Raw genomic sequence first — 56,519 nt, 5'->3', positions numbered from 1 at the left:
GAGAGATCACCCCACCCCGCTCGCGCTGCGCGCGATCGACCCTCCCCCTCCAGGGGAGGGTTGGAGCCTCCACTCAACGCTTTATTAACCATAACCGGTGCATCACTGGAGCTGTCTCGTTTCGAGGATGGGTCCGGTGCCGGTTGCACGCGCGTTTCGATGGTCGAACTTGGCGTCCTTGGCAGCGTCCGCCGCGCTCGCTTTGGGCGGCTGCATGCAGACCGCAACTCCCGTCGCGATGGTGCAGCCTCGTCCGGATCTCGATGCCATGGCCTATGGCCAGCCCTATAATGCGCCGCGGCCGGTCGTGGTCGCCGGCAATGGCGGTGGCGCCATCGCAGCGCTCAGCAGTTCCTTTGCCGCCTCGCCCGCACCGATGCCGGTCGGCTACGCCGCGCCGATGGTGGCGCCGGTGCGCAATGGCGCCTCCTACCATCTCGACGCCGGCGACAAGCTTCGCGTCGTGGTCTACGGCCAGGAAGGTCTCACCAACAGCTATGCGATCGACGCCGGCGGCTCCATCACCATGCCGCTGATCGGCGCGGTGCCGGCCCGCGGCCGCACCACCGCAGGGCTGGCCGGCGAAATCGCCGCACGCCTGCGCAACGGCTACATCCGCGAGCCTTCGGTGGCGGTCGAGATCGAGACCTATCGTCCGTTCTTCATTCTCGGCGAGGTCCTCGCGCCCGGCCAATATCCCTACGTGCCGAACATGACGGTCGAGAGCGCGGTCGCCATCGCCGGCGGCTTCTCGCCGCGCGCCAAGCGCGACATGGTCACCGTCACGCACACCGAGAACGGCGGCGCCATGCGCGCCGTGGTGCCGCTCGGCACGCCGCTCGCGCCCGGCGACACCGTGTTCGTCGGCGAGCGCTGGTTTTAGCGATTCTCTCCCCTGTCATTCCGGGGCGCGCGATAGCGCGAGCCCGGAATCCATAACCACGAGCCGGGAGTATGGATTCCGGGCCTGCGCCTGTCGGCGCATCCCGGAATGACGGACGAGAGAGCTTCGTGCGCTACTTCGTCAAATGCTTCGCGAAAAAATCCATGCTGCGCGGCCAGGCGATGTCGGCGCTGGCCTTGTCGTAGCTGGCGCGCTCGTCGCAATGGAAGCCGTGCTGGGCGCCCGGATAGATGAAGACCTCCACATCCGGCCGCTTCGACTTGATGGTCTCGACGTCGGTGAGCGGAATGCCGGCATCCTTCTCGCCGAAATGCAGCTGGGTCGGCACCTTCGGTGTCTCGTCGGCGAAGCGCACGACGGCGCCGCCGTAATAGCCGATCGCCGCCGTCAGGCCGGTCAGTCGCGTCGCCGCAACGAAGGCGATGCTGCCCCCTAAGCAGAAGCCGATGATGCCAACGGGCCCGACGCTCTTCACCGCATCGATCGCAGCTTGCGTGTCGCGCAGCATCGCGGCCCAGTCCGGATTGGCCACGAACTTGCGTGCCTCCGCGATCTCGTCGGGCGAATAGCCCGACTGGAAGTTCGGCGCCGTGCGGTCGAAGATCGACGGCGCGATCGCGACATAGCCTTCCCCGGCAAGGCGGTCGCAGACCGAGCGGATGTGGTGATTGACCCCGAAGATCTCCTGGATCACCACCACCGCGCCCTTCGGCGTGCCGGCGGGATCGGCGCGATAGGCGCCGAGCTGGAAATTGTCCGAGGCCGTCAGCTTGATGTCCTGTCCCACGCGGGTCGTCCTTCTTGGTTGTTACGGATGGCAACACCTCACTGCCACATCCAGTTCTCGCCGTAATCCTCCTTCCATCCGGCCAGCCGGCCATGGCGGAATTGCAGGAACAGGCGGTGGCGATAGGGGATCAGGCCGCTGCCGCCGATGTTGCGCAAGGCGAGATAGATCTCGTGGCCCGGACGTCCCCGCACATATTGCAGCTTCTGCCCGAGCGCGCGCGCGGTCTGCTCAGTATCCATGCCGAAGGCGAGCGGAATGTTGTTCGACAAGGTCGTGACGAAGGGCTGGCGCTGCGGCACGGCGCCGATCGGCTCGGCCTGCGCGGAGAGCGACAGCAACATCGTGCCCGCAGCCAGCATCATCAGCTTCATCGCCTCTGTCCCCGTTCGATCGGCCTATGCCGGCAAGTTCTTCAGGAAAGGCACGACCGCGTCAACAAAAGCCTCGGGCTGATCGATGTTGACGGCGTGTCCGGCCGCGGGGATCACGACCTTTTGCGCGCCCGGGATCTTTGCTGCCATGTAGTCGGAGGCGGCGAGGAACGGGGTGTCGTCGGCGCCGACCACGATCAGGCTGGGCACCCTGATCTCGGGTAACAGCTCCATCACGCGCGCATCGCGCTGGGTCAGCATGCCGCGCGCGGCGAGCGCAAGCCCGCTGGCGTTGCGATGGCTCGCGGTGGCGCGCTCGCGCGTCGCCGATTTCAGGACGTCGAGACCTTCGCGATCGAGCCGGTCGGCGGTGGCGAGCGCCCGCGCGTTCCAGGCCTCGCGTGCGTCGTCTTTCTTGAAGCCCGGACCGGTGTCGATGATCAGCAGTGCGCGGGCCCGCTCCGGATGTGCGCGATAGAACGCCAGCGACATGTAGCCGCCGAGCGAAAGCCCGCCGATGACGGCGCGCTCTGCGCCGACCGCATCGAGGATGGCCGCCATGTCGCCGACCGTGAGGTCTTCGCTATAGGCTTTGGGATCGTCAGGGTAATCGGACTGCCCGTGGCCGCGCATGTCCCACAGGATCAGCTGGTGATCCCCAGCCAGCGCATCGATCTGCCCATGCCACATCGCCGACGTCGAGGAATAGCCGTGCGTGAGCAGCAGCGGCGGCCCGCCGCCATGAACCTCGTAGTATATTGCGACGCCGTCGCGATCGATCTTAGGCATTGCTTCCCGCCCTTTCTTTTTTCTCGCCGCCAGCTTGGTGCTTCACCCTCCCCTGGAGCGGGAGGGTCGGCACGTGATCGAGCGAAGCGAGATCGCGTGACGGGGTGGGGTGATCTCTCCACTCGGGCACTGTTCATCGCGGAGGGACCGTCACCCCACCCCGCTCGCGCTACGCGCGATCGACCCTCCCCCTCCAGGGGAGGGTAAGGAGTGCCCGCGGCCGCACCTTAACCCTCCAAGTTACCTCGAAGAAACTGCCATCATGCGATGGCACGCATGCCGGATGCACGCGCTGTTGTGTCAAGTCGCTGCGTCGCGGTCCCTGTCGCGGCGCACAACGAACGAGTGTGGCGATCGCTTTTTCTATTCGTTCCAAATTGCATTTGCCTCCGCGCCGCAACGCGATCATTCTCGCCGGCAAGGCGGACGCCAGCCCGGTGGGCGTCCGCCATTCAAGTTGCCGCCGTAAGCGGCTTCATGCACCGGCAGGGGAAGACGCCTATGCCAACACTCACCATCAACGGGCGGAGTCTGTCCGTGGATGCGGCGAACGACACGCCGCTCCTCTGGGCGATCCGCGAGCAATTGCAGATGACCGGCACCAAGTTCGGCTGCGGTGCCGGGCTGTGCGGTGCCTGCACCGTGCACGTCAACGGCGAGGCCGTGCGCTCGTGCCAGACCATGCTCGGTGACGTCGCCGGCAAGAAGATCACCACCATCGAAGGCCTCTCCGCCAAGGGCGATCATCCCTTGCAGAAGGCCTGGATCGCCGAGCAGGTGCCGCAATGCGGCTATTGCCAGTCCGGCCAGATCATGCAGGCGGCTTCGCTGCTTGCGAAGAATCCCAACCCGACCAAGGAGGAAGTGGTCGCGCATATGGACGGCAATCTCTGCCGCTGCATGACCTATTCGCGGATCCAGAAGGCCATCATGCGCGCAGCATCCGAGATGCGCACCGCCTCGGCCACCTCGAGCGAGCGGAGGCCCACATGAACGAGCATGTGAAGAACGTGACACCTGAGACAACCGGTCTCAGCCGCCGCTCCTTCCTCGTCGGCACCGCCGCGACGGGCCTCGTGCTCGGCTATGCCGGCGTGCCCGGCATCGAATCGGCCGCCGCCGCGCCGGCCAATTTCGAGCCCAGCGTCTGGTACGCGATCTCGCCGGACGGTCTCGTGACCGTGACCTGCGGCAAGGCGGATATGGGCCAGCATATCGCCTCCACCCTGGCGCAGATCGTCTGCGAGGAATTGGGCGCGAAATGGAGCGACATGCGCGTATCGCTCGCCTCCAACGATCCCAAGTTCAACGATCCCGTGCTCGGAGCGCAGATCACCGGCGGCAGCTGGTCGACCATGATGAACTTCGAGGCGATGAGCCGGGCCGGTGCGGCCGGGCGGATCGCAATGACCGAAGCTGCCGCCGCCGCCATGGGCGTGCCGGCATCGGAGCTCGTGGTGCGCGATTCCATGATCGTGCATCCGAAATCGAAGAAGCAGATGTCGTTCGCCGATGTCGTGAAAAGCGGCAAGGCGACGAAGACCTTCACGCCGGACGAGCTCAAGGCGATCAAGTTGAAGACGCCCGATCAATACACCATGATCGGCGTCTCGGTGCCGCAGCTCGACATCCCCTCAAAGACCAACGGCACGGCGAAGTATGGCATCGACGTGATGCTGCCGGGCATGGTCTATGGTGCGCTGGTCACGCCGCCGGTGCGCTTCGGCGCCGCCGTGAAATCGGTCGACGACAGCGCGGCAAAGAAGGTGCCGGGCTTCATCAAGGCGGTCACGCTCGACGACAAGACCGGCACGACGTCGGGCTGGGTCGTCGCCGTCGCCAGCACCTACGCCAACGCCAAGAAGGCGGCGCAGGCGCTGAAGATCGCCTATGATTCGGGTCCGAATGCGAAGCTGTCGAGCCAGTCGCTGCTCGACGAGGCCAAGCGGCTGCAGAAGCTGGACGATTCCGGCCAGTTCTTCGTCAAGGAAGGCGATCCCAATGCGGCCTTCGGTTCGGCGGCCAAGGTGGTGGAGGCGGAATACACCACCAGCATCAACATCCACGCGCCGCTGGAGCCGATGAACGCCACTGCGGAGTTCAAGGGCGACATCCTGCACATCTATTCCGGCAACCAGTTCGCGACGCGCTCCGGCGCGATCGCGGCGGGAGCTGCCGGGATCGATCCGAAGTTCGTGGTCATGCACCAGATGTGGCTGGGCGGCGGCTTCGGCCGGCGTCTCGATGCCGATATGATGATTCCGGCAGTGCAGGCGGCCAAGGCGGTCGGCAAGCCGGTGAAGGTGATCTATTCGCGCGAGAACGACATGACGATGGATTTCTCGCGCCCGCTCACCTACCAGAAGGTCAAGGCCGGCGTGGACGGCGATGGCAAGCTCATTGCGATCAGCCACGACGTGGTCTCGGCCTGGCCGACCGCGCGCTGGGGAATCCCCGATTTCCTGACACCGTCGGTCGACAAGAAGGGCCCGCTCGATTCCTTTACGGTGAACGGGGCGGACTTTTTCTACACCGTGCCCAACCATTATGTGCGCGCGATCAAGAACGAGCTCGCGCACAACGCCACGCCCTCCGGCCAGCTTCGCTCGGTGGCACCGGGCTGGACCTTCTGGGCGGTCGAAAGCATGATCGACGAGATCGCGGCGGCGACGGGCAAGGATCCCGCCCAGTTCCGCATTTCGCTGCTCGACGGCGCCGGCAAGAACGACGGCGGCGCGCAGCGCTTGCGCAACACGCTGCTCGCCGCGATGGGACTGTCCGGCTACGGCACCAAGCAATTGCCGAAAGGCGAGGGCATGGGCGTCGCCTGCGTCTCGTCGCAGGAGCGGGCGACCGCGAGCTGGACGGCGTGCGTGGCTCACGTCGCCGTCGCGCCGTCGGGGGAGGTGACCGTGAAGAAGCTCACGGTCGCAACCGACGTCGGCACGCAGGTGCATCCCGACAATGTCCGCGCCCAGGTCGAGGGTGCGGCGCTGTGGGGCCTGTCGCTGGCGATGTACGAGAAGGCGACGCTGAAGGACGGTGGCATCGAGCAGACCAATTTCGATGGCTACACGCCCTTGCGCATGAGCCAGACGCCCGAGGTGGCGATCGCCGTGATCGCCAATGGCGAGAAGGCCACCGGCGTCGGCGAGCCCGCGGTCACCGTGGTCGCGCCGGCCATCGGCAACGCCATCTTCAATGCCACCGGCGCCCGCGTCCGGGCCCTCCCGATCACGGCGGAGGCCGTGAAGGCGAGCATGAAGGCCTAAGCCGAGCCGCGATTGCTGAATGCGATGATCCGCCGGAGGGCAACCTCCGGCGGATTGGTTTTGGGTGCGCTCCGTATTTATTTCGTCGTCATGCCCGGGCTTGTCCCGGGCATCCACGTTCTTCGCACGTCTAGCCCAAGGCCGTGGATGGCCGGGACAGGCCGGCCATGACGGAGAAAAAATTCCCCTTATCCGTCAATGCCCGTTCTACTGTGCATGGGGTTGTTTTCGCGCTTTGAAATTCCCCCCGGAACCCCAATCCCTAAAATTGCGTGCAATTCCCCAAGGCTCCATTGAGCACGCCTCTTAAGGGCCAGAGAACCTGAACCGGCTTAGGCTCACAGGCCAATACGCCCGAGTTCCCGGTCCTTGTGGGGAAGCCATGAACGCCACAGCCAAATCCGCCGCCAAACGCCGGCTCCTGCTCGCCTCCGATCGGAGCGACGGGAGCAGCGAGCTCGCCAGCATTCTGAAGGCGGTCGGCGACGTCTCCACGGTGAAGACGGACGAGATCCCCGCTCAGCCGGCGCGCGATCTCTCCGGCCTCGTGGTCGACATCAACCTGCGCTCGCCCGAGAGCGTGCAGCGGGTCCGCAACAAGCTGCGCGGTGATGCCTATCGTTCGATGCCGCGGCTGTTCGTGCTCGCGGACGCCCTGCATCACGGCACCATGCAGGCCTGGGCGCTAGGAGCCACCGACACCATCTCACGGCCGCTCCAGGCCGAGGCCATCCTGCAGCGCATTCGCGCCGCCTTCCCGGACACCGCGGCCTATGACGCGACCGATCGCGGCAAGACGCTCAACCGCGGCGTCGAGGCGGCGCATGCGGTGCTGACCAAGATGTTCGAGAAGCTGCCGCTCGGCGTGCCCCTGAGCTTCGACGACGTCATCGCCGCCGAAAGCAAGATCCTGAAGGCGATCAAGCATTCCTCGCTGCGCGAATGGCTCACCACGGTCGGCTGTCACCATGTCGGCAGCTACCGCCATTGCCTGTTCGTCACCGGCTTCGCCGTCGCCTTCGCCCAGCATCTCGGCATGCGCGAGGACGACCAGCGCCGCCTGACCCGCGCCGCGCTGCTGCACGACGTCGGCAAGGCCTTCGTTCCGGCCTGGCTGCTCGACAAGCCCGGCAAGCTCACCGACGAGGAGATGGCCGAGGTCCGCCTGCATCCGCGCCGCGGCTATGACGCGCTCGCCGCCCAAGGCGGCTTTCCGCCGGAGATGCTGGACGTGGTGCTGCATCACCACGAATTCCTCGACGGCTCCGGCTATCCGAACGGCCTGTCGTCGAACCAGATCAGCGACATCGTGCGCCTGACGACGATCGTCGACATCTACGCCGCGCTGGTGGAGAAGCGCGCCTACCGCATGCCCTTCACCCACTCCCGCGCCTTCACGATGATGGAAGGCATGGGCGGCAAGCTCGACCAGCAGCTGCTGCAGGCGTTCCGCCCGGTCGCGCTGGGGTCGTTCTAGGCCAGATGGCGTAGGGTGGGCAAAGCGAAGCGTGCCCACCACTTCCGAGAACGTGGGCACGGCGCTGACGCGCCTTTGCCCACCCTACGGCAGTTTCCGTTTGGCGGCACCTTCATCACCCCACCAGCTTCCGCAGCTCCGCCTTCGCCACCTTCTCCAGCGTCGAGCGCGGCATGTCGTCCACGAGCCTGATTTCGCGCGGCCGCTTGAAGTCGGCGAGGCCCTTGCGGCAGGCTTCCATCACGCGATCCTGCAGGTCGGGTGCAGCGCCCGCGACGCCGCCCTGCGGGATGATGAAGACCACCGGCACCTCGTCCAGCATCGGATGCTTCTTCGCCACCACCGCGGCCTCGCGCACGCCCGGCACGAGCGCGATCACCTGCTCGATCTCGGAGGCCGCAACGTTCTCGCCGCCGACCTTCAGCATGTCCTTGGCGCGGTCGCCGAACTTGATGAAGCCGTTCTGAAGCCGCTCGACGCGGTCGCCGGTGAGGAAGAAGCCGTGCTGGTCAAAGCTCTCGCGCGTCGCGGTCTCGTTGTGCAGATACTCGGCGAACAGCGACAGGCCCGGAATGCCCCTGATCGCGAGATTGCCGGTGTCGCCGACCTCCGTCGGCCGTCCGTCGTCGTCGGTGATGCGGATCTGATATTCGGGCGCGGCGCGGCCGATCGACATCGGGATGTTGGGCTGATCCACCTCGCCGACGATGCCGTGGGTGATGGTCTCGGTCATGCCCCACCAGCCGATCACCTTGACGCCGAAGGCCGCGAAGGCCGGCGGCTCGTTGATGGCGGTGCCCCACAGGCGGAACTTGTGGTCCTTCGGGACCTCCTGCTCGAGCAGCGCCTTCATGCAGAACGGGATGGTTGAGGTCCAGGTCGCGCCATGCTCGCGCGCGACACCCCAGAACCGGCTGGCGGAGAAGCGCGGCTGGATCACGCAAGTCGCCCCGACCCACAGCGTCGCCAGCATGGAATAGGCCAGCGCATTGGTGTGGAACAGCGGCAAATACGCCTGGTGCACGTCGCCGGCGTGAAGGTCCTCATGCGCGGCGTTGATCTTGGCACCCCACAGCGCGTTGGCATGGGTCCACAGCACCGCCTTCGGCCGCGACGTCGTGCCCGAGGTGTATTGCACGCTGCATGGCGCCAGCGGATCGGTCGCGCGCCGGGGACGATCGGCACTGTCGGCGAACAGCGATTCGAAGCTGTCGCCGCGCGCGACGCCCCGGGCAGGCGCCGCGCCCGCATCGTGCGTGGTCACCGCCAGCCAGCGAATGTTGCGGCAATTCTGCGCTACGGCTTCTGCATAAGCCGGCTGCGTGATCGCGGCGACCGCGCCGCAATGATCGGCGAAATACGCGATCTCGGCCGGTGCCGAGCGCGTGTTGGTGGTGACCGCGACGGCCCCGAGTTCGACGCAGGCGAACCAGGCCAGCATCGCCTCGATGCAATTGTCGAGATGAATGAGCACATATTCGCCGGGCTTGACGCCGCGCCTGGCGAGGCCGGCCGCGAGCGCGCCGACGCGCTCGTGAAATTCGCCGTAGCTCCAGCGCCGTGCCGGCGCGTCGAACGGCGCCCAGATCAGGAATGGATGATCACGCCGGATCTCGGCGCGCAGCTTGAGCAGCCAGGGCACGTCGAGCCCGTCGAACGGTCCCACGATTCCGGCTGTGGTCTGTTGAAGTGACATGGCGACCTCCCGTGCAGCCTGCATCCTGCTGGCGGCTGCCTCTTGATTATTGCGTCTTCCTGCCATCGGACGACGCGGGACGCAATCGGGGGGAGGGGGCGCGGCGTGTCGTGCTTGGTGCACACACTCTCTCCGCCGTCATGGCCGGGCTCGACCCGGCCATCCACGTCTTGCCGCGCGAAGAACGTGGATGCCCGGGACAAGCCCGGGCATGACGATGGAGCAAAGAGCGAGAGCGCGCTTCAATCCCCGTACGACGAGATCTCGATCAAACTGCCATCGGGATCCCGGCAATAGACCGAGCGCAGCGTGCCGCGGGCGCCTTGCCTCGGGCCCGGGCCTTCCTCGATCGCGACGCCATGTGCCTGCAAATGCCTCACCACCTCCTCCGGCGTGGCCGAGGTGAGAAAGCAAAGGTCTTCGCTGCCCGCCGTCGGGTGGTCCGCGGTGAACCACTCCACCTTGTCGGCATCGCGATGTCGGACGTTGATCCTCTGGTTACCGAATTCAAGGAAAGTCCGCGGCGCTTTGCCGCCGCCGGGATCGAACACCTTGACTTCCATGCCGAGAATCTTGCCGTACCACGCAGCACTTGCCGCGACGTCGCTGACATTGATCACGAGATGATCCAGGGCATGAACCTTGACCGGCATGTCTCATCCTTTCGTCGTGAAGTGCCCCGCGCACTTTCCGCACGCGGCAAGCTTTGTTACAACCGCAGCGACGCGGCCTTCAAGCCATCCGACTTCAAGAACAACACTGGGAGAACCCTTGAGATGATCACTCGCCGTACCGCGCTGGGCCTGCTCGCCGCCAGTCCGCTTGCAGCCACCCCGCTGTCGAAGGCCCTTGCCGCCGATTATCCGGCCCGTCCGGTGAAATGGGTGGTGGGCTATCCGCCGGGCGGCGCCACCGACATCCTGGCACGGCTGATCGGCCAGCGGCTGTCGGAAAAGCTCGGCCAGCAATTCGTGGTCGAGAACAAGCCCGGCGCCGGGAACAACATCGCGACCGAATCGGTCATCAATGCCGAGCCCGACGGCTACACGCTGCAGCTGGTCAACCCGGCCAACTACATCAACGCCTCGCTCTACAAGAATCTCAAGTTCAACTTCGTGAACGATATCGCGCCCGTCGCCTCGTTCCAGCGCGTTCCGAACGTGATGACCGTCAACAAGGACGTGCCGGCCAAGAACGTCGCCGAGTTCATCGAGTACGTGAAGGCCAATCCCGGCAAGGTGAACATGGCCTCGTCTGGCAACGGCACCTCGGTGCATCTGTCCGGCGAGATGTTCATGGCCATGACCGGCTGCAAGATGCAGCACGTGCCCTATCGCGGCGCCGCGCCCGCGATCACCGACATGCTCGCCGGCCAGGTGCAGGTGATCTTCGACAACATGCCCTCGATCATTCAGCACATCCGCTCCGGCAGCCTGCGCGCGATCGGCGTCACCACGGCTGAGCGCTCGCCGCAATTGCCGGATGTTCAGACGGTCGCGGAGACCGTCAAAGGTTATGAGGCGAGCGCGCTGTTCGGCATGGGCGCGCCGAAGAACACGCCGAAGGACATCATCGCCAAGCTCAATGCCGAGGTCAACGCGGTGATCAAGGAACCCGACATGGCCAAGCGCCTGGTCGAGCTGGGCGGCGAGCCGCGGGTGCAGACGCCCGAGGCGTTCGGCGAGGAGATCAAGGCCGAGACCGAGAAGTGGCGGAAGGTCGTCGACTTCGCCGGCCTCAAGGTCGAGTAGCGATCCCGGGATGAGGAAATGAAGCCCTGCCGTTCGGCAGGGCTTCTTCTTGCGCGCTTCGTTTCGTTGATCCGGAATGCGCAGTCGCGGCTGCCCCGTCGCACCGTACAGCGAGAGCGAATCTACTTCTTCGCGTCCGCCTGTTCCGCGCCGGTACACGAGATCAGAATCGTATAGGCACGGGCATTGGCGGCGATGTCCGTGGTCTTCAGCTCGCCCTTGGGCTCCCCGGTCTGGTAGGGCACCACGGAATTGTCGAGGAAATCGCGCAGCGCGCCCGTCTTGATCGCGAAGTTGATGTTTTCGGGGATGTTGCCCGTTGCGACCGCGATGCGCAGATTGTCGAGCTTTCCCGTCACGACACCGACGACCTGGCCGGCGGTGTCGAACAGCGGTCCTCCGCTGTTGCCGGGCTGCACCGGCGCGCTGATCTGCAGGAAGCGCGAATCGTTGCGCATGCCGCTGAGTGAGCTCACGATGCCGGTGGTCACCGTGAAGTCCGAGCTCAGCAGCCCGCGGTAGGGAAAGCCGATCGCGACGACGGAATCGCCGGAGCGGATCGAACGGTCGCGGATGCGGGCATATTCCTTGAACGTCGCCGTCGAGGGCGCCTGCAGGAGGGCGAGATCGTTGTTCGCGTCGCTGGAGACGACGCGCAACGCCGTCGCGGCCTCGCCGGTGAGATTGCCTTTGAGGTCGCCGCAGCCGTCGATCACATGGTGGTTCGTGACGATGTGCCCGTTGGCGCTGACCACGAAGCCGGTGCCGCTCCTGGACTTGGCGGACTTGGCCGGCGGGGAGGCCTGTTTCTCCGCTGCGGCTGCGACCTTCGCTGCACTTTTGCTGAAGTCGCCGGCCTTGTCGAGCCCATCGGCTTTCACCTTCGTCACGCAATTGGCTAATGCCGCGATCACCGGCCCGGTCGACGCCAGATCGAAGTTCAGAACGGTGCGGCCGGCGGTCGCCACCATCAGGCTCGCCTTCTGAAACGTCCGCACGACGTTGAGCGGCATGACAGCCGTGAGCATGTTGGACTGATATGCCGTCGCGTACAGCCTGGCTTGCTCCTGACCATCGAAGGTCACGTCGATGGCGGCGCTCTCTCCCTTGTTGAAGTTGTAGCCGGGACTTGCAAAGGCCAGCAGCCAGGTGCCGGCGGCATTCTGGCTCACGACCAGAATGACGCCGTTCGCATAGGGCGAGGTGGCGGCGCAATGGGAGAAAGCGCCGGTCTCATCATTGCTGAAGGCGCCCCCGATCCAGTTACCGATCTTGAGACTGCCGAACGGACCTTTCGCATCGGCGATGCCCGCAACGACCAATTGTGACGACAACGCAATGATGAATGACTTAAGCCACATACTCAGCCCCCGGTCGCTTTCGCTTACATCCTAACTGCCGGAACGCGTCTCGCGCAACCGGCAGTTGTTTGGTGCAAGACAGATTCGCTCGCTGCGGTTCGGGCTTGCGTTTGCTTTGCGCCGCTATATACTTTGCGATACAAAGTGACGGGACCGACGATCCCCGGCAGCAGGTGTGAGCGAGGTTTTGGCGTTGCCGATGCGCGATCTCGACAAGGCGCTGGCCGACATCGTGACGATCCGCAGCCAGATCGCGGCAGGCACCGCCTTCCGCGGTTACGGCCCGGCGACGATGGCGGCGACCGGCGCTGTGGCGCTCATCACCGCCGTTCTGCAATTCTGGTTGCTGGATGATCCCACTGGGGAGCCGCTCGGCTTCTTCATCGGCTGGTTCATCGCCGCCGCGCTGTCGGGGCTGATCATTGGCATCGAGATGCGCGCGCGGTCGCGGCGCCATCATTCCGGCCTCGCCGATGCGATGATCCACCAGGCGGTCGAGCAGTTCCTGCCGGCGGGCGTTGCCGGCGTTCTGCTCGCGGTGGTGATGTGGAAGTTCGCGAGCGAGACGCTGTGGCTGCTGCCGGGCCTGTGGCAGATCCTGGTGTCGCTCGGCATCTTCGCCTCGGTCCGCACGCTGCCGCGCACGGTCGGGCTCGCCGGCGCCTGGTATTTCGTGTCCGGCTTCGCGGTATTGGTGCTCGCGAGCCGAACCCACACGCTGTCGCCATGGACCATGGGCCTGCCCTTCGTGATCGGGCAATCGTTGATGGCGGCCATTCTGCATTTCGCGTCCGGAGACAACGATGTCGAAGACTGACAGCGCGCCCTTCTCCTATGAAGGGCTCGACCGCGTGATCCACGAGAAGGCGAGGCTCGGCTTGTTGACCTCGCTGATGGCGCATCCCAAGGGGCTGGCATTCGGCGATCTCAAGCAGCTCTGCGGCCTCACCGACGGCAATCTCAGCCGGCACCTTGCCGTGCTCCAGGAGGCCGGCCTCGTCGAAGTGACCAAGGGCTACGAGGGCAACCGCCCGCACACGACCTGCCGCCTCACCAAGGCGGGCCGCCGCCGCTTCCTCGACTATCTCGCCGTGCTCGAGCGGCTGGTGCGCGACGCGGCGAAGGCCGCCGGCCGCGAGGCGCCGCCGCTCGGCCGCCTCGGCATCGCTTCGACCTGATCCTCCCCTTTTTTGACCGGAGACTTTGCAATGCAAAGTGACATCACGTCCCGCAACGAGAAGCTTCATGTCGGCATCATCATGGACGGCAACGGCCGCTGGGCGACGCGGCGCGGCCTGTCGCGCGTGCGCGGTCACGAGGCCGGCGTCGAGACCATCCGCCGCATCGTCGAGGCCGCGCCCAAGCAGGGCATCGGCACGCTGACGCTTTACGCCTTCTCCACCGACAATTGGCGGCGGCCGAAGGCCGAGGTCGCGGCGCTGATGACCTTGCTGCGCTTCTACCTCGCCAACGAAGTGCAGAGCCTCGTCAAGAACGGCGTGCGCCTCTCCGTCATCGGTCGCCGCGACCGCCTGCCCGACGGCATCGCCGCCGCGATCGCGCGCGCCGAGGCGGCAACCGCCGATGGCCGTGCGCTGCATGTGCGCATCGCCGTCGATTATTCCGCGCGCGACGCCATCCTCAATGCCGCGGCGAAGGCGGCTGCGCTGACCAGCCTGACCCGCGAAGCCTTCTCGCAGCTCGTCACGGGCGAGGCCGGCCTTCGCGACGTCGACCTCATCATCCGCACCTCCGGCGAGAAGCGGCTGTCGGACTTCCTGCTCTGGGAAGGCGCCTATGCCGAGCTGCACTTCACCGAGCGGATGTGGCCCGAATTCGACGCGGGCGATCTTGCCGAGGCGCTCGCCGCCTTCCATGGCCGCGAGCGCCGCTTCGGCGGGCTGCAGGCCATTATGCCCGGCGAAGTGCCCTCGCTCTCGCAAGTGTGACGCGCCTCGCGCGCCAGCCGGCCTCCGCCGATTGCCGCCCGGCATGGATCGTGCTCTAGTCTTCCGGCGTTGGGTACCCCTGCGACGGGAGCGTTCGCACCATGCGTGCAGTCCTCGATTATTGCACCGGCGGAACGGAGCGGCAGCTTGCCGCCGGCACCATCATCGTCGCCGAGGGTGGCACCTCCGGCCACCTCTACGTGCTGATGCAAGGCAGGCTCGAAGTGCTCAAGGGCGAGATGGTGGTCGCCACCGTCACCGAGCCCGGCGCGGTGCTGGGCGAGATGTCCGTGCTGCTGGGCCAGCCGCACACCGCAACCGTGCGGGCCTGCTCCGACGCTATCGTCTACGAATTCGAGGACGCCGCCTCGTTCCTCGAGAAGGAGCCGGGCGTCGCGCTGCTGATCGCAAAAATGCTGGCGCAGCGGCTCAACGCCGCCAACACCTATCTCGCCGACCTCAAGCGGCAATATGCCGGCCACGGCACACATCTGGCCATGGTCGGCGAGGTGCTTCAGAGCATGATCAACCTGCCGCCGCTCGAGGTTTCGCCAGGCTCGGATCGGCAATCCGATCCAAGAATGTGAGCCAGTCGGGCGGCGCTTCGACGGCGGCGGCGGGCCGCTGCAGCGGCGCGTTCAGGTCGATCCACTGCGCTTCGCCGGCCGCCAGCCAGAACGCCTTGTCGACATCGAGATCGAGCACGATGCAGGTCGGGGGACGGCCGTGTTGCAGGCCCGTGTTGAAGACCCAGGTCTGGCCCAGCCGGTCGAACCACGATCCATTGCCGATGAAGGGCGATTGATGCACATGGCCCGAGATCACCATCGACGGCTGGTAGTGCATGATCCACTGCACCAGGTCGACGTCGCCGAAGAAACGCTTGCCGCCCCAGCTCGTCGGTGAGTCCGCCGGCGGCGCATGATGCGCCCAGATCCAGCGCGGCGGCCTTATGGCCGCGGCGTCGCGCAATTGCTCGATGAGGCGTTGCTTGACCTGGGGTCCGTCCCACCACGGGCACACCGTGAACAGCGTATTGCCGACGGTGAGGCTGTCGCCGTCGCAGGCGATGCCGAGCTCGCGCACCTCCGAGATCCAGCGCGAAATCTTCTCGCCTTCGGCGTTGCGCTCGTCGAGGTCGTGATTGCCGGAGCAGAGGATCACGCGGGTCGTCGCGGCCAGCAGCGCGAGATACTTCTTCACCACCACGATCTGGGCGCGGAAATCCACCATCGAGCCGATGTCGAGCGCGTCGCCGGCGAAGATCACGAGGTCGAATTGCGGCGCCGCGCTGACCAGCCAGTCGAGCTGAGGCAGCGAATAGTGCAGGTCGGCCACGACCAGGCAGCGCATGGAAAATCCGACGGCGAGAGATCAAAATGTCAGGGAATTCCAAAAACGGCATAAAGCAAGAAGCAGACCAGCCCGGCCGCTCCTTTGCGTCAATCCAATAAGCGACAGCATGCTGCGTCCCGCCGCAGAGCGCAAGGGGCGGCAATGCGGGGGCTGGACCGGGTCGCCGAATTCTGGTGTCGTGGCCTGCCCTCAACACCCGTGTTCACATGACCCCCTTCAAGACCATTCGCGCCCGCGCCGAGAAGCGCAAGGGCGGGCCCAAGGCGCTGGATAAATTGATGCCGGCCAAGCCGGACCTCAAGCGGCTGGCCAAGCTCGGCGACGATCGTATCCTCGCCGAAATGACCAAGCGGGTGTTCTGCGCCGGCTTCGCCTGGAGCGTGATCGATTTGAAATGGGACGGCTTTGAACAGGCCTTCCTGCATTTCCAGCCCGCCAAGCTCAGCTTCCAGCCCGAAGACTATTGGGAAGCCCTGCTGGGCGACGCGCGCATCGTGCGCAACGGCGCCAAGATCATGTCGGTGCGCGACAACGCCGCTTTCGTGCAGGAGATCGCGAAGGAGCACGGCAGCTTCGGCAAGTTTCTGGCGAAGTGGCCGTCGTCCGACGAGATCGGCCTGCTCGACCTTCTCACCAAGCGCGGCAGCCGGCTGGGCGGCAACACCGGCCAGATGCTGCTGCGTTTCGTCGGCTGGGACGGCTTCGTGACATCGAAGGACGTCGTGGCCTGCCTGCGCGATGCCGGTCTCGACATCGCGGAGGAGGTCAAGTCGAAGGGCGATCTCGCCAAGGTGCAGGCGCAGTTCAACGCCTGGGCCGAGGAGACCGGCTTGCCGTACACATATCTGTCACGCATCTGCGCGCTGTCGGTCGGCGAGAACAACGGCGAGTAGATGTTCGCTGAAAATCAGGAGAACAAGAATGGCTAAAGCCTATTGGGTTGCCACCTACCGCGCGATCAGGAATCCCGATGCCATGGCGGCTTATGCCAAACTGTCGCGTCCGGCCATCGAAGCGGCCGGCGGCCGTGTGCTCGCGCGTGGAATGCCGGCTGCGGCCTTCGAGCTCGGCCAGATCGAGCGTGTCGTTCTCATTGAGTTCGACAGCGTCGAACGCGCCAAGGCGGCGTATGCAAGCCCGGCCTACCAGGCCGCCCACGACCTGCTCGGAGACGGCGTTGACCGCGACATCCGGATTGTCGAAGCGGCAGATTAGTGCGCTCACGGACAGATCGTGTGCATCCTGTGGCGATCTTGTGCTGCGAACGCGGCCGATGAAACCCGCGATCACGAAATACATTTCGCAGGAACATTTGTCCGCAGCACCTGTTCGGGACTCTGAGCCAGGTGCACAAGGGCGCAGGGAATGCTCGCTCCCGCCCGGCTCGATGACAACCCCATCCAGCAACGGAGCAGCTCATGAAGCTCACATCTGAACAGGTGAAGCAGACCGTCAACCAGCTCGGCGCTCAGGTGCTGCCCGACGAACATCCGGCGATGCCGCAGCTCAACAGCATGTTCGGCGAGCACACTTTTTTCGTCGACGAGATGGGCCTCAAGGTCCTCGAGCCCACGGCGTCGCTGGCGGCCGATCGCGAGAGTGGTGAAGTCGTCAGCCTCGCCGATTGGGGCGATTCCGACCTGACGCGCCTGATGGCGCATGAGCCCGAACCGACCGGCGTGATCGTGGTGTTCGAGCACATGAAGCATTGAGCGGCCCCGAGCGCGGTCGACCCCCAACGGTGGCGGATTGGAAGATCCGCCACCGTTCGTCGCGCTCGGTACGCTCTGTCGCCGACGAGGGCTCGAGCCGCGTTCAGATGCCCAGCGTCAGCTGCGGCTCCGACTCGCCCACGGCGTGGAGCGAGGACAGCGAGACCCCCAGCAGCCTGACGCGCTTGGGCAGCGGCATCTCGGCTTCGAGCAGCCCGCAGGCCAGCCGCTCCAGATCGTCGCGTCCGGCAATCGCCGCCGCGACGGATCGGCTGCGCGTGATGATCTCGAAATCGGCAAACTTGATCTTCAGGGTGACGGTGCGGCCGCGATTGCCGGTCGCCTCGCAATGCCGCCAGACCTTGTCGACGAGCGGCCTGAGCTCGGCGACAAGGGCGTCGAACGCATCGAGGTCGGTCGAGAACGTGTTCTCCGCGCCGACGGATTTGCGAATCCGGTTGGCGCGCACCGGCCGTTCGTCGACGCCGCGTGATATCCAGTAATAATAAGCGCCCGACTTGCCGAAATTCGCGTTCATGAACTCCAGCGACTGGTTGCGGATGTCGCGGCCGGTGAACAGGCCGAGCGCGTTCATCTTCGCAGCGGTCGCCGGACCGATGCCGTGGAATTTGCCGACCGGCAGCGTCTCGACGAAGGCCGGTCCCATCTCCGGCGAGATCACGAACTGGCCATTGGGCTTGCGATGGTCGGACGCGAGCTTGGCCAGGAACTTGTTGTAGGAGATGCCCGCCGACGCGGTGAGGCCGGTCTCGGCCTTGATCTTTGCGCGGATCTGAAGCGCGATGTCCCGCGCCAGCGGGATGCCTTGCAGGTTCTCCGTCACGTCGAGATAGGCTTCGTCCAGCGACAGCGGCTCGATGACGGGCGTGTGTTCGGCGAAGATGTCGCGGATTTGCCTGGAGATTGCCTTGTAGACCTCGAAGCGCGGCCTGACGAAAATCAGATCGGGGCATTGCCGCTTCGCCGTCACGGACGGCATGGCCGAGCGGACGCCGAACCTGCGAGCCTCGTAGCTCGCAGCCGCAACGACGCCGCGCTCCGCGGAGCCGCCGACCGCAACCGGCTTGCCGCGCAGCTCCGGATCGTCGCGCTGCTCCACCGACGCATAGAACGCATCCATGTCGATATGGATGATCTTGCGGACCGGCGAGGGCACGCCGGTCGTCGGGTCGGATTCGCTCATGGCAAGATGATACAATCGCGTGGGCGGATGCGCGAGCTAAGGGGATGCTTCCGTCGGTCTGGCGGCTGAATTGAGCTGCACAATCGAGTCAGGGTCAGAAGCCATCTCAGCTTGTGAAGAAAGGCGCTCGTCAGTTCCGTTCAGTGCCCGCGGATGAACTCAAGGAGCTGGTTTGAGGCTCCGTCGCCAACGCGCTGCGCACCTGCGACCGTGAGGTGATTGACGTCCCAATAGAGCCAGAGGCCGTTCATGGCGGTCGGACACTCGGCTTCGCCGCACAAATAACGTTCCGGATAGAGCAGAAAGACCTGGTTCGGGTAGCGGCTCCGGATCGCCTCGAGCATGGCATAGAATTCGCGATTGTCGGCCTGCACGCGATCGAGAGGCACAGTGGGACAGGGCTTGCTTGGTGCGTGCCAGAGGGGCCCCGGTGCGAAGCGGGACATCGGACTGCGGCAGCCCGGCTCGACTCCGGGCGCTATGATCAGGATGCGCCGTCCGCTGCCGCCCAACTCACGGATCGTGTTCTCGATGCCGGTCCGCCAGACCTGCAGAGCCGGAGCATCGACCTCCGGCGCGAGCTCGTTGCGGAGCGCATTGCCGTAGGTCATCCAGGACTGACTGAGCACGATTGGAGCCTGGTTCTGTCTGATCGCGGCGAGGTAGTTATCGCGCTGGCGTTTGCAGTCCTGCGAGCCGTCGAAAGCCGTTCGCACGAGGCCGACGAGCAACGGACAGCCTTCGGCCGTATAGGCCTCTCCCCGGACGGCGGCGTGCTTCGCCGCCGGGTCCAGCGCTGCGACGTAATGTTCGGCGAAGGAGTCGCCGAGCACTTGCACCCCAACGGGATCGCTCAACGAACCGAAGGCACATTTAGATTGTGCGCTCTTGGCACACGGCCAGAAGCCGAATCGCTGCAGGTCGGCGATCTCGCGGGCCTCTGCCGGAAGCCGCCATGGCCAGCCATCTTGGCGGTTGGCCACAAATGCGACAACCGCGAGCGCGACGATCGTCGCGGTGGCGGGGACGGCGACTCGCAGCAGCGACGAGCGGCCCGCGCGATACGGCTGTTCGATCAGCCGATACATCAGCGCGGCCAGCGCCATCGCGAGGGCGACGATCAACACTTTCACCGCAACCGACTTGGCGTCATCGCCGAGGATGTAGCCCGCGTAGACGATCAAGGGCCAGTGCACGAGGTAGAGCGAGTAGGACACCAGCCCGATCCCCGCAGCCAGCGGATTGGTCAGGACCGGTGAAAGGACGTGACGGTCGCCCGCCAAAATCACGCAGGCTGCACCCAGGCATGGGACGAGGGCCGTCGCGCCAGGGAAGGAGGTCGCATTGTCAAAGCTGACGACCGCGTAGGCGATCAAGGCGAATCCGGCGGCAGCCAGCAGCGAGCGCGCTCCGGCCGAGAAGGTCAGCCTCTGCTCCGCAAAGATGACCAGGGCTCCGATCGCAAATTCGAAGGCGCGACAGGTCGGCAGGTAGAATGCACCCGAGCTGTCGGTTGCGAGTGTCGCTTGCGCGACGCCAAGCGAAAGGATTGCAATGCCAAGAATGAGCAAAGGCAGTGCGCGACCGAACAATCGGCGCCCCAGCAGAATGAACATGGGCCAAAACAGATAGAATTGCTCCTCGACGGCCAGCGACCAGAAGTGAAGCACGGGGCTGGGATCGGTCGAGCTGGCAAAATAGGCGTGGCTGCCGCGCCAGAAGTAGAAATTCGAGACCGATACCAGCGTAGCCACGACGTCTTGAGCGAGGCCCTTGAAAAGCTCCGGAGAGAACCAGAGGCCGCCGACGGCCAAGATGCCGATGATGGTGACGATCGCTGCGGGAAAGAGGCGCCGGATGCGGCGCTCGTAAAATCGCTGGAACGAAAACTCGCCGCGATCAGCCTCGCTGAGGATGATCCGAGAGATCAGATAGCCGGACACGACGAAAAACAGGTCGACCCCGACAAAGCCGCCGCCGAACGACGGAACGTCCAGGTGATAGAAGAACACGCTCAGGACGGCGATCGCCCGGAGCCCGTCAATGTCGCGTCGATGGGATAGCTTTGTAACCAAGTGCTGGATCCGTTGGCGGCGGTTCGTCCGACTGCGGATCCGCGCGCGCGCCGCTCGCCTTTAGCGCGCCCGCATTAATTCCTCAACCGCGGAACGGGCTGAGGTCTGCCCCGATCGGGCTCGCGCCGGTGTGGATGATCTTGCACGCGGGCGCGGCTGCCCCAGGCATCGTGTCGGATTCGCTCAATGCGGCGATCTGGCGTTTCAATTGAGACGCTCAATCCGGGTGGATTCAACAAACAATCTCACGCTTGTGAGTGGCACGGCGGAGCATGTGCTTCCATATGAGCCCGCGGAGGACAGTCCATGCAATACAGCTCCGAGCTCATTCACACGATGCGCAAAGCACTGGAGACCGTGATGGCGAGCGTGCCGGCCGATCAGTCGGTCTTCGGCTTGAAAGCGGCGGTGGCGGAATGCATCCTGAAGGCCGCCGCACACGGCCAGACGTCATATGACGGCCTGGTGACGGCCGCGTCGGATCAGATCCAGGCGATTGTTGCGATGCTGACGTGAGCGCCGGCGTGTAGACGCTGGCGAATGGCGCACCCGACACGATTCGAACGTGTGACCTTTGCCTTCGGAGGGCAACGCTCTATCCAGCTGAGCTACGGGTGCAAGTGGAACGTTCATTAGCCGATTGGCGCGGGGCGGGCAACCGCTTCTCGCCGCAGCGCGTTCAGGCCGATTTGCGCCTGACGGGGGCCGGAACCGGCTTGCCGTCCAGGGCGGCGAATTCGGCCAAAATCCGATCGGCGCAGATGACGCGGTTGCGGCCGAGGCGTTTGGCGACATAGAGCGCCTCGTCGGCGGCGCCGAGCAGCCGGTCGGGGCCGCCGTCGGTCCCGTCAGGAATATGGCTGGCGACACCGACGCTGAGGGTGACGTGGTCGCCGGCGCCGATCGCGCCGTGGGCGATCGCCAAGGCCATCACGGCGCAGCGGATCTCCTCGGCCACCATGCAGGCGCGGTCGCAATCCATGTCGGGGAGGATCAGCGCGAACTCCTCGCCGCCATAGCGGCTGGCGAGGTCGAGCGGGCGCACCGCGTGCCGGTCGACGACGGCGGCCACCGCGCGCAGGCACTCGTCGCCGCTCTGATGGCCGTGCTGGTCGTTGAACAGCTTGAAATGGTCGACGTCGACGAACAACAGCGCCAGCGGCTTCTGCGTGCGCTGGGCGCGGGCCCATTCGCCGAGCAGCATCTGGTCGAAGGCGCGGCGGTTCGCCAGGCCAGTGAGCCCGTCCTTGGTGGCGAGCTCCTTCAGCGCCATCTCGGCGCGCTTCTGGTCGGTGAGGTCGCGCAGCGTCTCCACCACCGCGATCAAATTGCCGGCCTCGTCGTGGATCGGGCCGGCGTCGATGGCGAGATAGAGCTGGCTGCCGAGCTTGGGCATCACGCACCAGTTCTCCGCGGAGAAGCCGAGCCCGTTGTGGCCGCGCGCGGCGTATTCCGAATAGTACTCCGGCAGCTGCTCGGGCCGGTCGAGCGCGACGAGGTCGGCAAGGCAGGGGCGCTTCGTCCCGTAGAACGCCTGCCAGTGCTTGCTGGTGCCGATCACCTCGGCGGCTCCGACGCCGGTCAGCCGCTCGCAAGCCCTGTTCCAGATCACGACGCGGCGCTTCGGGTCGATCACGAAGGTCGGCACCACGAGGTGCTGCATCAGCCGCACCGCGTAGGAATCGGCGACATCGAACGTCTTCGGAGCCGTCTTGCGCGACTTCGCCATCAGGCCACCGCAGCCACGGGCAAGGCCCCGGGCGAGCCATCGCCGGCGCCGAACAGCTTGCGCACCTCGCTGGCCGGCTTCGGTGCGCTGAACAGATAGCCCTGCATCTGCGTGCAGCCGAGCGCGCGCAGCATGTCGCGCTGCGCCTCGGTCTCGACGCCCTCGGCGACCGTGGTCATGCTGCTGGCGGCCGCGATGTTCACCACCGCCTGCACGATGACCGGCGAGCCGGTGGCCTCGGCGATGTCGGCGACAAAGCAGCGGTCGATCTTGATCTTGTCGAACGGGAAGCGCTTCAAATAGCTCAGCGAGGAATAGCCGGTGCCGAAATCGTCGAGCGCGATGCGCACGCCGATCGACCGCAACTGGTGCAGGATCGAGAGCGCCGCCTCGTCGTCGCGGATCAGCACGGCCTCGGTGATCTCGAGCTCGAGCCGCCGCGGGTCGAGCCCGGAGGCGGCGAGCGCGCCCGCGATCCGCAGCGCCAGCGTGTCGCATTTGAGCTGCACGGGCGAGACGTTGACCGCGACGCGCACATGCGCCGGCCAGGTCGCGGCCTCGTTGCAGGCCATGCGCAGCACCCAGTCGCCGAGCTCATTGATCAGGCCGGTGTCCTCGGCGACCGGAATGAACTCGGCCGGCGACACCATGCCGCGCTCGGGATGGCGCCAGCGCAGCAGCGCCTCGCAGCCCGACACCTCGTTGGTGCGCAGGTCGACCAGCGGCTGATAATGGATCTCGAAGCCGCCGTTCACCAGGGCCTGGCGCAAATCCTGCTCCATGCTGAGGCGCGCCTTGGCGCTGGCGTCCATCGCCGGCTCGAAGAAGCGGTGGGTGCGGCGGCCCTCGGCCTTGGCGCCGTACATCGCGAGGTCGGCGTTCTTGATCAGCTGATCGAGATCGGCGCCGTCCTGCGGTGCCAGCGCAATGCCGATGCTGGCGTCGGTCGAGAGCTGGTGGCCGAGGCAATGATAGGGCTGGCGAATCGCCTGGTAGATTTTCGTCACGAAGGACAGCACGTCCGCGGGGGACTGGATCCCGGTCTGGATCACCGCGAACTCGTCGCCGCCGAGCCGCGCGATCAGGTCGCCCTGCGTCAGGCAACCGCGCAGCCGGGCCGCGATCGCCTTCAACAGCTCGTCCCCGACGTGGTGGCCGAGCGAATCGTTGATGCCCTTGAATTCGTCGACATCGATGTAGAGCAGCGCGAACTGGCAGCCGTCCGCGACATGCGCAAGCTGGTGTTCGATCTGCTCGCGGAACAGCGTGCGGTTCGGCAGGTCGGTCAGCGCATCGTAATGCGCCATATGCGCGATCTTCTCGTCGGCACGCCGGCGCTCGGTGACGTCGTCGATGACGTGAATGAGGTAGCGCGGTTCGCCGGCTTCATCGCGGAGGCCGATCCGGGTCGAGGTAATGTAGCGCAGGCCCATGCCGGGCATCTGCCAGGCGTGCTCGTCCTTGAACAATCCCTTGGCCGATGCCAGCGCCTTGCTGTCGTCCTCGGTGATGTGGGCAGCGGCCGCCTCGGGGAAGATGTCGAAGGCGGTCTTGCCGACGACGTCCTGGCGGGAGTGACCGAACAGCTGTTCGGCGACGACGTTGAGCAAGAGGTATTGCCGGGTCCGGGCGTCCTTCACGGTGATCTGCGAGGGGATATGGTCGATGATCTCGCGCAGGAAGGTGTAGTTGCGGTCGCGCTCCTGTTCGAGCTTGCGACGCTCGGTGATCTCCTCGATCGTGGCGACCCATCCGCCCTGTGCGAGCGGCGTGTTGATGACCTGGAAGGCGCGGCCGTCGGCCAGTTGATGGGTCAGCGTCGAGACCGTGCCTTCGGCGACGACCCTCATGACCTCGGCGCAAAACGCCTCGACGTCGCCGTCGAACACGCCGCGCTCCTTGCGATGATACATCGCCTCGCGGATGTGACAGCCGGGCTTGATGACGTCGTGCGACAGGCCGAACATGTCGGCGTAGCGGCGGTTGCAGGTGACGATGGTGCCGCTCGCGTCGTACAGGACCAGCCCCTGCGACATGTTGTTGAGGGCGGTGTCGAGCCGCAGCCGCTCCGCCTCGATCCGCTGCTGGGCCTCCCGGTTCTGCCGGTTGATCTGGCGAATGATCAGATAGAGGATCATCGCGATGATTGCGGCCGAGAGCATCGCGGTCATCACCAGGAGGCCGGTCTGCTGGCGCCAGTCCGCAAGTGCCGCTGCCGTGGTGTTGGTGGCGATGATGACCAGCGGAAAATGCGTCAGCGACGCGGCCGATCCGAGCCGCTCCTCGCCGGTGACGGGGCTCTTGCCGCGCAGCGTCTGCTGACCGCCTTCGGCCAGCACTTTCTGCATCAGCGGCCCGTCCTTGAAATTCCGCCCGATCAGCTCCTCGTTATGCGGATAGCGCGCCAGCAACTTGCCCTCGCGATCGAGGAGCGAAATGGCCGTGCCGTCGGCGAGCGCGACCGATGCGAAATATTGCTGATAGCTGTTCGGGTCGATCCGCCGCACCATGGCGCCAAGGAATGTGCCGTCCGCGCCGCGCAGCCGGCGTGCGACGACCGTGGTCCATTTGCCGATGATGAGGCTGCGGACCGATTCCAGGATGACCGGCTCGGCCGCCGGGTTGAATTTGAACGACTGGAAATAGCCGCGCGCGGAGATGTTGATCTTGGGCAGCGGCTGGGCCCGCGACCAGTTGATCAGATCGCCCTCGGCATCGTAGATCGCGATGTCGCCGAGATACGACACGGAGCTGATCTTGCTGCGCAGCATCTGGTTTGGCGCAGGCCCGGACATGCGCTCACGGAACATCGCAGGCGAGGTGATCTCCGGCAGGTTCATCTGCCCAATCAGGTCGGCGGCGACGACGTCGGAATCTTCGAATTGCTGATCGAAATGCCGCGCGATCAGCTTCACCGTGTTTTCAAGCTCGCGTTCGCGGTTGGCGAGGGTCCGCTCGCGAAACTCGCCGACGGCGATGGCCGTGGCGATGAAGATTCCCGCGACCAGAAACACGCCGCACAGGGTCAGCCACAGGACGGGACCACGCCGCGCCAAGGCCTCCCAGCCGTTCCTCGCGGCTAGAGACATTCCGGCTGCAACCCTGGCAAAGACCTGGCGCATTCCCCCTCACTGGAGGAACAGGAATACACCGCACAAATGGCGCAAACCTTAGGAAAACCAGTTACCTGAGCATTAATCCGGCTGGTCTGATTGCGTCCACAGCCAGCACTGCGCCCATCGCACGCGACGGTTGGGTCACGCGCGGCGCCGCATCGTGAATCATTCGTTAATGCGAGGAGCCGGCGGTCTTCTTGCCGCCGCCATGGCGCAGACGTCCGACCACGCCGGTCGGGAAGAAATAGACGCTGGCGATGAACAGCAGCCCGAGCCACAGCAGCCAGCGGTCAGGGTGCAACAGCCCGGGCAGCAGCGGCAGCCCGGCTTCGTCCGCCGCCTTGGAGGCGACGCCCATCAGCGATTGCAGATAGTTCTGGGCGAGGATGAAGATGGTGGCGCCGATGATGGCGCCGTAGATCGTGCCCATGCCGCCGATCACCACCATCAGCAGGATGTCCAGCATGATGGAGAAGCTGAGCGAGGTGTCGGGACCGGCATAGCGCAGCCACAGCGCATTCAGGATGCCGGCGCTGGCGGCGACGAGGGCGGCGAGGCAGTTGGCGTAGGTCAGGTGGAACACGGTGCGGAAGCCGAGCGCCTCGGCGCGAAAGCGATTCTCGCGGATCGCCTGCAGCACGCGCCCGAACGGCGAGTTCACCACGCGGAGCAGAGCGAGAATCATCAGGCCTGAGATCGCGAACACCAGGTAGAAGGTCAGGATGCGGCCGTTGATCTCGAAGCCGAACAGGTTCTTGGAGATCAGCACCGTGCCGGGGCGCAACAGCTCCGGCAGCTGGAAGCTGCGCCCGTCCTCGCCGCCGGTGAGCCAGGACAGCTGGGAGGCCAGCACCTGGAAGGCCGAGGCGACGGCGAGCGTGATCATGGCGAAGAAGATCGCCGCGACCCGCAGCGAGAACAGCCCGATGGCGAGCGCAAGCAGGGCTGCGAGCGGCAGGCCGACGACGATGCCGGTGGCGACCGCGGCCCAGTTCGGGCCCATGCCGTACAGCGCGATCGCGATCGCGTAGCTGCCGATGCCGTAGAACATGGTGTGGGCGAACGACACCGAGCCGGTATAGCCGAGCAGGAGGTCGTAGGAGGCGACGAGGGCTGCAAACACGCAGATCTTGGCCGCGACGTTCAGCGCCTTGGCGCCCGGAAACAGGAACGGCGTCGCCGCCAGCGCCAGGATGATGACGACGAGAACAAGCGTGAGCACGCGGCTCTTCGGCGGATCGCCCGAGAGGATCATCATCGGCTGGTCACCGCATAGAGGCCGCGCGGTCGCCACATCAGAATGGCGACCATCAGCAGGATGTTGGAGACGAGAGCGAGCTTGGGCACCAGGAAGCCGCCGTAATTGGCGACCATTGCGACGAGGATAGCGCCGATGAAGCAGCCGCCGATCGATCCCAGCCCGCCGATGATGACGACGATGAAGATCAAGACGGTGAGGTCGTCGCTCATGGAGGCGTGGACCTGCTCGCGGTAGAGCGCCCACATCACGCCGCCGAGGCCGGCCAGCGCCGATCCCGTCATGAACACGCCGAGGAACAGGCGGCGGATGCGATAGCCGAGCGCCTCGACCATCTCGCGGTTCTCGACGCCGGCGCGGATCAGGAGGCCGAGCTTGGTGCGGTTGAGCACGAGCTGGATCGCGATGAAGACGGAAAGCCCGATCAGCATCGCCAGCACGCGGTACTTGGCGATCGCGACGTCGCCGATGATGAACGAGCCGCGCAGCGAGGCCGGCAGCGGCATCGGGATGATCTGCGGTCCCCACAGCGCATAGAGCGTCTGTTCCGCAACAATGAGGCCGCCGGTCGTCATCAGGATCTGCTTCAGGTGCTGGCCGTAGACGGGAAGGATCAGCACGCGCTCGACAACGAGGCCGAGCGCGCCCGACACCGCCATTGACAGCAGCGCGGCCGGGCCCAGCACCGCCAGATTCGTCCAGAGCGAATCCGCCTGGATGGAGGCCGCGAACGGCGCCAGCACCAGGGTCGCGACATAGGCGCCGACCGCGATGAAGGCGCCGTGGCCGAAATTGAGCACGTCCATCAGGCCGAACACCAGCGTCAGCCCTGAGGCCATGATGAAGATCATCATGCCCATGGCAAGGCTCGCGACGGTCAACGTCAGCCAGGACGAGGTCGACCCGATCAGCGGGATCATCAGCAGCGCGAGCGCGAGCGGCAGCAGGATCGGCGCGATGTCGCGCTTCGGCTTCGGCAGCGGATCGGTTGCGGCAAGGTCTGTCACTGATGCGTCTCCAGGCTCAGGCCGAGCAGCCGCTCCTGCAGCGGCACGTCGGCGGCAAGCGCCGCCATCTCGCCGCGATGGACGATGGTGCCGTTGTCCATCACGAGCACGTTGTCGCCGAGCTCGCGGGCGGCAAAGAAATTCTGCTCGACCATGAGGATCGTGGCGCCCTTGCGCTTGATCTCCTTCAGGCACTCGATCAACGCCATCACGATGGCGGGTGCGAGGCCCTTGGTCGGCTCGTCGATCAAAAGCAGCTTGCGCGGCTCGACGATCGCGCGGGCGATGGACAACATCTGCTTCTGCCCGCCCGAGAGGCTTCCCGCGCGCGATAGCCAGAAGCGGCGCAGCGCCGGGAAGAAGCCGAAGATCCACTCCAGCTGCTTATCGTCGACCGGCGCGTCGCGCGCGGCCAGCACCATGTTCTCCTTCACCGTGAGGTCGGAGAACACCGCCATGCTCTCCGGAACGTAGCCGACGCCGAGCCGCGCGATGTCGGGCGTCGCAAGGCTCTCGATGCGGGTCCCGGCCAGAGTGATCTCGCCTCTTGTAGCCTGCCACAGCCCCATGATGGTGCGCAGCGTCGTGGTCTTGCCGGCGCCGTTGCGGCCGAGCAGCATCGTGACCTGTCCTTGCGGAACGGCGAGATCGATGCCCTGGAGGATGTGATAGCGGCCGATATGGGTGTGCACGCCGGAGAGGTTGAGGAGATCGCTCATGCTGCGCTTCCTGCGGCGTTTTTGGGCGCGACACCGAGATAGGCTTCCTGCACGATCGGCGAGGCGATCACCTCGGCAGGTACGCCGTCCGCGACCAGCTGGCCGTTATGCAGCACGATGATCCGGTCGGCGAGCGATCGCACCACGTCCATCTTGTGCTCGACAAGCAGGATGATCTTGCTCTTGTCCTGCTTGAGCTGCGCGATCAGGTTGAGCACGACAGGCACCTCGTCGATGCTCATGCCGGCGGTCGGTTCGTCGAACATGAAGACTTTTGGCTCCAGTGCGATCATCAGCGCGACCTCGAGCTTGCGCTGGTCGCCATGCGACAGCGCGGTCGCAGTGACGCCGCGGCGATTGCCGAGCGCGACCTGGTCGAGAATGGCGTCGGCCCGCGCGATCAGGTCGCGGCGCACCATCCAGGGGCGCAGCATGTCGTAATGCGTGCCATTCGCCGCCTGCACCGCGAGGCGGACGTTCTCTTCCACTGAGAGGTTCGGGAACAGGTTGGTGAGCTGGAACGCACGTCCGAGGCCCGCACGGGTCCGCATCGGGGCGGAATGCTCGGTGATATCGGCGCCGTCGAACAGGATGCTGCCGCCGGATGCCCGCAGCTGGCCCGAGATCAGATTGAAATAGGTGGTCTTGCCGGCGCCGTTCGGCCCGACGATGGCGGTCAGCTCGCCCGGGCGAAACGTGCAGGAGACGTTGTTGACCGCGACATGGCCGCCGAAGCGGATGGTGAGGTCGCGGGTTTCGAGGGTGAGCGGCATGGGTGTCAGGCAAATGATGAGGACGAGGATTTAGCCGCCGGCACGCTGCGCTCCCTCCCCCGCTTGCGGGGGAGGGTCGGGGAGAGGGTGTCTCCGCAATGGGACAATCCCCAAGAGGAAAGAGCCCTTTCCCGGCCTCTCCCGCAAGCGGGAGAGGTGAAGCAAGAGGGCAGCGCGTGCAACACGGGCCAACTCACCGCTTGTTCTTGATCGGAACGTCCATGTCCTCGATCTTCAGCTCGCGCACCGGCTCGAGCACGGCCCAGGCGACGTTCGGATCGACCTTGACCTTGAAGTGATACATGCTCTGCAGCGCCTGATGGTCTTCCTTGCGAAACACCATCTTGCCCTTCGGCGTGTCGAACTCCAGGCCCTCCATCGCGCTGATCAGCTTCTCGGTGTCGGTCGACTTCGCCTTGGTGACGGCGGCGACGACGGACATCGCAGCCGCAAAGCCGCCCGCGGTGAAGAAGTCCGGCGGCGCGTTGAAGCGCTTCTGGTGCTCGGCGACCAGCCAGTCGTTCACCGGGTTCTTCGGGATCTCGTAGAAGTAATAGGTCGCGCCCTCCATGCCGGGCAGGCCCTTATAGGCGGCGAGCGCCGGCAGGATGTTGCCGCCGGTGGAGAGCTCGATGCCATAGCGCTTCGGGTCCATGTCCTGGAGCTTGGCCAGCGGATTGCCGGCGCCGGCCCAGATCACCCAGATCACCTTGCGGCCGGGCTTGTCCTTCAGCGCGTCAAACAGGCGCTGGCCGACCGCGGTGAAGTCGGTGGTCGAGGTCGGGGCATATTCTTCTGCCGCCAGCGTCGCGCCGGTCTTGGCGAGCGCCTCCTTGAACGCGGCGACGCCATCGCGGCCGAAGGCGTAGTCCTGGGCCAGAGTTGCGACCGTCACGCCTTGCTTGCCGATCGCGACCGCGTTGGAGATCGCGTCCTGCGAGGAGTTGCGCGCGGTGCGGAAGATGTAGCGATTCCACTTCTCGCCGGTGATCTGGTCCGCGACCGCGGGCTCGACGATCAGGATCTTCTTGTTCTCCTCGGCGACGGGAAGAATGGCGAGCGCGGCGGCCGACGAGGTCGTGCCGATCGCGATGTCGGCCTTGTCGTCCTGATAGGCTTCCGCGAGCGCGGCTTTGGCGAGGTCGGGCTTGCCCTGGTCGTCCTTGGTGATGATGACGATCTTGCGGCCGTCGAGCGTCATGCTGCCCTTGGTGGCGTATTCGAGACCCATCTTCAGGCCGGTCTCGGTCTGCTTGGCGTAGGCTTCGAGCGGACCGGTCTTGCCGTAGATCAGTGCGATCTTGAGATCGTCGGCGAGTGCGGAGGTGCCCGCGCCGAGCGCGAGGATGGTTGTTGTTAAGATGAGTGATCGACGCACGATGGTCCCTCCTGATTTAAAAGTTTCTGCCAACAGCGATTTGCACAACGTTACGAACATTGCAATTGAACCTTCCGGCGGAGTGCGCTTGCGCGTGAGCATGCATCAGTTTGAGCCTGGCTCGCTTTGCGCGGCGACGAGATCGAGCCCGGCCGTCCGGAGACCGAACACGCAGCGCTCGGTGACATAAAGCGTGCGCTGCTTGCGCGCCACCGAACGGACCGACGAAGACGGCTTCCCTGGCATTCTGGCTGATGTTGATGAAGCCGCCGGCCCCGGCTGGATGATGGCTCACGGCGTTCCTCCCGCTCCCTGGACCGCAGGCCTTGTTGTACTTGATCTTATCGCGGAGAGCTGCCCCGGAACAGGTTGCCCCTCGCGAATGAAAGACGGCAAAGCGGAGAGCAAGGTCCGCGCCAGATCCCGCAACTTCGCGCAAAACCGCTGCAATCCGCGGCAACTGCATGCAATCTGTCCCGGAATGGCGGCCGGGTGCGGTGTCCGGAATCCGAGACTCCGGACAGTCCCGTGTCTCGAAACTCAGACGGGCGTCGATCCCGAGGCGAGGCCGAACTTGGCGAGCTTCTTGTAGAAGGTCGCGCGCGAGATCCGCAGCATCCTGGCGGCCTCGGCGATCTGGCCGTTGCTGGCGGCGAGCGCCTGTTCGAGCGTGTGCTTCTCGAACTCGGCCTCGGCTTCGGCATAGGGCACCACCAATCCGGCCGGGCGCTCGGCCGGTGCAAGCCTGACCTCGGTGCCGACAGGGAGAATGCGGGCGACATCCTCTGCCGTCAGCCGGCCGGAATCGCTGAGGATCAGCGCGCGTTCGAGGATGTTGCGGAGCTCGCGGACATTGCCCGGCCAATCGTAGCGGGCGAGCGCGGCGAGCGCGCTCGGCGTGATCTTCGCCTTGACGTAATCGCCCGACGCGCTGATGTCGTCGAGCAGCCGGGCGCAGATCTCGGGGAGATCGTCGAGGCATTGACGCAGCGGCGGCAGGTCGACCGAGAGCACGTTGAGGCGGTAGTAGAGGTCGGCGCGAAACGCGCCGTCGCTGACACGCTTGCGCAGGTCCACATTGGTCGCGGCGATGACGCGGACGTCGACCCTGGTGATCCTGTCCGAGCCGAGCGGCTCGATCTCGCGCTCCTGGAGCACCCGCAGGAGTTTCGCTTGCAGCTGCAGCGGCATCTCGCCGATCTCGTCGAGAAACAGCGTGCCGCCGTCGGCAATGCGGAATTTGCCCTCGCGTCCCCGTCGGTCGGCGCCGGTATAGGCGCCCGGCGCAGTGCCGAAGAACTCCGACTCGATCAGCGTCTCCGGGATGGCGGCGACATTGACGCTGACGAACGGCTTATCGGCGCGCGAGGAGGCGTTGTGGATCGCCTGTGCCAGCATCTCCTTGCCCGTCCCGGTCTCGCCGGTAAGCAGGACGGTGACGCTCTGCCGCGCGGCGCGGCTGGCGATCTCCTTGGCGCGCGCGATGGCAGGATTCGTGCCGACGAAATCGGCGAAGGTGAAGCGCGCCGCGCGGGCGTTGGACAATTGCCGCCGCGCCAGCCGCAAATCGCTCTCGAGCTGGGCGACGCGGGCGAGCAGGGGCTTCAGGCTTTCGAGATGATCATAGAGCACGAAGCCGATCGCGCCGATCACCACTCCGTTCTCGTCCTCGATCGGCATGCGGGTGACGACGAGCTGCTCGCCGCCGAGCTCCATGATGTCGAGCAGGATCGGCTCGCCGGTTTCGGCGACCTTGCGCATCAGGCTGTTCGGGATGACCTCCTCGATCGGCCGGCCGATCGCCTCGCTGGCATGGTCGAGACCGAGCGCGGCAAGATATTTCTCGTTGACGTAGACGACGCGCCCAAAGCGATCGATCGCGATCGCGCCCTCGCAGAGCTTCTCCAGCCGCTCGAACAGCGTCTCCATCGCGCGCGCACGGAGATAGGCGGGATCGCTGATCGAGGGGGAGGCAGCAGGCATGAGATACCTCGGGGAGGTCCGCCCCGTGTATTAGCAAAAGTCCAGCGATTTCAAAGGGGGAAATGGGCCTCGGGAGGCTCCTTCGCCCCTACCGCCGGTACCCGCTCGCCCGCGAATAGCCCTGGCGGTTCTGCTGCGCCGGGCGGCTTGCGACACTGACCCGCGCCTCGCTCGATGCGGGCGTTGCGAGCTTCAGCTCCTCCAGGAAGATCGGCCGGGAGAAATAATAGCCCTGGGCGTAGCGGATCTTGGTCGCGGCCTGCAGATAAGCCAGCTCCTCGTAGGATTCGAGGCCTTCGGCGATCACCGTCATGCCGAGCGCTTCGCTCAAGGATTCGATCGCGCGCAGGATGCCCTGGCTGCGCGGGCGCTTATGGATGTCGGTGATGAAGGAGCGGTCGATCTTGATCTCGTCGGCGGTGATGTCGGCCAGCGCCGAGAGCGAGGAATAGCCGGTGCCGAAATCGTCGATGGAGATGCCGACGCCGAGCTTGCGGAACATCGGCAGGATCTCGGCCTGGAAGTGATTCTTGGCGACGAAGGCGTCTTCCGTCACCTCGATCATGAAGCGCTGCGGAAAGCCGGTCTCTTCCAGCGCCCGCGCGAAGCTGCGCATGAATTCGGGATTGCCAGCCTGCTTGGCGGCGACATTGATGCTGATGGTCGCTTCCGGGCCGAACGTGTCGTTGATCAGGTCGATCGACTTGACGATCTCGGCGAGCACGAGATGGGTCAGCTCGTCGATCAGGCCGAGCTCGCCGGCAAGATTGATGAACGAGCCGGGCGCCTGGATCACGCCTTCGTCGTCGCGCAGGCGCACCAAGGCCTCGATGCCCTTCACGGCCTGCGTGCGGATGTCGACCTTGGACTGGAAGGCACAGCAGAATCGCTTTTCAAGGATCGCGAGCCGCAGCGACTGCTCGACCTTCATCCGCGCCTGAGCCTCGCGCTCCATGCTGGCATCGAAGAAGGCGGCCAGGCCCTTGCCGTTGTTCTTGATGCGGTACATCGCGATATCGGCGTTCTGCCGCAGCGTCTCGAAGCTGCGTCCGTGGTCGGGATAGAGGCTGATGCCGACCGAGGTCGAGGCGAACACTTCCGAATTGTCAATGAAGAACGGCGCGGTCAGCCGCTCCAGCGTCGATTGCATGAATTCGGCGACTTCCTCCTGGCTCTGAATCGGCGACAGCAGCAGCAGGAATTCGTCGCCCGAGATGCGCGAGAGCATGTCGGAATCGCGCAAGTCCCGTCCGAGCCGCTTCGCCAGCTCGACCAGCAGCGCGTCGCCCACGGCGTGGCCGTAATAGTCGTTGATGTGCTTGAAATTGTCGACGTCGAGAAAGGCCAGCGCAAAGCGTTCGCCGCCGAGGTCGCGCGCGAGCAGGGCATTGGCGCGGTGCTCGATCACGCGGCGCGAGGGCAGCCCGGTCAACTCGTCGAAATAGGCCGAGCGGAACAGCTGGTCCTCGAAATTCTTCTGCTCGGTGATGTCGGAGGATGCGGAGATCAGGAGCTCGCGTCCGTCGAGACGAACGGGGCGATGGGTCGTGAGCAGCACCTTTCGCGCCGCGCCGAGGTGAAGCGCCTCCTCGGTCACGACCGGTCGCCCGTCGCTCAGAGCCTGGCGGCAGGCTTCGCGCCGCGGCGTCAGATCGGGTGAAGGGCGGCTGCCATCCAGGCCGAGCTGCGCGGCGGCGGCATCGTTGACCAGCAGCAGCTCGCCATGCGCGTCCTGCACGGTGAGGCCGGCCGGCAGCATTCTAACGATTTCCTTGAGGAAACCGAGCTCGGCTTCGGTCGCGCCGGAATATTGATTGTCGTTCATAGAAGCCATGAATCTTGTTGTTCAGCGCGCCTTTGCAATGGGCGCGATCTTGCGCGGTTGCCTCTTAAGTTTGGTTAAGGGCTCCGGAGAAATACGGGGGTGTTTTGGAGAAAACTTGCGGCGATCCGACGCGCGCTGGCGATCGTCATTAACGGAGCGTCAACGCGCTCGGCAAAACAGCGGGCGAGCTGCGCGATTCCGCTTTCGCTTTGCTCGCGGGACTATTCGCTTCGTGGAATTCGACATTGCATGATGCAATGCAGTCCGGTTTTCAGATACGAGATCTCGGTCTTGCCGTCGAAGGCCGACAGTCCCGATTTCAACAGCTTGGTGCCGAAGCCCGGCTGTGACACCTTGTCCACGCTCGGTCCTTCGGTTTCGTCCCAGGTGATCGTCAGGCGGTCGTCGGTGATGGTCCATGACACCTGCAACAGACCGCGCGGCGCGGAGAATGCGCCGTACTTGCCTGCGTTGGTGGCAAGCTCGTGAAACATCAATGCCAGCGTGACCGCGAGCTTGGGCGGCAGGAACAGCCGCTCGCCGTTGAGCGTGAAGCGGACATGGCCGTAGGGCCCGAGCTCGGAGATCAGGAGGTCGCGGATGTCGCAGCCGGCCTTGTCGATCCGCGAAATCAAGTCATCGGTTGCGGCCAGCGAGCGCAGCCGCGGATCGACCCGGGCCCAGACCTGCGGCTGGTCGTGCAGCACCTGGTGCACCACGGCATGCACCGTCGACAGCTTGTTCTTCAGCCGATGTTGGAGCTCCTCGACCAGCAGCTTGCGATAATCCTCTTCTTCGATCAGGCGCCTGGAAATTCGGCGCTGCTCGGCCAGCATGGTACGATAGTGTTCGACGCCCCAGATGGCGATCGCGCACACGGCCCAGTAAAGCGCCAGCAGGACAAACCGCGCGCGATCGGCAAACGCATCGCCGAAGTTCAGGGTGACGCCGAGCACGCCGCCGACGAGCGCCGTCACGATGCCGATCCGGAATCCGCCCAGGGCCGCAGCAAAGAACACGGCCGGGAAGTACGGCGTGAAATAGATGTCGGGACGAACCTGAGCGAGGCCCCAGCGGACCAGGGTTGCAGCCAATAGGCAGACCACAGCAAAGCCGATGCTCAGACCCAGCGAGGGCGGCGCCGCACCCTGCCAGCCCTTGCGGAACTCCTCGATCAGCTTCCTCATGCCCTGCCCGGTTGCGATAGGCGTTCGACGAACGAGCGACCCGTAAGGATGTTACGCATGCCGACCGTACAAGCATAGCTTGCCTTGTCGGGAGCGGGCAGGAATAGTGACCGCTGCGGCGACGGCGGCAGCCGGCATTCGCCATTTGGCATCAAATCACTCAAAAACAGGAACATTCCATGGGCAGGCTGGACGGCAAGGTTGCGGTGATCACGGGGGCGACGAGCGGCATTGGATTGCGCACTGCGGAAGTCTTCGTTGCCGAAGGTGCCAAAATTGTGATCGCGGGTCGACGCGTACCGGAAGGCGAGGCGCTGGCGAAGCAGCTCGGAGGAAGCTGCGTCTTCCGTCAGACCGACGTCACCGTCGAAGCGCAGATGCAGGCGCTGATCGCGCTCGCGGTCGACAAGTTCGGCAGGATCGATTGCCTGTTCAACAATGCCGGCGGCCCGGCACAGACCGGTGGCATCGAGGGCCTCGAGGTCGAGCGGTTCGATGCGGCGATGGCGACGCTGGTGCGCAGCGTCATGCTCGGCATGAAGCACGCCGCGCCCTACATGAAGAAGCAGGGCGGCGGCAGCATCATCAACAATGGCAGCATTGCCGGCCGCCTCGCCGGCTTCTCGTCGTCGATGGTCTATGGTGCGGCCAAGGCGGCGGTGATCCATCTCACCAAATGCGTGGCGATGGAGCTCGGCGAATCCAACGTTCGCGTCAATTCGATCTCGCCCGGCGCGATCGCGACCGGCATCTTCGGCAAGGCGCTGGGGCTCTCGACCGACGCCGCCGAGAAGACGCCGGCAGTGATGCGCGAGGTCTACAAGACCGCGCAGCCGATCCCGCGCGCGGGTCTTCCTGAAGATATCGCCCAGGCGGCAGTGTTCCTGGCCAGCGACGGATCCAGCTTCATCAACGGCCACGACCTCGTCGTCGACGGCGCCATGACCGGCGGCCGCAACTGGAGTCAGCAGCAGCAGGGCTATGTGGCCCTGCGCAAGGCATTCGACCAGGGGACGTAGCGGATAGTCTCGTGCCCCGGACGCGGTGCGGCGCGCAGCGCTGCTCCGCAGAGCCGGGGCCATCCATCCGCAGTTTGCCTGTGGCCATCTGGGTCCCGGCTCGCGCTTCGCGCGTCCGGGACACGAAAAGCTAAACCGCCTTCACCTGCACCCGCAGCCCGTCCCGCGGCTTCGGGATCGGCCACATCTGCCAGTCCGGCTTGTAGCCTGGCGCGAGCGATACCTCGATATTCTCCAGGAAATGCCGCGCGAAACATTTCGCCTGCATGTAGGCGAAATGCAGGCCGAGGCACATATGCGCGCCGCCTCCGAACGGCACGAAGGCGAAACGGTGACGGCCACGCTGCGCGTCCTCGGTGAAGCGCAGGGGATCGAAACGGTCCGGCTCCGGCCAGATCTCCTTCATGTGGTGGGTATAGAGCGGGTTGATGCCGATCGCGGTGCCGGCGGGGATCGCAAAACCCTTGAAGCTGAAATCGCGCATCGCGCGGCGCGGCATCGACGGCACCGGCGGCCTCAGCCGCAGCGCTTCCTTGAACGCCATCTCGGTCAGCGGCATCTTTTCCAGGTCGTCGAAGCTGGTCGGCGCGCCCTTGGCGAGGCCGAGCGCGAGCACCTCCGCGCGCAAGCGCTCCTGCCAGTCCGGATTGGCGGCGAGCTCGCCGATGAAGGAGGTCAGCGACGAGGTCAGCGTGTCGTGCGCGGCCATCATCAGGAAGCTCATATGGTCGATGATGTCCTGGTCCGACAGCAGCGCGCCGTCCTCATGGGTGGCGCGGCAGAGCTGCGAGAACAGATCGTCGCCGCCATGATTACCGCGCCGCAGCGGAATCTGCTCGCGGAAATAGGCGATGATGCGCTTGCGCCCCTTCACGCCTCGCGCCATCTGGGTGCCGGGCAGAGGGCGGCGGATCGGGGTGACGGCGGCGGCCACCATGTCGATGAAGGCGCGGTTGATCTCGTCGACCTCGGGCCCGATATCGGCGCCGAGGAAGGAGGCCGCGGCGAGATCGAGCGTGAGCTGCTTCATCGCCGGATAAAGCTGCGTCTCGCCCGGCTTCGCCTTCCATTGCGCGACGCGCGCGGAAATGCCGCGGTCGAGATCGCCGAGATAGGATTTCATCGGCCCGGACTTGAACGCGACCGAGAGCGCCTTGCGGTGCAGGCGATGCTCCTCGAAATCGAGCAGCATCAATCCGCGCGGAAACAACAGCCCGAGCACCTTGTCCCAGCCATGGGTCGAGGAGAACAGCTTCTGCTGGTCGAACAGCACGAGCTCGTTGGCCTCGGGCCCGAGCAGCACGACATTGGTCTCGCCGAAAAAATGCGTGCGGTAGACCAGGCCGTATTTGGCGCCGTTCGCCGCGATATGGCCCTTGGGGTCGGCGAGCACCTGAAAGGTCTTGCCGATGATCGGCCAGCCTTCGTCACCGGGAATGTGGGTCAGCTCGTTGCGCCTGGGCGGAGTGAAGGAAAGCGCAGGGGCGGCCACATTCTGCATCGACATGACGATTGCTCCGATTGGCTGGCTCCGCGAGCATAGCACGATCCGGCCGCGATGATGCGACGGTTGCTGGCAAATTGCCCCGGACGTCATCCCCGCGCAGGCGGGGATCCATAGCCACAGGAAGGAGTTGTTGGTGCGAGGCTGGTAACTCCGAGTCTTCGCAAAACCGCATCCTGTGGTGATGGGTCCTCAGATGCGCAATTGCGCATCATAGTTCGCGCTGCGTGCGCCCCGGGACGACGAATGGAGCGCGCCCTACCGCTTCGCCGCTTCCTTCTGCAGATCCGGCGCGTTGACGGCGGGAATGGCGACGCGGCCGGGGCCGGTGACCTTCAGCGCCTCGGCGGCCTTCTCGTTCTCCATGATCTTGGCCATCACGGCCTGGCCCGCGCGCTCGAAGATCGCGCGGTTCTCGATCACGAATTTTTGCGACCTGCGCAGACCGTCGATGTAGCCGTTGATCTCCGGCACGACGTAGCGCGCCACCAGGTCCCAGCTTCGGCGCGTGTTTTCCGGATTGGCCCAGTCGTGCACGAAGCCGATGACGGCGCCGACGCCGCCGGAGACCTGCATCACGTTCTTGATGGTCTTGACGAGATCGTCGGGCGTGCCGATGGTGGACGCCGCCCCCTCGACGAAGGCGGTCTTGTCGACGGCCTCGTCGGGCGAGGAGAACGCGGTGAGGCCGGGCCGCTGCAGCGTGCCGACATTATATTCGTTGTGCCAGCGCATCAGGCCGGCGCCGGCCTCGCGGCGGGCCTGTTCACGCGTCTCCGCGATGTGCCAGGTCAAGAGCACGCGCCAGTCGGCACGGTTCACCTTGGTGCCGTGCTTCTTGGCGGCATCCTCGGCGAACTGCCATTGCTGCTGCAGCGACATCAGGCCCTGCGTCGTCATCGAGCCCAGCGAGATGATGCCGATGCCGTACTTGCCGGCGAGCGTCATGCCGGAGGGCGAGATCTGCGAAGCCACCACGAACGGCATCTCCTCCTGCAGCGGCAGGATCTGCAGCGCGGCGTCGTTCATCGTGAACCAGTCGCTTCTGGCGGTGACGCGCTCGCCATTGAACAGGCGGCGGATGATGCCGATCGCCTCGTCCTGGCGGTCGCGCTGCGTCATCGGATCGATGCCGAGCGTGTGCGCATCGGAGGCGAGCGCACCCGGTCCGGAGCCGAAAATGGCGCGGCCGCCGGTCATGTGATCGAGCTGCACCATGCGCTGGGCGACGTTGAAGGGATGATGATAGGGCAGCGACACCACGCCGGTGCCGAGCTTGATCCGCTTGGTACGCTCGCCGGCGGCGGCCAGGAACATCTCGGGCGAGGCGATCATCTCCCAGCCCGAGGAATGATGCTCGCCGCACCAGAACTCGTCATAGCCGAGCGCATCGAGCTGCTCGACCAGGTCGAGATCGCGCCGGAACTGCAGCATCGGATGCTCGCCGATCGGGTGATGCGGGGCAAGAAAGGCTCCGAACTTCAGGCGCGCCATGGCGGTCTCTCCGGCTGAATTTTCTGTTTGTTGAGGCCGTGAGGCTACGTGCTGAAACAAGCGAACGCAATCGCGCGATGTCCCGCGCAGCGGAATGCAGCTATGTGCTGGCGCTGCCTCTTCTCCCTCTCCCGTTCTTACGGGGAGAGGGTTGGGGTGAGGGGCCTCTCCACGGGGGACGGAGGGAGTTGGGTTTCCCGAGACTCACCGCGCCGTCATTGCGAGCGCAGCGAAGCAATCCAGGATCCCTCCGCGGAAAGACTCTGGATTGCTTCGCTGCGCTCGCAATGACGTGTTGAGAGTTGTTGTCGTTCAAGGGGGGGGCAGGCGACTCGCAGCCAGTCCCCCGCACCCGCAATGCCGCCGCTACCGCGTCATCCTGTTCCATGCATCCAGGCCGGCGATCTTGTACGCCTCGGCCAGCGTCGGATAGTTGAACGTGTTCTGGATGAAATAGTCGATTCCGCCTTTGAGGTTGAGCACGGCCTGGCCGATATGGATCAGCTCGGTGGCGCCTTCGCCGAGGATGTGGACGCCGAGCAGGCGGCGCGTCTTGGTCGAGAAGATCATCTTCATCATGCCGCTGTTCAGCCCCATGATGTGACCGCGCGAGGTCTCGCGGAAGCGGGCGATGCCGACCTCGTAGGGAATGCCGCGCGTGCGCACCTCTTCCTCGGTGAGGCCGGCGGTTGAGATCTCCGGTACCGAATAGATGCCGTAGGGAAAGAACTCCGGCGGCGCCAGTGGCTCCATCCCGAGCGCATGGCAGGCGGCGACGCGGCCCTGCTCCATCGAGGTCGAGGCGAGGCTCGGAAAGCCGATCACGTCGCCGGCGGCGTAGATGTGCGGCACGCTGGTCTGCAAGGTCACCGGATCGACCGTGATGCGGCCGCGATGGTCGACCGCGATGCCGGCGGCGTCGAGGTTGAGCCGGTCGGTGGCGCCAACGCGGCCGGCCGCGAACAGCAGCATTTCCGTGGTGACGTGTCGCCCGTCCGACAGATGCGTGACGATGTGGCCCTGCGCCGTCTTCTCGATCGAGGTGACCTTGGAGCCGAGCCGCAGCGCGACATTGCGGTCGCGCAGCTCATGCATGAACTCGTCGATCAGTTCCTTGTCGATGAAATCGAGAAAGGTTGACCGCGGCTCGATCAGCGTCACGGGCACGTCGAGCGCGCTGAAGATGGTGGCATATTCGACACCGATCACGCCGGCCCCGATCACGGCGAGGCTGCGCGGTAGTTTCGGCAGCTCGATGATCTCGTCGCTGTCGAGGACGGTGCTGCCGTCGAACGGCACGTAGTCAGGCCGGAACGGGCGCGTGCCGCAGGCGATCAGGATGAAGGCGGCCGAAACCACCCTGGTCTCGCCGATTGAGCTCGTGATCTCGACCTCGTGCGGCGAGACGAGGCGCGCCTCGCCATTGGCGGTGCGGACAAGGTTGCGGCTGAACTGATGCTCGAGCACCTCGACCTCGTGGTCGAGCGTCTTCTGCAGCCGGGTCATCAGATCGCTGGCCGCGATGTCCTGCTTCACCCGGTAGGAACGGCCGTAGAAGCCGCGCTCGCGCCAGCCGGACAAATTGAGCACGGTCTCGCGCAACGTCTTCGAGGGGATGGTGCCGGTATGGACAGAGACGCCGCCGACCCGTCGGCCTTTCTCCACCACCAGCACGGCCTTGCCGAGCTTGGCACATTGCACCGCGGCCCGGCGTCCCGATGGACCCGAGCCGATCACCACCATGTCGTAGTCGTACATCGGATGTGCTTCCGAACCCCTGCAAATTCAGCGGGAACCGACATGCAGCAATCGGGCCAGAGCGGCGAGGGGAAAACAAGTGCTACCTCGGAGGTAATCGCGCGGATCAGGCCGAACTGCGAGCATCGCCGGCAAACAATTCCGAAAAGCTCGCGCGCCAATGCATCAAACCGTCACAAAGCCAATTGATCTGACCCGCCGCTGGTGGGTGCTGGCGATCGTCGTCGCCGCCCAGTTCATGTTCGGCGTCGACGCCTTCATCGTGAACGTCGCCATTCCCACCATTGCGGTGGATCTGCATGCGACGCCGGCCCAGATCGAATCCGTCATCGCGATCTATCTGATCGCCTATGCCACGCTGGTGGTCACCGGCGGAAGGCTCGGCGACATCCACGGCACCAAAAACGTATTTCTTGCCGGCGTGCTCGGTTTCACGGCGACCTCGCTGTGGTGTGGCCTCGCGCAGTCCGGCGTCGAGCTGATCATCGCGCGGCTCGCGCAGGGCGCGACCGCGGCGCTGATGGTGCCGCAGGTGCTGGCGACGCTGCATCTTCTGTTCACCGACGAGACGCGCAACCGCGCCTTCGCCGTCTACGGTATCGTGCTCGGGCTCGCGGGCGCTGCGGGCTTCCTGCTCGGCGGCCTCCTCGTCACGCTCGATCTTGCCGGCACCGGCTGGCGGTCGGTGTTCTTCGTCAACGTTCCCGGCGGCCTCGCCATCGCCGCGGCCGCCTGGCGCATCATGCCGTCGGTGCCGCGGCGGGCCGGGACAAGGCTCGACATCAAAGGCAGCGGAGTCCTGTTTGCAGGGCTGTTGTGCCTGATCGGGCCGCTGCTGTTCGGCCACGACGTCGGCTGGGCGCCGTGGCTGTGGCCGGTGATGGCGTTCGGCGGTGTGATCCTCGCGGCGTTCCTGAAGCTCGAGCATGCGGTCGCGCGAGCCGGCGGCATGCCGCTCATCGACCTCGCGCTGCTGGCGGACGCAGCTTTTCTGCGCGGGCTCGGCGCTGCCTTCTTTTTCTTCTGCGCCAACCTGTCGTTCTATCTGGTCATGACGCTGTTCATGCAGCGCGGCCTGATGATTCGACCGATCGCGGCCGGTATGGTTTGCATTCCACTTGCCATCGCTTTCGTCGTGGCCTCGCGTCACAGCGGCGCGAGGGCGCGCCATCGCGGCACCAAGGTGCTGATCGAAGGCTGCGGGTTGCAGATCGCAGGCCTCGGCGCGCTCGCGCTTCTTGTGCTCTATGTTGACACGCCGTCGCCGCTCTCACTTGCGCTCACCATGAGCATCTTCGGTTACGGCCAGGGGCTGGTGATGGCGCCGTTATCGGGCGCGGTGCTCTCGACCGTAAAGCCTGCTGCTGCAGGCTCGGCCTCCGGCATGTACGGCACGATAGCGCAGATCGGAAATGCGGCCGGAGTGGCCGCAATCGGCGCGGTATTCTTCGCGATCGAATCATTGCAATCAGCGCGCGCAGGATTTTTCGTCTCGCTCGCGTTGTTTGTGACGTTAATCATGATCTGCACCGCATTTATGACGTGGATGCGCCGCGCATCTGCATCAAGTTGAGGCATTGCGGTCAATACGGGTGGATTCCTGCGGATTTCGCAAGATTGACAGCGCACGGTCTTTTTATTTTGCATCGCAGCAACTATCTGGTTGGGCTGGACGTTGAACGTCGCCCACCAGGAAGTTGCCGTGTCGTTAGCAAGAAATGTCGATTTGTTGAGACGTCTGCCAAAGCTGGACGGTCTGCGCTTTGCCGAGTTCGGCCGGAGCCCTGATTCGTCCAGCCCGCTGCAGGAGGTCACGGACTTCGGCGACAATCCCGGCGCCTTGCGCATGTTCGCGTTCGTGCCGGCGCAATTGCAGCGGCCGCGCGCGCTCGTCGTCGTGATGCATGGCTGCGGGCAGACCGCGGCCACTTACGATCTCGGCGCGGGCTGGTCGACCCTCGCGCAACATTACGGTTTTGCGCTCTTGATGCCCGAGCAGCAGCGCATCAACAATGCCAACACCTGCTTCAACTGGTTCAATCCGGAGGACATTGCGCGGGACAGCGGCGAGCCGGGTTCGATCCGCGCGATGATCGCGCACATGGTGAAGACCCATCGCATCGATTCCAGGCGCGTCTTCATCACCGGCCTGTCGGCCGGCGGCGGCATGACCTCGGTGATGCTCGCGACCTATCCGGAAGTTTTCGCGGCCGGCGCGATCATCGCCGGGCTGCCTTACGGCATCGCCTCGAACTTGCGCGAGGCGCTCGACGGCATGTTTCATTCCCCGGCGCGCCCTGCGCGCGAACTCGGCGATCTCGTGCGCAGCGCCTCCGATCATCGCGGGCCCTGGCCGAGGGTCTCGGTGTGGCACGGCAGCGCCGACCGCACCGTCAATCCCGGCAATGCCAACGAGATCGTCAAGCAATGGCTCGACCTGCACGGCCTGCCCGACCTTCCGATGGCCGAGACCAATGTCGACGGCTATCCGCGCCAGGCCTGGTGGGACAAGGACGGCGAGACGCTGGTCGAGTCCTATGCCATCACCGACATGGCGCACGGCACGCCGCTTGGTCTCGCCGACAACGATCAGCGCTATGGCATCGAAGGCGCCTTCCTGATCGAGGCCGGCATCTCCTCGTCCTACCACATCGCGAAGTTCTTCGGCCTCACCGGCTGGATTGCGGACGCCGCGGAGACGAAGGCGGAAGCCAAGTCCTCCACGCAGTCCGCCAAGAAGCCTACCGCGAAACCGGCGCTCTCGCCCGCACCGCATCTCGCCCGCTCGATCCGCACCGTCGTCGCCGCGGAGCCGGCCGAGCCGCGGGGCGAGAAGGCGCGCGGCTTCGACCTCGGCCAGATCATCACGCGCGCGCTGACGGCCGCGGGGTTGATGAAGTAGTTGCCGCGATCCTCACATCTCGCCGGTGATGAACGGATTGGTCATTCGCTCCTGGCCGATGCTCGAGCCGGCGCCGTGGCCGCAGATGAAGCCGACATCGTCGCCGAGCGGCAGCAATTTCGTCAGAATCGAGTTGATCAGCGTGGCGTGACTGCCGCCGGGCAGGTCGGTGCGCCCGACTGAGCCGGCGAACAGGACGTCGCCGACATGGGCAAACCGCAGCTCCTTGTTGAAGAACACCACGCTGCCGGGCGAATGACCCGGACAATGCAGGATGTCGAACCGCAAGTCGCCGATCGACACGCTGTCGCCCTCCTCTAACCAGCGGTCGGGTGTGAAATCGCGGCCTCCGGTCATGCCGAAGCGTGCGCCGCTCGCCACGACGTTGTCGAGCAGGAACTTGTCCGCAACATGCGGCCCCTCGATCGGCACCTTGAGCGCATCGCGCAGCTCGGCCGCACCGCCGACATGGTCGATATGGCCGTGGGTCAGCCAGATCTTCTCCACGGTGACGCCGGTCTGTTTGATCGCATCCAGGATCTTCGGCACGTCGCCGCCGGGATCGATCACCACCGCCTTCTTGGAAGGCTCGTCCCAGATGATGGTGCAGTTCTGCTCGAACAGCGTCACGGGGACGATGATCGCGCCCGCCTTGGCTTGCGGGGATTCCTGCCGGGATTCTTTGGTGTCGTTTGGCTCGGTCATGGCCTCACAATGCCGATTTTTGCCGGGCCGCCAAGCAAAAGATTCGTCTTCGCGCCGGGGAACAACCGTCACACGGCCGTCCCAATTGGCCTGCTCAATTTGAACCGGGGCGTCGCTGTCGCGTTCTCCCGCGCAAGGCGGCAGATTCTGGGTGATCTTCGGCATGGCTCAAGACAACGAGAATTGGTGGCGCGACGGCGTCTTCTACCAGATCTATCCGCGCTCGTTTCAGGACTCGGACGGTGACGGCGTCGGCGATCTCGCCGGCATCCTCAGGCGGCTGCCTTACGTCAAATCGCTCGGCGTCGATGCGATCTGGCTGTCGCCGATCTTTCCCTCGCCGATGGCCGATTTCGGCTACGACATCTCGGACTATGTCGGCATCGAGCCGCTGTTCGGCACGATGGCGGATTTCGACGCATTGCTCGCGGCCGCCCACGACAATGGCCTGAAGCTGATTCTCGACCTCGTGCCGAACCACACCTCCGACCAGCATCCCTGGTTCACCGAGAGCCGGTCCTCGCGCGACAATCCCAAGCGCGACTGGTACATCTGGCGCGATCCGGCGCCCGGCGGCGGCGTGCCGAACAATTGGCTGTCCGAGTTCGGCGGCAGCGCGTGGCAATTCGATGAAGTCACCGGTCAATATTACTATCACGCCTTTCTCGCCCAGCAGCCCGATCTCAACTGGCGCAATCCTGACGTCCGCGCCGCGATCTACGACGTGATGCGGTTCTGGCTGGACAAGGGCGTCGACGGCTTTCGCGTCGACGTGATCTGGCACCTGATCAAGGACGCCGACTTCCGCGACAACCCGCCGAACCCGCATTACGTCGAGGGCCGTCCGCCGAACGAGAGGATCCTGACGCAATATTCCACCGACCAGGCTGAGGTGCACGACGTCATCGCCGAGATGCGGCGCGTCACCGATTCCTATGGCGCGCGCGTCCTGATCGGCGAGATCTATCTGCCGCTGCACCGGCTGATGGCCTATTACGGCAACGACCTCACCGGCGCGCAGATGCCGTTCAACTTCGCGCTGCTCTCGACCTTCTGGAGCGCCCGCTCGATCGAGAAGATCATCGAGGATTACGAGAAGGCGCTGCCGCGCGGTGCCTGGCCAAACTGGGTGCTCGGCAATCACGATCGCCCCCGCGTCGCGAGCCGCGTCGGGCCGGAGCAGGCCCGCGTTGCCGCCATGCTGCTGCTGACGCTGCGCGGCACGCCGACGCTTTATTACGGCGACGAGATCGGCATGCACCAGCTCGCGATCGCGCCGGAGGACGTGCGCGATCCCTTCGAGAAGAACGTGCCCGGCATCGGTGTCGGCCGCGACGGCTGCCGCACGCCGATGCAGTGGGATTCATCGAACTTCGCCGGTTTCTCGCAGATGAGGCCCTGGCTGCCGCTGCCGGAGGACCACATCCGCGAGAATGTCGCCAATCTCGAAGCCGACCCGCGCTCGATTCTCAGTCTCTACAAGCGCCTGATCGGCTTGCGGAAGAGCTGCCCCCCGCTGGTCGCAGGCAATTACCATCCGATCGCCGCGCAAGGCGATCTCCTGGTCTACCGCCGCGAGGCCGGCGGCAAGGCCGTGATCGTGGCGCTCAATCTCGGCCCCGATCCGGTCGCGGTGACCACCAGCGCGATCCGTTTCGGCAGCAGCATCCTGCTGTCGACGTTCCTGGATCGTGAAGGTGAGGAGATCGAAGGCGTGCTGAACCTGCGCGGCAACGAGGGCGTGGTGGTGGCGTCGCCCTAGGCGTCACTTTCGCCGGGACAACGGTGGAGGAGGTAACCACCGCTATCGCCCGTCATTGCGAGCGCAGCGAAGCAATCCAGTCTGTCTCCGCGGAAGCAGACTGGATTGGCTGCGTCGCAAGGGCTCCTCGCAATGACGATTGTTGAGGCCGCGGGCAAGCGACGGGGTCTCGACCTCACCCCGGATGCTTGTTCCCGCCCGCGGCGTCGTCGTCGATATCGCTTCGCTTCAACAGATAATCCAGCCCGCCGACGCGGTACCAGCGGTAGCCGTAGGGCTCCAGCACGATGCGATGCTGGCCGCGCTTGTCGGCGTGGCTGTGATCCTCCGCGAGCAGGTTGATCAGGTGCGCGCCGATCTCGCCTGAGAGCCCGGTCGAGAACACGATTTCGCGCGGCTTCTCATCGAGATTGTGCACGAACAGCACCGAATTATTGCGCCAATCGTAGCGCATGATGAACACCGCGGGATCGCGCACGGCAATGACGGCAAAATCGCCCCAGCCGACTTCGGGCACCTCCTTTCGCATGCGGATGATGCGCTCGGTCCAGTTCAAAATGGAGTTCGGATCGCGCCGCTGTTTGGCGACATTGACGTGCGGAAAGCCGTACGGGCCCTGGTCGATGACAGGGCAGGCCGGCTTGTCGCTCTTGGTGAAGCCGCCATGCGGCTCGGTCGACCATTGCATCGGCGTGCGCGCGCAATTGCGCTCGGGCAGCGAGAGGTCGTCGCCCATCGCGATCTCGTCGCCGTAGCGGATCACGGGCGTTCCCGGCAACGTGCACATCAGGCTGTAGGCGAGCTCGAGCCGCCTGCGGTCGCCGCCCAGCATCGGCGCGAGCCGCCGGCGGATGCCGCGGTCGTAGAGCTGCATGTCCTTGTCGGGTCCGAACGCCTTGAACACGGTGTCGCGCTGGGACTTGGTCAGGCGGCCCAGATCGAGCTCGTCGTGATTGCGCAGGAACAGGCCCCATTGCGCCGTCGCCGGTCGCGGTTTTGTTGCTTTCAGCGCCTTTGCGAGCGGACGGCCATCCGCGGAGGCCAGCGCATAGAACAGGTGCTGGTTGACGTGGAAGTTGAACATCATGTGCATGCGGTCGGCATCGCGGCCGAAATATTCCATGTCGGTCTTCGGCAGCACATTGGCCTCGGCGAGAATGATGGCGTCGCCCTGCCGCCATTGCAGGAATTCGCGGAAGGCGCGCAGCATGTCGTATTGCTCGACCGGCTTCTTCACCTTCGCGCCCTTGGTCGCGATCACGAACGGCACGGCGTCCATGCGGAAGCCGGAGACGCCGAGCTGGATCCAGAAGCCCATGATCTTCAGGATCTCGGCCTGCACATGCGGGTTCGAGGTGTTGAGATCCGGCTGGAAATCGTAGAAGCGGTGGAAGTAATACGCGCCCGATTCCTTGTCGCGCGTCCAGGTCGTCTTCTGCACGCCGGGAAACACCATGCCCTTGTCGGCATTGGCCGGCTTCTTGTCCGACCAGACGTACCAGTCGCGATAGGGCGAGTTCTTGTCGCGCCGCGCTTCCTTGAACCAGTGATGCTGGTCCGAGGTGTGATTGACGACGAGATCGATGATGATGCGGATGCCGCGCTGCTTGCAGCCATGGGTGAACTCGACGAAATCGCCGAGCGTGCCGTAGCGAGGATCGACGCTGTAATAATCTGCGATGTCGTAGCCGTCGTCGCGGCCCGGCGAGGTCTGGAACGGCATCAGCCAGATCGTGGTGATGCCGAGCCCGTGCAGATAATCCAGCCGCCGCAACAGCCCCTTGAAATCGCCGATGCCGTCGCCGTTGGCGTCCATATAGGAGCCGACGGACAGGCAATAGATCACGCCGTTCTTATACCAGAGATCGTCGATCATGCGCGCAGCCCGGCTGGTTCCGCCCGGCTGGGCGGCTGCGGAACAATTGTTAAGGGCGAGGGCGGTTCCGTGGTCTCACGTCACGCGCGCTGTCGTCCCCGGGGCGCGCAAAGTGCGAGCCCGGGACCCATAACGACAAGGAGTAGTTTTGCGATGACTCGGAGTTGCCACCTTCGCTCTACAACTGCTTCTCGTGGCTATGGATTCCGGGCTCGCGCCACGTGGCGCGCCCCGGAATGACGCGAGGAGAGACGGTGTCCGCCTTTATAGAATCGGCTATCCTCTCCTCATGGACAACACCGCCCGCATCACGCTCGTGCCGCCGCCGGATCGCCGCCAGTCGGAGACGGCGCTGGCGATCGCGCGCGGCACCGCGCGTCTGTTGCGCTCGCTGGGCTTCTCCTGCATCAGCGAATTGCCGCTGCCGTCGGGCCGGCGTGCCGATCTCGTCGCGCTGAACGAGCGCGGCGAGATCTGGATCGTCGAGATCAAGTCGTCGGTCGAGGATTTGCGCGCCGATCAGAAATGGCACGAATATCGCGCCCATTGCGACCGGCTGTTCTTCGCCTTCACGCAGGATCTGCCGTGCGAGATCTTCCCCGGTGACACCGGCCTGATCGTCGCCGACGCCTACGGCGCGCACCTGCATTGCGAGGCACCCGAGCACAAGCTCGCCGCCGCCACCCGCAAGCAGATGACGGTGCGGTTCGCGATGGCGGCGGCCTTGCGGATCAACCGCCTGGTCGATCCGCAGGGCCATGCGAATTTCTGGGAATAGCGGCGCCGCTGGCGCAGGTGCCGTAGGGTGGGCAAAGCGAAGCGTGCCCACCAAACCAGTCGATCATGGTCCGAGAGATATGGTGGGCACGGCGCTGCGCGCCTTTGCCCACCCTACGAGGCGGTTACCGCGGCGCGCGCTTGGCCAGGATCCGCTGCAGCGTGCGGCGGTGCATGTTGAGCCGGCGCGCCGTTTCCGAGACGTTGCGGTTGCACATCTCGTAGATGCGCTGGATGTGCTCCCAGCGGACGCGGTCGGCCGACATCGGGTTGGCCGGCAGCTCGGATTTGTCCGTGTTGGTCGACAGCAGCGCGGCGACGACGTCGTCGGCATCCGCGGGCTTGGACAGATAATCGATCGCACCCATCTTCACCGCGGTCACCGCAGTGGCGATGTTGCCGTAGCCGGTCAGAACGATCGCGCGCGCATCCGGACGCTTCTTCTTCAGCGCCGAGACCACGTCGAGGCCGTTGCCGTCGCCGAGCCTGAGATCCACCACCGCGAAGGCCGGTGCCGATTTGCCGATCTGCGCAAGCCCGTCCGAGACCGTGTCGCATGATGTCACCGAAAAGCCGCGGCTCTCCATGGCGCGCGACAAACGCTCCAGAAACGGCTTGTCGTCTTCAACGATGAGCAGCGAGCGGTCGGCCTGTTCATTCAGTTCGGCAATGGCGTTCAAGGTTGTGTCCTCTCTCCAGCGCATCGACATATGGCGCCGCAATGGCGTGGTGCCAAGGCGGCAAATGGTCGGTCCGCCCCGTTGTGCGACGCAAGGTCGCGGTCTCAAGCGCGATGTCATCGCGCTCGCGATTCTTGTTTTCAGCATGATCCTATCGGAAAACCGCAGAACACTTTTCCGGGATCATGCCTATCCTATTGTTTCTTCGAGCGTCTCGATAGCCTCAAAACGCTGTCGCGGCCATGTGATCTGAACCACCGCGCCGTGGTCCGGAAAGATCCGGTTGGTAAACGAGACCTTGGCGCCGGTGCGCTCCAGCAAGGTGCGCGCGATGAAGACACCGAGGCCGAGGCCGCGCCTTTCGCCGCCGCCATCATCCTGGGGGCGTCGCCGCGACAGATAGGGCTCGCCGATCCGGTTGAGGATATCGGGTGGAATGCCCGGTCCGTCGTCGGAGATCACGAGCTCGATATGGTCCTGGTTCCACCAGGCATTCACCTCGACGGTGGTGCGGGCGAAATCGACCGCGTTCTCGACGATGTTGCCGATGCCGTAGAGGATCGCAGGATTGCGCGAGCCGACCGGCTCGGTCGCCGCGGCCACGGCGATTCGCACCTTGATCTCCACGCCGAAATCGCGGTGCGGCGCCACCACCTCCTCGATCAGCTCCGACAGCTTCATGTGGTCGAACGGCGCGCCGGTGGGGGAGAGCTGGGTGATCTTGCTGAGGATGTCGCGGCAGCGCTGGGTCTGCTCGCGCAAGGTCTTCAGGTCGGCGGCGATGCTTGGGTCCTTCACCGTCTTTTCCAGCTCGCGCGCGATCAGGAAGATCGTCGCGAGCGGCGTGCCGAGTTCGTGCGCGGCCGCGGCGGCAAGACCGTCGAGCTGGGTCAGATGCTGCTCGCGCGTCAGCACCAGCTCGGTCGCGGCCAGCGCGTCCGCGAGCTTGCGCGCTTCCTCGGTCACCTGGAAGGAGTAGAGGCTGGTGACGCCGATCGCGAGCGCGATCGAGAGCCAGACGCCGACGAGATAGATCGGCGGCAGCACCAGAGGATCGTCGGAATCCCACGGCAATGGAAAATGGAAGAAGAACAGCACCGACGCGCAGGCCACCGCGAGCAGGCCGAGGCCGAAGGTGAAACGGGCCGGCAGCGCCGTGGCCGAGATCAGCACGGGCGCGAGGAACAGGAACGAGAACGGGTTCTGCAGCCCGCCGGTGAAGAACAACAGGCCTGCCAGCTCCACGATGTTCAGCGCGAGCAGGCCGGCCGCCTGCATCGGCTCCAGCCGCTGCATCGGATTGGCCGCGGTTTGCAGTACGAGGTTGAGCGCCGCCGACAGCGCGATGATGCTGACGCAGGGAATGATCTCGACGCTGAATTCCAGCCCCTGGGCCACGATGAAGATCGCGGCGAGCTGCCCCAACACCGCCAGCCAGCGCAGCCGCAAAATCGTGTCCAGCCGGATATGCCGCTGCGCGTGATGGAAGTCGGAATCGGCAATTTCGTTCATGTCGGCCAATGTGGCGGCGCCTTCCAAAGGTCACGAACTCGGGCTGGCGGAACCGCCCGGTGAGGAGCCCTTACATCGAGCCTTGCGCTCGCCGATGCAATAGCAGAAGAACGGCCAGCATGACCGAGAATGGCAAGGCTTCAAGTCGGCCGACTGTCGCGGATCGAGATTCGTCCGCGGCAATTGCCGTCGATCACCTCGTCAAGGTCTACAAGCAGACCCGCGCCGTCGACGACATCTCCTTTTCGCTGCCGCGCGGCAGCATCACCGGGCTGCTCGGCGGCAACGGCGCCGGCAAGACCACGACCATCGCCATGATCATGGGCCTGGTGTTGCCGACCTCCGGCCGCGTGCAGGTGCTCGGTCACCAGATGCCGGACGAGAGTGCGTCCGTGCTGGGGCGGATGAATTTCGAAAGCCCCTATGTCGACATGCCGATGCGGCTCACGGTGCGGCAGAACCTCACCGTGTTCGGCAAGCTCTATGCGGTGAAGGACCTCACTGAGCGCATTGCCAGGCTCGCCGCCGACCTCGACCTCGGCGATTTCATCGATCGCGCCAACGGCAAGCTCTCCGCCGGGCAGAAGACCCGCGTTGCACTGGCGAAGGCGCTGATCAACCAGCCCGAGCTGCTCTTGCTGGACGAGCCGACCGCCTCGCTCGACCCCGATACCGCCGACTGGGTGCGCGCGCATCTGGAGCGGTATCGCCGGGACAACAACGCCACCATTCTCCTCGCTTCGCACAACATGCTCGAGGTCGAGCGGCTCTGCGACCGCGTCATCATCATGAAGCGCGGCCGCATCGAGGACGACGACACGCCCGAGGCGATCATGGCCCGCTACAACCGCACCACGCTGGAGGAGGTGTTTCTCGACGTCGCCCGCGGCCGGGTGAACGGGGCGAAGGAGGCGGTGCGGTGAGGGGAGTCTGCTTGGCCGCCGTCGCCCGGATGGAGCCCCGTCATTCCGGGCTCGCGCTCCGCGCGCCCCGGGATGACAGCAGGAGCGCGCCATGACCGACCTCTCCCTCCACCGCGGCATCTCGCTCCACCGCATCGGCGCGATGATCCTGCGCTATTGGTATCTCTTGCTGTCGTCCTGGCCGCGGCTGCTCGAGCTGCTCTACTGGCCGGCGCTGCAGGTCATCACCTGGGGCTTTCTCCAGTATTACATCGCCGAGAACGCCAATTTCTTCGCGCGCGCCGGCGGCACGCTGATCGGCGCCGTCATCCTCTGGGACATCCTGTTCCGCGGCCAGCTCGGCTTCTCGATCTCGTTCCTGGAGGAGATGTGGGCGCGCAACCTCGGCAATCTCATGATGAGCCCCTTGAGGCCGATCGAGTTTCTGCTGGCGCTGATGGTCATGAGCCTGATCCGGCTTGCGATCGGCATCATTCCGATGACCCTGCTGGCGCTGTTCCTGTTTCACTTCAACATCTATGCCCTGGGCCTGCCGCTGATCGCGTTCTTCTGCAATCTGATCTTCACGAGCTGGTCGGTCGGCATCTTCGTCTCGGGTCTCGTGGTGCGTAACGGCTTAGGTGCCGAGAGCATCGTCTGGACGTTGATGTTCGCAATCCTGCCGCTCGCCTGCGTCTACTATCCCGTCAGCGTGTTGCCGGTCTGGCTGCAATACGTCGCCTGGGCGTTGCCGCCGACCTATGCCTTCGAGGGAATGCGCGCGCTGCTGATCGAGCACACCTTCAGGACCGATCTGATGCTGGAGGCGTTGGTGATCAATGCGGTGCTTCTGGCTGCATCTTTTGGGGCATTCCTTGCCCTTTTGCGCAGCGCAAAGCGGCACGGCTCGCTGCTCTCGGGCGGCGAATAAGTCACTTTCCCGTGGATTCACGCTGATTTGGCGGTTTCCGGCACGTAGATGTACGGAACCATGCATTGACGCAATATTACGCATTCGGCAGTATGCTGCGATGCGAAGAGGAATATGACGATGCCAATTGGTGAGTTCGGCGGCGCGCCGCCCCTGGCGGCCGAAGGCAGTCCGGTCCTGACGACGCCGATGTACTGGATGTACGAGATGGCGCACGCCTCTCTCAATCCGGCGCGTGCAGTCACTGACGCGACCAAGCTGCTGTTTCAGAATCCCCTCAATCCGTGGGCGCGCACCGAGGTCGGCAAGTCCGTCGCCGCGGCCTGCGAATTGTTCGAGCGCACGACGCGCCGCTACGGCAAGCCGGAATGGGGCCTCAACGACACCGAGGTCAACGGCATCCGCGTCCCCGTCGAGGTCCGCTCGGTCTGGGAAAAGCCGTTCTGCAAGCTGCTCTACTTCGATCGCAAGTTCGCCCGCCCGCTGCGCAGCCCGCAGCCGCGCGTGCTGATCGTGGCGCCGATGTCCGGCCATTATGCGACGCTGCTGCGCGGCACGGTCGAAGCCTTCCTGCCGGCGCATGAGGTCTACATCACCGACTGGGCCGATGCCCGCATGGTGCCCTTGAGCGAAGGCCGCTTCGATCTCGACGATTACATCGACTATGTCATCGAGATGCTGCATGTGCTCGGCGGCAACACCCATGTGATGGCGGTGTGCCAGCCCTCGGTGCCCGTCGTCGCGGCGGTCTCGATCATGGAAGCACGGCGCGATCCGTTCGTGCCGACCTCGATGACGCTGATGGGCGGCCCGATCGATACCCGGCGCAATCCGACCGCGGTGAACAACCTCGCCCAGGAGCGCGGCATCGACTGGTTCCGCAACCACGTCATCACCAAGGTGCCGTTCCCGCATCCGGGCATGATGCGCGACGTCTATCCGGGATTCTTGCAGCTCAACGGCTTCATCAGCATGAATCTCGACCGGCACATGGATGCCCACAAGCAGCTGTTTGCCCATCTGGTGAAGGGCGACGGCGATCTCGCCGACAAGCATCGCGACTTCTACGACGAATATCTCGCGGTGATGGATCTGTCGGCCGAGTATTACCTGCAGACCGTCGACACCGTGTTCGTGAAACACTCGCTGCCGAAGGGTGAGATGACCCATCGCGGAACCCGCGTCGATCCGTCCAAGGTCAAGCGCGTCGCACTGATGACGGTCGAAGGCGAGAACGACGACATCTCCGGTCTCGGTCAGACCGAAGCAACACACACATTGTGCAGCGCGATTCCCGATCATCGCCGCGTTCATTACGTCCAGAAGGGCGTCGGACATTACGGCGTGTTCAACGGATCGCGTTTCAAGTCGGAGATCGTGCCGCGGATTCACGACTTCATGGTTTCGGCTGCGAATCCTGCTTCGTTGCAGGCCCTCGCCGCTGAATAACCCCGAATTTCGGCTTTCCCGTCGAAATTCCGACCCCTGCCAGGGCCTCCGGCGGGGGCAAGTTCCCGCCAGATTCGCGGTATTTGGGTAGCTTTAAAGGAGTGAGTCTACCCTCACCCCTTGGGGGTGTCGCATGCGTCCAGCGGGGGCGAAAAAAGCCGGTTCCAACCCCAGTCTGTAGGGTCTCCCGGACGCCTGACCGCTGTATATTGGGCAAATGATTTGTTTTTGCGCCGAGCGCTTCCCATGGCGGCGGTTATGGCAGAATCCGGGCGCCCTCCTGCTCCCCGGACTGACAGACATGGCCACTCGCGCACTCCTCTATCGGCGGCCCCACGAACCGAAGACCCTCGTCATCACCCACGGATCGCAATTCTTTGCGATTCGGCTGCGCCGGCACCGCCGCGCGCGCCGCTACACGCTCCGAATTCATCCGAGCGACCGCGAAGCCATCCTCACCATGCCGCCGCGCGGCACGCTTGCGGAGGCCAAGGACTTCGCACAGCGTCACGGCGCGTGGATTGCGGCACGTCTCGGCCGCTTGCCGAAGGCCGCGCCGTTCCAGCCGGGCACGGTGATACCGCTGCGCGGCACGCCCCATCGCATCGTTCATCGCGCCGGCACCCGCGGCACGGTGTGGACCGAGATGCGCGACAGCGGCGAGCGCATTCTCTGCGTCGCCGGCGGCCTCGAGCATGTCGACCGCCGCGTCAGCGACTTCCTCAAGCGCGAGGCGCGCCGCGATCTGCAGCGTTCGGCTGAAGCCTACGCCGCCGAACTCGGGGTCAGGGTCAAGCGCCTCTCGATCCGCGACCAGTCCAGCCGCTGGGGCTCCTGCACCTCGGCCGGCTCGCTGTCGTTCTCCTGGCGCCTGATCCTCGCCCCGCCCTTCGTGCTCGACTACCTCGCCGCGCACGAAGTCGCCCATCTCGTCGAGATGAACCACTCGCCGCGCTTCTGGCGCGTCTGCGGCAAGGTCTGCCCGTCGATGGAGCGCGCCAAGAAGTGGCTCGACACCTACGGCAACGATCTGCACCGCTACGGCGTCGAGGATTAGGGTTGAATCAACGCTGTCTTTGTCGAGACGGGCGATGACAGCGCAATTGCGCGCAGCTGCCTCCACGACGGAGGAGGACGCGACGTCAGCGCGTCTTGCTCGATTTTCGCCACACTTCGGACGATCGCGCCGCTTGCCCGATTAATCCCGTTGCATCAAACGCTTCGAACGATCCGCCCGCGTCACGCAGCACGTCACGTTCTACTGTGCATGGGGTTGTTTTCGCACTTTTGTTCGGAGGCCCTTCGCAAGGCCTACCGATTCCCGCCAAACAGCCGATCCATCAGCCAGCCGTCGAGCCCTGCGGCCGCCTCGGGGCGCACATTGGCGCGCGTCGGAGGCGGCGGACGATAACCGCCGGCGTTCGCTTGTGGCGGCGCTGCGGGCGTCGGCGGCGAGACCTGCGAGGCTGCCTGGGCGAGGTTCGACAGGCCCCAGCCGCCGGGCGCGCTCGGCAAGGCCGCCACCGGCACGCCTTCATGCGCCGCCTTCATGAAGCGCGACCACAC

49 protein-coding genes and 1 tRNA gene (1 of these 50 cut by a window edge) are annotated in these 56,519 nt (G+C 65.0%); 22 read left to right on the top strand and 28 right to left on the bottom strand.

All coding sequences use genetic code 11. The features are described 5' to 3' along the window. Positions 1–136 precede the first annotated feature (136 nt). Positions 137–883: a polysaccharide biosynthesis/export family protein gene (locus tag AC24YW_RS31740; RefSeq protein WP_487486404.1), complete on the top strand. Its 747-nt coding sequence runs from the start codon at positions 137–139 to the stop codon at positions 881–883. Between the two features lie 133 nt (positions 884–1,016). Here the strand turns inward: AC24YW_RS31740 and AC24YW_RS31735 are convergent, their stop codons facing one another. From AC24YW_RS31735 to AC24YW_RS31725, 3 genes are read right to left on the bottom strand one after another with little or no spacing between them, the layout of a single operon-like run. Next, a complete protein-coding gene (locus AC24YW_RS31735; RefSeq protein ID WP_487486403.1) occupies positions 1,017–1,691 on the bottom strand; it encodes a dienelactone hydrolase family protein in 675 nt (224 codons plus the stop codon). Between the two features lie 38 nt (positions 1,692–1,729). Next, a complete protein-coding gene (locus AC24YW_RS31730; protein WP_487486402.1) occupies positions 1,730–2,065 on the bottom strand; it encodes a hypothetical protein in 336 nt (111 codons plus the stop codon). Between the two features lie 24 nt (positions 2,066–2,089). Next, entirely contained in the window at positions 2,090–2,854 is a 765-nt protein-coding gene (locus AC24YW_RS31725; protein WP_487486401.1) for an alpha/beta fold hydrolase, read from the bottom strand. Between the two features lie 501 nt (positions 2,855–3,355). Between AC24YW_RS31725 and AC24YW_RS31720 the strand changes: the two genes are divergently transcribed. From AC24YW_RS31720 to AC24YW_RS31710, 3 genes are all read left to right on the top strand, one after another. Continuing rightward, positions 3,356–3,847 (top strand): (2Fe-2S)-binding protein, encoded by a 492-nt coding sequence (locus tag AC24YW_RS31720; RefSeq protein ID WP_109142048.1) that lies wholly within the window; start codon positions 3,356–3,358, stop codon positions 3,845–3,847. Then, a complete protein-coding gene (locus AC24YW_RS31715; RefSeq protein WP_487486400.1) occupies positions 3,844–6,126 on the top strand; it encodes a xanthine dehydrogenase family protein molybdopterin-binding subunit in 2,283 nt (760 codons plus the stop codon). Before AC24YW_RS31720 ends, AC24YW_RS31715 begins: the two co-directional genes overlap by 4 nt. A gap of 382 nt (positions 6,127–6,508) precedes the next feature. After that, positions 6,509–7,603 carry an HD-GYP domain-containing protein gene (locus AC24YW_RS31710; protein WP_487486399.1) on the top strand — a complete coding sequence of 365 codons (1,095 nt, stop codon included), beginning with the start codon at positions 6,509–6,511 and terminating at the stop codon, positions 7,601–7,603. Between the two features lie 115 nt (positions 7,604–7,718). Here AC24YW_RS31710 and AC24YW_RS31705 read toward each other — a convergent pair whose 3' ends face one another. After that, positions 7,719–9,299, bottom strand: coding sequence for an AMP-binding protein (locus AC24YW_RS31705; RefSeq protein ID WP_487486398.1), 1,581 nt, complete (start codon positions 9,297–9,299; stop codon positions 7,719–7,721). Between the two features lie 242 nt (positions 9,300–9,541). Beyond that, positions 9,542–9,952, bottom strand: a complete 411-nt coding sequence (locus tag AC24YW_RS31700) for a VOC family protein (RefSeq protein ID WP_487486397.1) — start codon at positions 9,950–9,952, stop codon at positions 9,542–9,544. A 123-nt stretch (positions 9,953–10,075) separates the two neighbouring features. Between AC24YW_RS31700 and AC24YW_RS31695 the strand changes: the two genes are divergently transcribed. Then, a complete protein-coding gene (locus tag AC24YW_RS31695) occupies positions 10,076–11,050 on the top strand; it encodes a Bug family tripartite tricarboxylate transporter substrate binding protein (RefSeq protein ID WP_487486396.1) in 975 nt (324 codons plus the stop codon). 122 nt (positions 11,051–11,172) lie between these two features. On the opposite strand, the gene AC24YW_RS31690 is transcribed toward AC24YW_RS31695, so the two are convergent. Continuing rightward, complete coding sequence (locus AC24YW_RS31690) at positions 11,173–12,411, bottom strand: S1C family serine protease (protein ID WP_487486395.1); 1,239 nt, start codon at positions 12,409–12,411, stop codon at positions 11,173–11,175. Between the two features lie 199 nt (positions 12,412–12,610). Here AC24YW_RS31690 and AC24YW_RS31685 point away from each other — a divergent pair, with 199 nt between their 5' ends. The 4 genes from AC24YW_RS31685 (at position 12,611) to AC24YW_RS31670 (ending at position 14,947) form a co-directional block, all read left to right on the top strand. Continuing rightward, positions 12,611–13,228 (top strand): hypothetical protein, encoded by a 618-nt coding sequence (locus AC24YW_RS31685; RefSeq protein ID WP_487486470.1) that lies wholly within the window; start codon positions 12,611–12,613, stop codon positions 13,226–13,228. Next, the gene (locus tag AC24YW_RS31680; RefSeq protein ID WP_025033235.1) at positions 13,215–13,589 is read left to right on the top strand and encodes a transcriptional regulator; all 375 of its coding nucleotides are present in this window, start codon (positions 13,215–13,217) and stop codon (positions 13,587–13,589) included. Before AC24YW_RS31685 ends, AC24YW_RS31680 begins: the two co-directional genes overlap by 14 nt. Before the next feature lie 30 nt (positions 13,590–13,619). Then, complete coding sequence (locus AC24YW_RS31675) at positions 13,620–14,360, top strand: di-trans,poly-cis-decaprenylcistransferase (RefSeq protein WP_487486394.1); 741 nt, start codon at positions 13,620–13,622, stop codon at positions 14,358–14,360. Between the two features lie 101 nt (positions 14,361–14,461). Further along, positions 14,462–14,947, top strand: a complete 486-nt coding sequence (locus AC24YW_RS31670) for a Crp/Fnr family transcriptional regulator (protein WP_487486393.1) — start codon at positions 14,462–14,464, stop codon at positions 14,945–14,947. Here the strand turns inward: AC24YW_RS31670 and AC24YW_RS31665 are convergent. Continuing rightward, positions 14,886–15,713, bottom strand: a complete 828-nt coding sequence (locus AC24YW_RS31665) for a metallophosphoesterase family protein (protein ID WP_487486392.1) — start codon at positions 15,711–15,713, stop codon at positions 14,886–14,888. The two genes, AC24YW_RS31670 and AC24YW_RS31665, sit on opposite strands and share 62 nt — an antisense overlap. A 209-nt stretch (positions 15,714–15,922) precedes the next feature. Here AC24YW_RS31665 and AC24YW_RS31660 point away from each other — a divergent pair, with 209 nt between their 5' ends. The 3 genes from AC24YW_RS31660 to AC24YW_RS31650 all read left to right on the top strand — a co-directional run bounded on the left by AC24YW_RS31660 (position 15,923) and on the right by AC24YW_RS31650 (position 17,428). Continuing rightward, a complete protein-coding gene (locus AC24YW_RS31660) occupies positions 15,923–16,609 on the top strand; it encodes a DNA-3-methyladenine glycosylase I (RefSeq protein WP_487486469.1) in 687 nt (228 codons plus the stop codon). A 28-nt stretch (positions 16,610–16,637) separates the two neighbouring features. Then, entirely contained in the window at positions 16,638–16,931 is a 294-nt protein-coding gene (locus AC24YW_RS31655; protein WP_487486391.1) for a DUF1330 domain-containing protein, read from the top strand. A gap of 203 nt (positions 16,932–17,134) precedes the next feature. Next, positions 17,135–17,428: a hypothetical protein gene (locus AC24YW_RS31650; RefSeq protein WP_487486390.1), complete on the top strand. Its 294-nt coding sequence runs from the start codon at positions 17,135–17,137 to the stop codon at positions 17,426–17,428. A gap of 103 nt (positions 17,429–17,531) precedes the next feature. Here AC24YW_RS31650 and dinB read toward each other — a convergent pair whose 3' ends face one another. Continuing rightward, a complete protein-coding gene (dinB, locus tag AC24YW_RS31645) occupies positions 17,532–18,632 on the bottom strand; it encodes a DNA polymerase IV (RefSeq protein ID WP_487486389.1) in 1,101 nt (366 codons plus the stop codon). Positions 18,633–18,772: 140 nt separating this feature from the next. Next, complete coding sequence (locus AC24YW_RS31640; protein WP_487486388.1) at positions 18,773–20,707, bottom strand: acyltransferase family protein; 1,935 nt, start codon at positions 20,705–20,707, stop codon at positions 18,773–18,775. Between the two features lie 306 nt (positions 20,708–21,013). Between AC24YW_RS31640 and AC24YW_RS31635 the strand changes: the two genes are divergently transcribed. Further along, positions 21,014–21,223 (top strand): hypothetical protein, encoded by a 210-nt coding sequence (locus AC24YW_RS31635; protein WP_487486387.1) that lies wholly within the window; start codon positions 21,014–21,016, stop codon positions 21,221–21,223. Positions 21,224–21,248: 25 nt separating this feature from the next. Here the strand turns inward: AC24YW_RS31635 and AC24YW_RS31630 are convergent. From AC24YW_RS31630 to AC24YW_RS31580, 11 genes are all read right to left on the bottom strand, one after another. Next, positions 21,249–21,325 (bottom strand) — tRNA-Arg (locus tag AC24YW_RS31630). A 61-nt stretch (positions 21,326–21,386) separates the two neighbouring features. After that, a complete protein-coding gene (locus AC24YW_RS31625; RefSeq protein ID WP_487486386.1) occupies positions 21,387–22,436 on the bottom strand; it encodes a sensor domain-containing diguanylate cyclase in 1,050 nt (349 codons plus the stop codon). Beyond that, positions 22,436–25,558: a bifunctional diguanylate cyclase/phosphodiesterase gene (locus tag AC24YW_RS31620; RefSeq protein ID WP_487486385.1), complete on the bottom strand. Its 3,123-nt coding sequence runs from the start codon at positions 25,556–25,558 to the stop codon at positions 22,436–22,438. The genes AC24YW_RS31625 and AC24YW_RS31620 overlap by 1 nt, the downstream gene beginning before the upstream one ends. A 166-nt stretch (positions 25,559–25,724) precedes the next feature. After that, a complete protein-coding gene (locus AC24YW_RS31615; RefSeq protein ID WP_487486384.1) occupies positions 25,725–26,810 on the bottom strand; it encodes a branched-chain amino acid ABC transporter permease in 1,086 nt (361 codons plus the stop codon). Further along, a complete protein-coding gene (locus AC24YW_RS31610; RefSeq protein WP_487486383.1) occupies positions 26,807–27,817 on the bottom strand; it encodes a branched-chain amino acid ABC transporter permease in 1,011 nt (336 codons plus the stop codon). The genes AC24YW_RS31615 and AC24YW_RS31610 overlap by 4 nt, the downstream gene beginning before the upstream one ends. Beyond that, positions 27,814–28,536, bottom strand: coding sequence for an ABC transporter ATP-binding protein (locus AC24YW_RS31605; protein ID WP_487486382.1), 723 nt, complete (start codon positions 28,534–28,536; stop codon positions 27,814–27,816). The genes AC24YW_RS31610 and AC24YW_RS31605 overlap by 4 nt, the downstream gene beginning before the upstream one ends. Further along, complete coding sequence (locus tag AC24YW_RS31600; protein WP_487486381.1) at positions 28,533–29,309, bottom strand: ABC transporter ATP-binding protein; 777 nt, start codon at positions 29,307–29,309, stop codon at positions 28,533–28,535. Before AC24YW_RS31600 ends, AC24YW_RS31605 begins: the two co-directional genes overlap by 4 nt. Positions 29,310–29,502: 193 nt before the next feature. After that, on the bottom strand, positions 29,503–30,687 hold the full coding sequence (locus AC24YW_RS31595; protein ID WP_487486380.1) for a substrate-binding domain-containing protein: 1,185 nt from the start codon (positions 30,685–30,687) through the stop codon (positions 29,503–29,505). 540 nt (positions 30,688–31,227) lie between these two features. Then, positions 31,228–32,670, bottom strand: coding sequence for a sigma-54 interaction domain-containing protein (locus AC24YW_RS31590; protein ID WP_487486379.1), 1,443 nt, complete (start codon positions 32,668–32,670; stop codon positions 31,228–31,230). 88 nt (positions 32,671–32,758) lie between these two features. Then, positions 32,759–34,495: a putative bifunctional diguanylate cyclase/phosphodiesterase gene (locus AC24YW_RS31585; RefSeq protein WP_487486378.1), complete on the bottom strand. Its 1,737-nt coding sequence runs from the start codon at positions 34,493–34,495 to the stop codon at positions 32,759–32,761. A 221-nt stretch (positions 34,496–34,716) separates the two neighbouring features. Next, positions 34,717–35,682 (bottom strand): sensor histidine kinase, encoded by a 966-nt coding sequence (locus AC24YW_RS31580; RefSeq protein WP_487486377.1) that lies wholly within the window; start codon positions 35,680–35,682, stop codon positions 34,717–34,719. Positions 35,683–35,861: 179 nt separating this feature from the next. On the opposite strand from AC24YW_RS31580, the gene AC24YW_RS31575 reads away from it, so the two are divergent. Beyond that, positions 35,862–36,701 carry an SDR family NAD(P)-dependent oxidoreductase gene (locus AC24YW_RS31575; protein ID WP_487486376.1) on the top strand — a complete coding sequence of 280 codons (840 nt, stop codon included), beginning with the start codon at positions 35,862–35,864 and terminating at the stop codon, positions 36,699–36,701. Between the two features lie 130 nt (positions 36,702–36,831). On the opposite strand, the gene AC24YW_RS31570 is transcribed toward AC24YW_RS31575, so the two are convergent. The 3 genes from AC24YW_RS31570 to sthA form a co-directional block, all read right to left on the bottom strand. Further along, complete coding sequence (locus tag AC24YW_RS31570; RefSeq protein ID WP_487486375.1) at positions 36,832–38,208, bottom strand: cytochrome P450; 1,377 nt, start codon at positions 38,206–38,208, stop codon at positions 36,832–36,834. Positions 38,209–38,463: 255 nt separating this feature from the next. Continuing rightward, the gene (locus AC24YW_RS31565) at positions 38,464–39,699 is read right to left on the bottom strand and encodes an LLM class flavin-dependent oxidoreductase (RefSeq protein WP_487486374.1); all 1,236 of its coding nucleotides are present in this window, start codon (positions 39,697–39,699) and stop codon (positions 38,464–38,466) included. A 366-nt stretch (positions 39,700–40,065) separates the two neighbouring features. After that, a complete protein-coding gene (gene sthA, locus AC24YW_RS31560; protein ID WP_487486373.1) occupies positions 40,066–41,457 on the bottom strand; it encodes a Si-specific NAD(P)(+) transhydrogenase in 1,392 nt (463 codons plus the stop codon). Between the two features lie 160 nt (positions 41,458–41,617). On the opposite strand from sthA, the gene AC24YW_RS31555 reads away from it, so the two are divergent. After that, complete coding sequence (locus tag AC24YW_RS31555) at positions 41,618–43,030, top strand: MFS transporter (protein ID WP_487486372.1); 1,413 nt, start codon at positions 41,618–41,620, stop codon at positions 43,028–43,030. A gap of 129 nt (positions 43,031–43,159) precedes the next feature. Next, a complete protein-coding gene (locus tag AC24YW_RS31550) occupies positions 43,160–44,359 on the top strand; it encodes an extracellular catalytic domain type 1 short-chain-length polyhydroxyalkanoate depolymerase (RefSeq protein ID WP_487486371.1) in 1,200 nt (399 codons plus the stop codon). A gap of 12 nt (positions 44,360–44,371) precedes the next feature. Here AC24YW_RS31550 and AC24YW_RS31545 read toward each other — a convergent pair whose 3' ends face one another. Continuing rightward, positions 44,372–45,064: an MBL fold metallo-hydrolase gene (locus tag AC24YW_RS31545; protein WP_487486370.1), complete on the bottom strand. Its 693-nt coding sequence runs from the start codon at positions 45,062–45,064 to the stop codon at positions 44,372–44,374. 163 nt (positions 45,065–45,227) lie between these two features. On the opposite strand from AC24YW_RS31545, the gene AC24YW_RS31540 reads away from it, so the two are divergent. Next, positions 45,228–46,826: an alpha-amylase family glycosyl hydrolase gene (locus AC24YW_RS31540; RefSeq protein WP_487486369.1), complete on the top strand. Its 1,599-nt coding sequence runs from the start codon at positions 45,228–45,230 to the stop codon at positions 46,824–46,826. 175 nt (positions 46,827–47,001) lie between these two features. Here the strand turns inward: AC24YW_RS31540 and AC24YW_RS31535 are convergent, their stop codons facing one another. Further along, the gene (locus AC24YW_RS31535; protein WP_487486368.1) at positions 47,002–48,702 is read right to left on the bottom strand and encodes an alpha-amylase family protein; all 1,701 of its coding nucleotides are present in this window, start codon (positions 48,700–48,702) and stop codon (positions 47,002–47,004) included. A gap of 289 nt (positions 48,703–48,991) precedes the next feature. Between AC24YW_RS31535 and AC24YW_RS31530 the strand changes: the two genes are divergently transcribed. Next, positions 48,992–49,480 carry an MmcB family DNA repair protein gene (locus AC24YW_RS31530; RefSeq protein WP_487486367.1) on the top strand — a complete coding sequence of 163 codons (489 nt, stop codon included), beginning with the start codon at positions 48,992–48,994 and terminating at the stop codon, positions 49,478–49,480. A gap of 124 nt (positions 49,481–49,604) precedes the next feature. Here AC24YW_RS31530 and AC24YW_RS31525 read toward each other — a convergent pair whose 3' ends face one another. Continuing rightward, positions 49,605–50,159, bottom strand: a complete 555-nt coding sequence (locus AC24YW_RS31525; RefSeq protein WP_275517078.1) for an ActR/PrrA/RegA family redox response regulator transcription factor — start codon at positions 50,157–50,159, stop codon at positions 49,605–49,607. Positions 50,160–50,348: 189 nt separating this feature from the next. Next, positions 50,349–51,671 (bottom strand): ActS/PrrB/RegB family redox-sensitive histidine kinase, encoded by a 1,323-nt coding sequence (locus AC24YW_RS31520; protein WP_487486468.1) that lies wholly within the window; start codon positions 51,669–51,671, stop codon positions 50,349–50,351. Between the two features lie 119 nt (positions 51,672–51,790). Between AC24YW_RS31520 and AC24YW_RS31515 the strand changes: the two genes are divergently transcribed. The 4 genes from AC24YW_RS31515 (at position 51,791) to AC24YW_RS31500 (ending at position 56,010) form a co-directional block, all read left to right on the top strand. Continuing rightward, positions 51,791–52,594: an ABC transporter ATP-binding protein gene (locus AC24YW_RS31515; RefSeq protein ID WP_487486366.1), complete on the top strand. Its 804-nt coding sequence runs from the start codon at positions 51,791–51,793 to the stop codon at positions 52,592–52,594. Between the two features lie 91 nt (positions 52,595–52,685). Then, positions 52,686–53,504, top strand: a complete 819-nt coding sequence (locus AC24YW_RS31510) for an ABC transporter permease (RefSeq protein ID WP_487486365.1) — start codon at positions 52,686–52,688, stop codon at positions 53,502–53,504. A gap of 120 nt (positions 53,505–53,624) precedes the next feature. Further along, on the top strand, positions 53,625–54,953 hold the full coding sequence (locus tag AC24YW_RS31505) for a polyhydroxyalkanoate depolymerase (RefSeq protein ID WP_487486467.1): 1,329 nt from the start codon (positions 53,625–53,627) through the stop codon (positions 54,951–54,953). A 217-nt stretch (positions 54,954–55,170) separates the two neighbouring features. After that, on the top strand, positions 55,171–56,010 hold the full coding sequence (locus AC24YW_RS31500) for a M48 family metallopeptidase (protein ID WP_487486364.1): 840 nt from the start codon (positions 55,171–55,173) through the stop codon (positions 56,008–56,010). Between the two features lie 254 nt (positions 56,011–56,264). Here AC24YW_RS31500 and AC24YW_RS31495 read toward each other — a convergent pair whose 3' ends face one another. Then, on the bottom strand, positions 56,265–56,519 hold the end of the coding sequence (locus AC24YW_RS31495; protein ID WP_487486363.1) for a transglycosylase domain-containing protein. 1,956 nt of this gene lie beyond the right edge of the window; only the last 255 of its 2,211 coding nucleotides appear in the window; the start codon falls outside the window, past its right edge; its stop codon occupies positions 56,265–56,267.

This window comes from Bradyrhizobium sp. USDA3516 (assembly GCF_057651995.1).
This window is presented reverse-complemented; position numbering and strand designations above follow the sequence as displayed.

Excerpts from the sequence above, each read along its gene's own strand:
- AC24YW_RS31730 (WP_487486402.1), bottom strand. The coding sequence starts at position 2,065 with ATGAAGCTGATGATGCTGGCTGCGGGCACGATGTTGCTGTCGCTCTCC.
- AC24YW_RS31725 (WP_487486401.1), bottom strand. The coding sequence starts at position 2,854 with ATGCCTAAGATCGATCGCGACGGCGTCGCAATATACTACGAGGTTCAT.
- AC24YW_RS31720 (WP_109142048.1), top strand. The coding sequence starts at position 3,356 with ATGCCAACACTCACCATCAACGGGCGGAGTCTGTCCGTGGATGCGGCG.
- AC24YW_RS31715 (WP_487486400.1), top strand. The coding sequence starts at position 3,844 with ATGAACGAGCATGTGAAGAACGTGACACCTGAGACAACCGGTCTCAGC.
- AC24YW_RS31710 (WP_487486399.1), top strand. The coding sequence starts at position 6,509 with ATGAACGCCACAGCCAAATCCGCCGCCAAACGCCGGCTCCTGCTCGCC.
- AC24YW_RS31705 (WP_487486398.1), bottom strand. The coding sequence starts at position 9,299 with ATGTCACTTCAACAGACCACAGCCGGAATCGTGGGACCGTTCGACGGG.
- AC24YW_RS31700 (WP_487486397.1), bottom strand. The coding sequence starts at position 9,952 with ATGCCGGTCAAGGTTCATGCCCTGGATCATCTCGTGATCAATGTCAGC.
- AC24YW_RS31695 (WP_487486396.1), top strand. The coding sequence starts at position 10,076 with ATGATCACTCGCCGTACCGCGCTGGGCCTGCTCGCCGCCAGTCCGCTT.
- AC24YW_RS31690 (WP_487486395.1), bottom strand. The coding sequence starts at position 12,411 with ATGTGGCTTAAGTCATTCATCATTGCGTTGTCGTCACAATTGGTCGTT.
- AC24YW_RS31685 (WP_487486470.1), top strand. The coding sequence starts at position 12,611 with ATGCGCGATCTCGACAAGGCGCTGGCCGACATCGTGACGATCCGCAGC.
- AC24YW_RS31680 (WP_025033235.1), top strand. The coding sequence starts at position 13,215 with ATGTCGAAGACTGACAGCGCGCCCTTCTCCTATGAAGGGCTCGACCGC.
- AC24YW_RS31675 (WP_487486394.1), top strand. The coding sequence starts at position 13,620 with ATGCAAAGTGACATCACGTCCCGCAACGAGAAGCTTCATGTCGGCATC.
- AC24YW_RS31670 (WP_487486393.1), top strand. The coding sequence starts at position 14,462 with ATGCGTGCAGTCCTCGATTATTGCACCGGCGGAACGGAGCGGCAGCTT.
- AC24YW_RS31665 (WP_487486392.1), bottom strand. The coding sequence starts at position 15,713 with ATGCGCTGCCTGGTCGTGGCCGACCTGCACTATTCGCTGCCTCAGCTC.
- AC24YW_RS31660 (WP_487486469.1), top strand. The coding sequence starts at position 15,923 with ATGACCCCCTTCAAGACCATTCGCGCCCGCGCCGAGAAGCGCAAGGGC.
- AC24YW_RS31655 (WP_487486391.1), top strand. The coding sequence starts at position 16,638 with ATGGCTAAAGCCTATTGGGTTGCCACCTACCGCGCGATCAGGAATCCC.
- AC24YW_RS31650 (WP_487486390.1), top strand. The coding sequence starts at position 17,135 with ATGAAGCTCACATCTGAACAGGTGAAGCAGACCGTCAACCAGCTCGGC.
- dinB (WP_487486389.1), bottom strand. The coding sequence starts at position 18,632 with ATGAGCGAATCCGACCCGACGACCGGCGTGCCCTCGCCGGTCCGCAAG.
- AC24YW_RS31635 (WP_487486387.1), top strand. The coding sequence starts at position 21,014 with ATGCAATACAGCTCCGAGCTCATTCACACGATGCGCAAAGCACTGGAG.
- AC24YW_RS31625 (WP_487486386.1), bottom strand. The coding sequence starts at position 22,436 with ATGGCGAAGTCGCGCAAGACGGCTCCGAAGACGTTCGATGTCGCCGAT.
- AC24YW_RS31620 (WP_487486385.1), bottom strand. The coding sequence starts at position 25,558 with ATGCGCCAGGTCTTTGCCAGGGTTGCAGCCGGAATGTCTCTAGCCGCG.
- AC24YW_RS31615 (WP_487486384.1), bottom strand. The coding sequence starts at position 26,810 with ATGATGATCCTCTCGGGCGATCCGCCGAAGAGCCGCGTGCTCACGCTT.
- AC24YW_RS31605 (WP_487486382.1), bottom strand. The coding sequence starts at position 28,536 with ATGAGCGATCTCCTCAACCTCTCCGGCGTGCACACCCATATCGGCCGC.
- AC24YW_RS31600 (WP_487486381.1), bottom strand. The coding sequence starts at position 29,309 with ATGCCGCTCACCCTCGAAACCCGCGACCTCACCATCCGCTTCGGCGGC.
- AC24YW_RS31590 (WP_487486379.1), bottom strand. The coding sequence starts at position 32,670 with ATGCCTGCTGCCTCCCCCTCGATCAGCGATCCCGCCTATCTCCGTGCG.
- AC24YW_RS31585 (WP_487486378.1), bottom strand. The coding sequence starts at position 34,495 with ATGAACGACAATCAATATTCCGGCGCGACCGAAGCCGAGCTCGGTTTC.
- AC24YW_RS31580 (WP_487486377.1), bottom strand. The coding sequence starts at position 35,682 with ATGAGGAAGCTGATCGAGGAGTTCCGCAAGGGCTGGCAGGGTGCGGCG.
- AC24YW_RS31575 (WP_487486376.1), top strand. The coding sequence starts at position 35,862 with ATGGGCAGGCTGGACGGCAAGGTTGCGGTGATCACGGGGGCGACGAGC.
- AC24YW_RS31570 (WP_487486375.1), bottom strand. The coding sequence starts at position 38,208 with ATGTCGATGCAGAATGTGGCCGCCCCTGCGCTTTCCTTCACTCCGCCC.
- AC24YW_RS31565 (WP_487486374.1), bottom strand. The coding sequence starts at position 39,699 with ATGGCGCGCCTGAAGTTCGGAGCCTTTCTTGCCCCGCATCACCCGATC.
- sthA (WP_487486373.1), bottom strand. The coding sequence starts at position 41,457 with ATGTACGACTACGACATGGTGGTGATCGGCTCGGGTCCATCGGGACGC.
- AC24YW_RS31555 (WP_487486372.1), top strand. The coding sequence starts at position 41,618 with ATGCATCAAACCGTCACAAAGCCAATTGATCTGACCCGCCGCTGGTGG.
- AC24YW_RS31545 (WP_487486370.1), bottom strand. The coding sequence starts at position 45,064 with ATGACCGAGCCAAACGACACCAAAGAATCCCGGCAGGAATCCCCGCAA.
- AC24YW_RS31540 (WP_487486369.1), top strand. The coding sequence starts at position 45,228 with ATGGCTCAAGACAACGAGAATTGGTGGCGCGACGGCGTCTTCTACCAG.
- AC24YW_RS31535 (WP_487486368.1), bottom strand. The coding sequence starts at position 48,702 with ATGATCGACGATCTCTGGTATAAGAACGGCGTGATCTATTGCCTGTCC.
- AC24YW_RS31530 (WP_487486367.1), top strand. The coding sequence starts at position 48,992 with ATGGACAACACCGCCCGCATCACGCTCGTGCCGCCGCCGGATCGCCGC.
- AC24YW_RS31520 (WP_487486468.1), bottom strand. The coding sequence starts at position 51,671 with ATGAACGAAATTGCCGATTCCGACTTCCATCACGCGCAGCGGCATATC.
- AC24YW_RS31515 (WP_487486366.1), top strand. The coding sequence starts at position 51,791 with ATGACCGAGAATGGCAAGGCTTCAAGTCGGCCGACTGTCGCGGATCGA.
- AC24YW_RS31510 (WP_487486365.1), top strand. The coding sequence starts at position 52,686 with ATGACCGACCTCTCCCTCCACCGCGGCATCTCGCTCCACCGCATCGGC.
- AC24YW_RS31505 (WP_487486467.1), top strand. The coding sequence starts at position 53,625 with ATGCCAATTGGTGAGTTCGGCGGCGCGCCGCCCCTGGCGGCCGAAGGC.
- AC24YW_RS31500 (WP_487486364.1), top strand. The coding sequence starts at position 55,171 with ATGATTTGTTTTTGCGCCGAGCGCTTCCCATGGCGGCGGTTATGGCAG.